The 40919-nt window shown below is 75.4% G+C and carries 30 protein-coding genes; 9 read left to right on the top strand and 21 right to left on the bottom strand.

What is annotated here, in order from left to right:
• Positions 1-114: 114 nt before the first annotated feature.
• Genes GYH36_RS13030 through GYH36_RS13015 form a run of 4 tightly spaced genes read right to left on the bottom strand, consistent with a single transcriptional unit; the run spans position 115 to position 2936 of the window.
• Positions 115-906 (bottom strand): ABC transporter permease, encoded by a 792-nt coding sequence (locus GYH36_RS13030; RefSeq protein ID WP_155099112.1) that lies wholly within the window; start codon positions 904-906, stop codon positions 115-117.
• Positions 903-1877 (bottom strand): ABC transporter ATP-binding protein, encoded by a 975-nt coding sequence (locus GYH36_RS13025; protein WP_162290051.1) that lies wholly within the window; start codon positions 1875-1877, stop codon positions 903-905. The genes GYH36_RS13030 and GYH36_RS13025 overlap by 4 nt, the downstream gene beginning before the upstream one ends.
• Positions 1874-2179 carry a transcriptional regulator gene (locus GYH36_RS13020; protein ID WP_024839901.1) on the bottom strand — a complete coding sequence of 102 codons (306 nt, stop codon included), beginning with the start codon at positions 2177-2179 and terminating at the stop codon, positions 1874-1876. Before GYH36_RS13020 ends, GYH36_RS13025 begins: the two co-directional genes overlap by 4 nt.
• Complete coding sequence (locus GYH36_RS13015) at positions 2172-2936, bottom strand: hypothetical protein (RefSeq protein WP_051471499.1); 765 nt, start codon at positions 2934-2936, stop codon at positions 2172-2174. The genes GYH36_RS13020 and GYH36_RS13015 overlap by 8 nt, the downstream gene beginning before the upstream one ends.
• A 243-nt stretch (positions 2937-3179) precedes the next feature.
• On the opposite strand from GYH36_RS13015, the gene GYH36_RS13010 reads away from it, so the two are divergent.
• The 3 genes from GYH36_RS13010 to GYH36_RS13000 all read left to right on the top strand — a co-directional run bounded on the left by GYH36_RS13010 (position 3180) and on the right by GYH36_RS13000 (position 5560).
• Entirely contained in the window at positions 3180-4148 is a 969-nt protein-coding gene (locus GYH36_RS13010; RefSeq protein ID WP_312028630.1) for an SPFH domain-containing protein, read from the top strand.
• Between the two features lie 74 nt (positions 4149-4222).
• On the top strand, positions 4223-4516 hold the full coding sequence (locus tag GYH36_RS13005; RefSeq protein WP_162290049.1) for a type II toxin-antitoxin system antitoxin: 294 nt from the start codon (positions 4223-4225) through the stop codon (positions 4514-4516).
• 294 nt (positions 4517-4810) lie between these two features.
• Positions 4811-5560: a CPBP family intramembrane glutamic endopeptidase gene (locus GYH36_RS13000; protein ID WP_312028631.1), complete on the top strand. Its 750-nt coding sequence runs from the start codon at positions 4811-4813 to the stop codon at positions 5558-5560.
• 40 nt (positions 5561-5600) lie between these two features.
• On the opposite strand, the gene GYH36_RS12995 is transcribed toward GYH36_RS13000, so the two are convergent.
• The 5 genes from GYH36_RS12995 to GYH36_RS12975 all read right to left on the bottom strand — a co-directional run bounded on the left by GYH36_RS12995 (position 5601) and on the right by GYH36_RS12975 (position 12411).
• On the bottom strand, positions 5601-7328 hold the full coding sequence (locus GYH36_RS12995) for a dipeptide ABC transporter ATP-binding protein (RefSeq protein WP_024839906.1): 1728 nt from the start codon (positions 7326-7328) through the stop codon (positions 5601-5603).
• Positions 7325-8398 carry an ABC transporter permease gene (locus GYH36_RS12990; protein ID WP_246209392.1) on the bottom strand — a complete coding sequence of 358 codons (1074 nt, stop codon included), beginning with the start codon at positions 8396-8398 and terminating at the stop codon, positions 7325-7327. The genes GYH36_RS12995 and GYH36_RS12990 overlap by 4 nt, the downstream gene beginning before the upstream one ends.
• 145 nt (positions 8399-8543) lie before the next feature.
• Positions 8544-9659 (bottom strand): ABC transporter permease, encoded by a 1116-nt coding sequence (locus tag GYH36_RS12985; protein WP_162290047.1) that lies wholly within the window; start codon positions 9657-9659, stop codon positions 8544-8546.
• 100 nt (positions 9660-9759) lie between these two features.
• The gene (locus GYH36_RS12980) at positions 9760-11409 is read right to left on the bottom strand and encodes an ABC transporter substrate-binding protein (RefSeq protein WP_024839909.1); all 1650 of its coding nucleotides are present in this window, start codon (positions 11407-11409) and stop codon (positions 9760-9762) included.
• A 264-nt stretch (positions 11410-11673) separates the two neighbouring features.
• Positions 11674-12411, bottom strand: a complete 738-nt coding sequence (locus tag GYH36_RS12975; protein ID WP_024839910.1) for an HdeD family acid-resistance protein — start codon at positions 12409-12411, stop codon at positions 11674-11676.
• 165 nt (positions 12412-12576) lie between these two features.
• Here GYH36_RS12975 and GYH36_RS12970 point away from each other — a divergent pair, with 165 nt between their 5' ends.
• Both GYH36_RS12970 and GYH36_RS12965 read left to right on the top strand, forming a co-directional pair.
• Positions 12577-15384, top strand: coding sequence for a flippase-like domain-containing protein (locus GYH36_RS12970; RefSeq protein ID WP_162290046.1), 2808 nt, complete (start codon positions 12577-12579; stop codon positions 15382-15384).
• Positions 15385-15632: 248 nt separating this feature from the next.
• Positions 15633-16820, top strand: a complete 1188-nt coding sequence (locus GYH36_RS12965; protein ID WP_162290045.1) for a Cmx/CmrA family chloramphenicol efflux MFS transporter — start codon at positions 15633-15635, stop codon at positions 16818-16820.
• A gap of 21 nt (positions 16821-16841) precedes the next feature.
• Here the strand turns inward: GYH36_RS12965 and GYH36_RS12960 are convergent, their stop codons facing one another.
• Complete coding sequence (locus tag GYH36_RS12960; protein ID WP_162290044.1) at positions 16842-17174, bottom strand: hypothetical protein; 333 nt, start codon at positions 17172-17174, stop codon at positions 16842-16844.
• A 249-nt stretch (positions 17175-17423) separates the two neighbouring features.
• On the opposite strand from GYH36_RS12960, the gene GYH36_RS12955 reads away from it, so the two are divergent.
• Positions 17424-19016, top strand: a complete 1593-nt coding sequence (locus tag GYH36_RS12955) for a Re/Si-specific NAD(P)(+) transhydrogenase subunit alpha (RefSeq protein WP_162290043.1) — start codon at positions 17424-17426, stop codon at positions 19014-19016.
• The gene (pntB, locus tag GYH36_RS12950) at positions 19013-20425 is read left to right on the top strand and encodes a Re/Si-specific NAD(P)(+) transhydrogenase subunit beta (protein WP_162290042.1); all 1413 of its coding nucleotides are present in this window, start codon (positions 19013-19015) and stop codon (positions 20423-20425) included. Before GYH36_RS12955 ends, pntB begins: the two co-directional genes overlap by 4 nt.
• Positions 20426-20436: 11 nt before the next feature.
• Here pntB and GYH36_RS12945 read toward each other — a convergent pair whose 3' ends face one another.
• From GYH36_RS12945 to pdhA, 9 genes are all read right to left on the bottom strand, one after another.
• Entirely contained in the window at positions 20437-21030 is a 594-nt protein-coding gene (locus GYH36_RS12945; protein WP_115941687.1) for a hypothetical protein, read from the bottom strand.
• Between the two features lie 115 nt (positions 21031-21145).
• Entirely contained in the window at positions 21146-22027 is an 882-nt protein-coding gene (locus tag GYH36_RS12940) for an HpcH/HpaI aldolase/citrate lyase family protein (protein ID WP_376739827.1), read from the bottom strand.
• Complete coding sequence (locus GYH36_RS12935; protein WP_162290041.1) at positions 22021-22611, bottom strand: MaoC family dehydratase; 591 nt, start codon at positions 22609-22611, stop codon at positions 22021-22023. The genes GYH36_RS12940 and GYH36_RS12935 overlap by 7 nt, the downstream gene beginning before the upstream one ends.
• A 137-nt stretch (positions 22612-22748) precedes the next feature.
• The gene (locus GYH36_RS12930) at positions 22749-23924 is read right to left on the bottom strand and encodes an acyl-CoA dehydrogenase family protein (protein WP_024839919.1); all 1176 of its coding nucleotides are present in this window, start codon (positions 23922-23924) and stop codon (positions 22749-22751) included.
• Positions 23921-26188: an ATP-binding protein gene (locus GYH36_RS12925; protein WP_162290040.1), complete on the bottom strand. Its 2268-nt coding sequence runs from the start codon at positions 26186-26188 to the stop codon at positions 23921-23923. The genes GYH36_RS12930 and GYH36_RS12925 overlap by 4 nt, the downstream gene beginning before the upstream one ends.
• Before the next feature lie 5 nt (positions 26189-26193).
• Positions 26194-27822: a carboxyl transferase domain-containing protein gene (locus tag GYH36_RS12920; protein ID WP_162290039.1), complete on the bottom strand. Its 1629-nt coding sequence runs from the start codon at positions 27820-27822 to the stop codon at positions 26194-26196.
• On the bottom strand, positions 27819-29417 hold the full coding sequence (locus GYH36_RS12915; protein ID WP_162290038.1) for a dihydrolipoamide acetyltransferase family protein: 1599 nt from the start codon (positions 29415-29417) through the stop codon (positions 27819-27821). The genes GYH36_RS12920 and GYH36_RS12915 overlap by 4 nt, the downstream gene beginning before the upstream one ends.
• Positions 29414-30478 (bottom strand): alpha-ketoacid dehydrogenase subunit beta, encoded by a 1065-nt coding sequence (locus GYH36_RS12910; RefSeq protein ID WP_155099100.1) that lies wholly within the window; start codon positions 30476-30478, stop codon positions 29414-29416. The genes GYH36_RS12915 and GYH36_RS12910 overlap by 4 nt, the downstream gene beginning before the upstream one ends.
• Positions 30475-31863, bottom strand: a complete 1389-nt coding sequence (gene pdhA / locus GYH36_RS12905) for a pyruvate dehydrogenase (acetyl-transferring) E1 component subunit alpha (RefSeq protein WP_162290037.1) — start codon at positions 31861-31863, stop codon at positions 30475-30477. Before pdhA ends, GYH36_RS12910 begins: the two co-directional genes overlap by 4 nt.
• A gap of 142 nt (positions 31864-32005) precedes the next feature.
• Between pdhA and GYH36_RS12900 the strand changes: the two genes are divergently transcribed.
• Both GYH36_RS12900 and GYH36_RS12895 read left to right on the top strand, forming a co-directional pair.
• Positions 32006-32479, top strand: a complete 474-nt coding sequence (locus GYH36_RS12900) for an Lrp/AsnC family transcriptional regulator (protein ID WP_162290036.1) — start codon at positions 32006-32008, stop codon at positions 32477-32479.
• A 39-nt stretch (positions 32480-32518) separates the two neighbouring features.
• Complete coding sequence (locus tag GYH36_RS12895; protein WP_162290035.1) at positions 32519-33379, top strand: YrhB domain-containing protein; 861 nt, start codon at positions 32519-32521, stop codon at positions 33377-33379.
• A gap of 34 nt (positions 33380-33413) precedes the next feature.
• Here the strand turns inward: GYH36_RS12895 and GYH36_RS12890 are convergent, their stop codons facing one another.
• Positions 33414-36917, bottom strand: coding sequence for a glycosyl hydrolase family 95 catalytic domain-containing protein (locus GYH36_RS12890; protein WP_203231836.1), 3504 nt, complete (start codon positions 36915-36917; stop codon positions 33414-33416).
• Between the two features lie 120 nt (positions 36918-37037).
• Positions 37038-40775 carry an SCO7613 C-terminal domain-containing membrane protein gene (locus GYH36_RS12885; RefSeq protein ID WP_162290034.1) on the bottom strand — a complete coding sequence of 1246 codons (3738 nt, stop codon included), beginning with the start codon at positions 40773-40775 and terminating at the stop codon, positions 37038-37040.
• Positions 40776-40919 lie beyond the last annotated feature (144 nt).

Raw genomic sequence — 40919 nt, 5'->3', positions numbered from 1 at the left:
CCGGCGCCGCGCCGCCGCCGCCCCCCCCCCCTCCCCCGGCGCCGAGCCGGGGGTTGGTGGGTTTATCCCGTCGATAACGACAGCAACCCCGTGTTCGGCGGGAGGGAGTGGCGGTCAGCGGAAGCGGCGGCCCTCGTCGCGGCGGTAGGCGCCCACCGCGAGGGCGGCGAACAGCACCGTCCAGCCGAGCAGGACGAACCACGCGCCCCCGTACGCCGGCTCGCCGGTGAGCGCCTGGACGAGCAGGTCGCGGCCGGCTCGCGTCGGGGTGGCCATCGAGATCGTGTTCAGCCAGTCCGGGAAGAGGAACGGCGGGAGGAACAGGCCGCCGGCGAACGCGAGCGGGAACAGGATCACCTGCACCACCGGCAGCGCGGCCTTCGCCGACAGCGAGTACCCGATCGCCATGCCGAGCAGCACGAACGGCACGGACACCAGCAGGACGGTCCCGACGCCCGCGAGGAGCTGGCCCCACGTGACGCTCGCGTCGGTGAACAGCCACGCGATGAGGACGAGCGGCACGAGCCCGAACAGCGAGAACACGCCGCCGTTGAGCACGCGCGCGGCCATGCGCGGCGCGGGCCCCGCGGGGAGCGTGCGCACGAACGGGTCGAACGGCAGCTGGCGGTCCTCCGCGACGCCGAGCCCGTACGTGAACAGGCTCGCCGAGCAGATCGCGAACAGGCCGAGCGACGCCACGGCCATGGTCGCCGCGAGCGGGTCCTGCGCGACCTCCTTCTGCGGCACGACGAAGAAGAACATCGCGAGCGCCGGGAACAGGAGGTTGCCCAGCACGGCGACGGGTACGCGGACCGTCTCCAGGAACTGGTACTTCAGGTGCAGCCACGTCATCCGCAGCGGGCCGGGCAGCGCCGCGGCGGGCGCGCGGGGGGTCGTCGTGGTCATCGTGCTGATGCCTCCGTCGTCGGGGCCGCGCCGCGCGCGACCATCTGCTCGAACGCCTCCTCGAGGCTCGCGCCCCGGATCTCGAGGTCGTGGAAGTCGACGCCCGACGTGACGAGCTCGCGCACGAGCGCGTCGGCGTCGGGTGTGTAGAGCTCCTGGCGGCCGTCGCCGAGGCGGTCGGCCCGCACGACGCCGGGGCGGTCGCTCAGGTCGGCGGGCGACCCGACGACGACGCGCCGCAGCGACACGCGCCGCAGGATCGCGTCGAGCGAGTCGTCGGCCTTGACCACGCCCTGGTCGATGACGACGACCCGCTGCGCGAGGGCCTGCACCTCCTCGAGGTAGTGGCTCGTCAGCAGCACCGTCCCGCCGCCCGCGTGGTACGCGCGGATCGCGTCCCACAGCGCCTGGCGCGCGCTCACGTCGAGCCCGGTGGTCGGCTCGTCGAGCAGCACGACGCGCGGGCGCCCGACGAGCGAGAGCGCGACCGCGAGGCGGCGCTTCTGCCCGCCGGACATCGCCCCGGTCTGGCGCCGGGCGAGGTCGGCGAGGCCGAACTGGTCGAGCAGCTCGCCGGTCGGGACCGGGTTCGGGTAGTGCCCACCGACGAAGTCGACGACCTCGCGCACCTTGAGCGTCGCGGGCAGGCCGGTCTCCTGCGGCGTGAGGCCGAGGCCGACGCGGCTGCGCGCGTCGCGCGGGTCGCCGCCGAGCAGGCGGACCGTCCCGGCGTCGGGACGGCGCTGCCCGCTCACGAGGGACAGCAGGGTGGACTTCCCGGCACCGTTCGGGCCGAGGAGGCCGACGAGCTCGCCCGCCCCGACGCGCAGGGACACGTCGTCGAGCGCGACGACCTGCCCGAAGCGGCGGGTGACGTGGTCGACGGCGACGACCGGGCGGGAGGCGTCCGCGTCCGAGGGCGCGGTCTCGGGCCGGGCGGCCCGGGTGGGGCTCGTGCGCTGGGCGCTCATGCTCCAGCTCCTCTCAGGAGGGTGTTCAGTGCGGCCGTGTAGTCCTCGAACGCCGCGCGGCCGCGGGTCGTGAGGGCGAGGTAGGTCGCCGGCGTGCGACCCTCGTGCGTCTTGGTGACGGTGACGTAGCCCGCGTCCTCGAGCTTGCGCAGGTGGGTGGAGAGGTTCCCCGCCGTCATCCCCAGCAGCTTCTGGAGCTTGGGGAAGGACAGCTCGTCCCCGCTCCCGAGAGCCGCGAGCGTCGCGACGACGCGCAGCCGCGCGGGGGCGTGGATGACGGGGTCGAGCTCGGTCTCAGGCATCGACGGCTCCCGTCCGTCCGGCGAGCGCGGGCCCGTCGGCGAGCCGACGACGACGCAGGCGCAGGAGGTGCTCGATCCCCGCCATGACGAGGAACCCGCCGCCGCCCGCGAGCGCCATGACGAGGTACGTGTACGGCAGGCCCGCGAAGGTCGCGGCGCCGGCGGTGACGAGCATCCACACCCCGAGGACGAACAGCCCGCGGGAGTCGAACGCGACGGCGCAGCCGAGGTACAGGAGGCCCACGACGATGCTCGCGAGCGCGTTGCTCGCGAGCGCCATGACCTCCGGGGACGCGCCCGCGCGGGCGAGCCCGCCGAGGACGAACCCGTAGCACGCGAAGCCGAGCATCCACGACCACCCGTACATCGCGCCGGTCCGGGCGCTGACGCCCCGGGTGCCGGCGGTCCGCGCGACGGTGTGGACGATGGTGAGCACGGTCGCGGCCACGATGAGGCTGAAGAAGACCCAGAACGCCCACGGCTCCGGCTGCGCCCCGACGACCTGGCCGGCCCCGGAGCGGAGCCGCACGACGTCGGCGCCGTCGGCGATGCGCACCGCGCTCACCCACAGGCACAGGTAGCCGACGAGCCAGGCGACGCCCCACGCGAGGCACAGCAGCCGCGTGTCCGGCTCGGTCGCGTCGCGCGCCTGGTCCTGCTGCTCGCGGATCAGGCGGAGCGTCTCGGCGACGTCGAGCGCGCGCTCGTCCGGCTCGTCCGTCCCGGTGCGGGGGGCGTCGGCGTCGTCGGTCGTCATGATGAGCCTCTCGATGGTCTCGAAAACTACTTTGCGCTGCAAACCTGTTTGTAGGTTGACACACGAGCGCGCCGTCGCACAACCCCCTGTCCCGACGTCGGCCTCACCCGCGCGTGCAGCACACCGCGCATGCCCCTGCGCGGCGACAGCGTCGCGGTGACGCACGCTCGCGCCGCAACGGATAATGTGATAGCACTTTGCTATACACCCGACGCGCCCCGCGCCGCAGGAGAGGACGAGACCGTGACCGAGAGCGCAGCACCCCCGCAGGAGTCCGTCGGAGGCGAGCCGACCGGCCGTCCGGTCGGGCACGACGGCACGCGCGTCGACATCGTGGAGCGCCCTGCCTGGTCGCTCGGCGCCGGCGGCGCTGCGGCCGTCATCGCCCTGAGCGTCCTGCTGCTCGCCGGTGGTGCCGCGTCCGTCGTGGCCGCCGCGGCGGAGGTCGGGCCGGCCGGTCCGCTCGTCACGCTCGGCGTGCTGCTCTTCCTCCTGGGCGTGCTCGTGCCCACCGGGGTCGCCGTGATCAACCCGGGCGAGACCGTCGTCGTCCAGTTCTTCGGCCGCTACCTCGGCACCGTGCGCACCACGGGGCTCGTCGCGACCGTGCCGCTCAGCACGCGCCGCCGCGTGTCCGTGCGCGTGCGCAACTTCGAGACGAGCGAGCTCAAGGTCAACGACGCCGACGGCAACCCGATCAACATCGCCGCGATCGTCGTCTGGCAGGTCGCGGACACGGCGAAGGCGAGCTTCGCGGTCGAGGACTACACGGACTTCGTCCGCGTCCAGGCGGAGTCGGCGCTGCGCCACGTCGCGATGTCCCACCCGTACGACGACGCGGAGGCGGGCGAGCAGTCGCTGCGCGGCGCGACGGAGGTCGTGTCGGCGGAGATCGCCGCGGAGGTCGCGGCGCGCGTCGTCGTCGCGGGCGTCGAGGTCATCGAGGCGCGCATCTCCAACCTCGCGTACGCCCCCGAGATCGCCCAGGCGATGCTCCAGCGCCAGCAGGCGGGCGCGATCATCGCGGCGCGCTCGCGCATCGTCGAGGGTGCCGTGTCCATGGTCGAGGACGCGCTCGCGCGCCTCGAGGCCGAGGACGTCGTCGCGCTCGACGACGAGCGCCGCGCCACGATGGTCTCGAACCTCCTCGTCGTGCTGTGCGGGGACAGCCGGGTGACGCCCGTCGTCAACACGGGGTCCCTGTACCAGTGACCCCCGCCGGGCCCACGCCGCCCGACGAGCGTGACGCACCCGGCGACGGCGAGCAGCCATCGCCGGGCCGCGGCGTGCCCACCGCTGGTGACGCGCCCGGGGGCGAGGCGACCGCGCAGGGCGAGCGGCCGGCGTCGGGCGAGCGCCCGGCCGCGGGCACGGGCCGCGCGCAGCGACCGCAGCGCAAGTCGGTGCTCCTGCGCCTCGACCCCGCGGTGCACGACGCCCTCGCCCGCTGGGCCGGCGACGACCTGCGCAGCGTCAACGCGCAGATCGAGATGCTGCTGCGCCGCGCGCTCGACGACGCCGGCCGCCTCCCCCGCGACGTCCGCCCGCCCCGCCGCCCGGGCCGCCCGCCCCGCACCTGACCTCTCCCGCCGAACACGGGGTTGCTGTCGCCATCGGGCCGAGAACCACAGCCCCGTGCTCGCCGGCGAGGAGGCTCGTGCTCGGCGAACAGCCGACGTCCAGGCGGCGTCGAGGCCGCTCCCGGGGTGCGGTGCTATAACCGGACGGTGCCCGACCTGACCGCTCCCGGCTCCCCGGCCGCACCCGCGCCCGGCCCGACGACCGCCGCGCCCGGCTCGACCGCCGCCCCCGCGCGCGCCGCCGACGCCACCGATGTCACGCCCGCGCGCCCCGACCGCGCGACCCGGCGACGCATCGGCGCGGAGATCTGGATCGTGCTCGGGCTGAGCCTGGGCAAGTCGGCCGTCTACGCGATCATCAACATCGTCGCGCGGCTCACCGCCGGGACGCCGCTGCGCGACCAGTCGGCGAGCCTCAACGTCAGCCAGTCCGCGCGCCCCTACCTCGACCTCACGTACCAGCTCGTCGGGATCTTCTTCGCGGTGCTGCCCGTCGCGCTCGCGCTGTACCTGCTCAGCGCGCGCGGGCGCTCGGCCGTCCGCGCGATCGGGCTCGACGGGTCACGGCCCCTCAGGGACGTGGGGTGGGGATTCGCTCTCGCCGCGGCCATCGGCATCCCGGGCCTCGGGTTCTACCTCCTGGGCCGCGTCCTCGGCATCACGGTCGACGTCCAGGCCTCCGCGCTCAACGCCGCGTGGTGGACGGTGCCCGTGCTGGTCCTCGCCGCGCTCCAGAACGGCCTGCTCGAGGAGGTCGTCGCGGTCGGATACCTGTTCGAGCGCACGCGCGACCTCGGCTGGGGCCGCGTGAAGTTCGTCGTGTGGAGCTCGCTCCTGCGCGGGTCGTACCACCTGTACCAGGGCTTCGGGCCGTTCCTCGGGAACGTCGTCATGGGCGTCGTGTTCTCGTGGTTCTACACGTCCCGCTGGGGACGGCACCGCGTCATGCCGCTCGTCGTCGCGCACACGCTGCTCGACGTCGTCGCGTTCGTCGGGTACGCCCTGCTCCCCCTGGAGTGGAAGCAGTCCCTCGGCCTCGCGTGACCCCGCCCGGGCCGTCACCGGCCCGGGCGGGAACCGTCGGTCAGGCGCCGCGCAGGGCGCGCAGCTCCTCGCGGCGCTCGGCCTGGAGCACCGGGTCCGGGACGGGCAGCGACGCGAGCAGCCGGCGCGTGTACTCCTCGCGCGGGTCGCCCAGCACCTCCGCACCCGTCCCCTCCTCGACGAGCCGGCCCCGGTAGAGCACCGCGATGCGGTCGGCCAGCAGGTCCACGACCGCGAGGTCGTGCGAGACGAACAGGCTCGCGAACCCGAGCTCGCGCTGGAGCTCGGCGAACAGCTCGAGCACGCGCGCCTGCACGGAGACGTCGAGCGCGGACGTCGGCTCGTCGGCCACGAGCAGCTCCGGGTCGAGCGCGAGCGCCCGGGCGAGCGAGGCGCGCTGGCGCTGCCCGCCGGAGAGCTCGTGCGGGAACCGGTCGCCGTACGAGCGCGGGAGCTGGACGGCCTCCAGGAGCTCGTCGACCCGGCCGCGCGCCGCCTGGGGCGACTCCGCGCGCCCGTGCACGACGAGCGGCTCGGCGACGCAGTCGGCGATCGTGAGCAACGGGTTGAAGCTCGTCGCGGGGTCCTGGAACACGAAGCCGATGCGCGGGCGCACGGGGCGCAGGTCGCGCTCCTTGACGCCGTTCATCTCGACGCCGAGCACGCGCAGCGACCCGCCCGTGACCTTGGTGAGGCCGGCGACCGCGCGCGCGAACGTCGTCTTGCCCGAGCCGGACTCGCCCACGAGGCCGAGCACCTCGCCGGGGCGGATCGTCAGCGACACGTCGTCGACGGCGGTGAACCCCGGGCGGCGCAGGCGGCCCGGGTACGTGACGGTCAGCCCCTGCGCCGCGACGACGGGCTCGGCCTCCGCCCAGCCGTCCTCGCGGACCGACGCGCGGGCCACGGCGCGCGCGGTCCCCTCGCCGATGCGCGGCACGGACTCCAGCAGCGCCTTCGTGTACGCGGCCTGCGGCGCGGCGAACAGCTCGCGCGCGGTCGCCTGCTCCACGACCTTGCCCTGGTACATGACCGCGACGCGGTCCGCGAGGTCCGCGACGACGCCCATGTTGTGCGTGATGAGCACGATCGCGGTGCCGAACTCGTCGCGGCACCGGCGCAGGAGGTCGAGGATCTCCGCCTGCACGGTGACGTCGAGGGCCGTCGTCGGCTCGTCCGCGACGATGAGGCCCGGGTCGAGCACGAGCGCCATCGCGATGACGATGCGCTGCTTCTGCCCGCCGGAGAACTGGTGCGGGTAGTGGTCGACGCGCGTCTCCGGGTCGGGGATGCCGACGCGCCGCAGCACGTCGACCGCGCGCCGGCGCGCCTCGCGCCGCGACACCTTCCCGTGCGCCCGGATGCCCTCCATGATCTGCCAGCCCACCGTGTACACGGGGTTGAGCGCGGCGGACGGCTCCTGGAACACCATCGCCACGTCGGTGCCCCGCACCTGGCGCAGCCGCTCGCCCGCGAGCGAGACGACGTCGTGCTCCGCGGTCCCGGCCTTGTTCGTCAGCACGACGGCGCCGCGCGCCGTCGCGGTCGACGGCAGCAGGCCGAGGATCGTCTTGGCGGTCACGGTCTTGCCGGAGCCGGACTCGCCGACGACGGCGAGCACCTCGCCCGGCGCGACCTCCAGGTCGACGCCGTCGACCGCCCGGACCGAGCCGGCGTCGGTCGCGAACGACACCGCGAGGTCGCGGATCGTCACGACGGGGCGCGCGGCCCCGGCCGCGCGGGTCGTCTCGTCCGTCACGGCGCTCATCGCCGGTCCTCCGTCTCGTCGTGCGGTGCGCCGTCGCGCGGGTCGTCCGCGGCCCCGGCCGCCCGGCCGTCGAGCCCGACGGCGTCGGGGTCGGGCAGGGCGGGAGCCGCGGCGAGCTCGTCGGAGCGCGAGCCCGCGCCCTCGATCGCGTCGAGCCCGCCCGGGCCGGCGGTCAGCGTGCCGCCGGGGACGACCGACGTCTCCGCGACCTCGCCCGACACCTCGGCCGCGGCGCGCCGCGAGCGCAGGCGCGGGTCGGCGAGGTCGTTGAGGCTCTCCCCGACGAGCGTGATCCCGAGGACGACGAGCACGATCGCGAGGCCCGGGAAGAGCGCCGTCCACCAGATGCCGCTCGTCACGTCGGACACGGCCTTGTTGAGGTCGTAGCCCCACTCCGCGGCCGCCGTCGGCTCGATGCCGAACCCGAGGAAGCCCAGACCGGCGAGCGTGAGGATCGCCTCGGACGCGTTGAGCGTGACGATGAGCGGGAGGGTGCGGGTCGAGTTCCGCAGGACGTGGCGGAACATGATGCGCCGGTGCGGCGTGCCGAGCACGCGCGCCGAGTCGACGAACGCCTCGCCCTTGATCCGCACGACCTCCGCGCGCGTGACGCGGAAGTACTGCGGCACGAACACCACGGTGATGGACAGCGCGGCGGCGAGGATGCCGCCCCACATGCTCGACTGCCCGCCGGAGATGACGATCGCCATGAGGATCGCGAGGAGCAGGGACGGGAACGCGTAGATCGCGTCGCACACCACGACGAGGAGGCGGTCGGCCCACCCGCCGAAGTACCCGGACACGAGCCCGAGCAGCACGCCGAGGACGATCGACGCGAGGATCGCGACGACGATGACGAGCAGCGCGGTCTGCGCGCCCCAGATGACGCGCGACAGCACGTCGTACCCGCCGACGGTCGTGCCGAGCAGGTGCTCGGCCGACGGCGGCTGCTGGGCGCCGAACGGCCCGTCCGCCGAGCGGAGCTGGCTGTAGCCGTAGGGCGCGAGCACGGGCGCGAGCGCCGCGGTGAGCAGGAAGATCCCCGTGATGACGAGGCCCGCGACGAGCATGCCGCGCTGCAGGCCCACGCTCTGGCGGAGCTGGTGCACGACGGGCAGGCGCTTCCACCACGCGACGCGGCCGCGCTCGGGGACGACGACGGGGCCGGGGCTCCCGGTGCCCGGACCGGCCGGGACGACGGTCTCCGCGACCATGTCAGTACCTCACCCTCGGGTCGATGAGCGCCGCGATGATGTCGACGAGGAAGTTGGTCACCGCGACGATCACGGCCATGAGCACGACGATCCCCTGCACGGCGACGAAGTCGCGCGCCTGGAGGTACTCGGCGAGCTGGAACCCGAGGCCCTTCCACTCGAACGTCGTCTCGGTGAGGACGGCGCCCGCGAGGAGCATCGCGACCTGGAGCCCGATGACGGTGATGATCGGGATGAGCGCGGGGCGCCACGCGTGGGCGCGCACGAGGCGCGACTCGCGCACGCCGCGCGAGCGCGCCGCGACGACGTAGTCGGTGGAGAGCGTGCCGATGACGTTGGTGCGCACGAGGCGCAGGAACACGCCCGCGGTGAGCAGGCCGAGCGCGAGCGCGGGGAGCACGGCGTGCTCCAGGACGTCCCCGACGATCGCGGGGTCGCCCGTGCGGATCGCGTCGACCAGGTAGAAGCCCGTGGAGTCGTCGAGGAACTGCAGCTCGATCTCCGCGTCGGTCGACGCGCGCCCGGACACGGGCAGCCAACCGAGCCAGACCGAGAAGACGAGCTTGAGCATGAGACCGGCGAAGAAGACGGGCGTCGCGTACGCGAGGATCGCGGAGATGCGCAGCATCGCGTCGGGCACGCGGTCGCGCAGGTAGCCGGCGAGCATGCCCAGGGGGATGCCGACGACGAACGCGACGAGCAGCGCGTACGTCGCGAGCTCGAGCGTCGCGGCCCCGTACGTGGCGAGCACCTCGGTCACGGGCCGGTTGTCGCTGATCGTCGTGCCGAAGTCGCCGCGCACGATGCCGCCGAGGTACTCGAGGTACTGCACGAGGACCGGGCGGTCGTAGCCGGCCTCGTGGATGCGCTCGGCGAGCTGGTCGGGCGTGAGGCGGCCGCCGAGCGCGGCGGTGATCGGGTCGCCCGTGGCGCGCATGACCACGAAGACCGTGGTCACGAGGATGAAGACGGTGGGGAGGATGAGGAGCGCGCGGACCAGGACGTAGCTCCCGAGCCCGCCGCCGCCCCCGCGGCGCCGTCGTGGGCGGGGGGCCGCCGAGGCCGGGTCGGCCCCGGTGCTCTCGCCGACCGGCGTGCCGGTGGTGGTGGTCGTCATGTCGTCTCTTCGTCAGGTGCCCGGGCGCCGGTGTGCCGGCGCCGGACGTGCGGCGCCCGGCCCTCCCCGCGGGTCGCGCGAGGAGGGCCGGGCGGGGACGTCAGCCCTTGGACAGCGCCGCGTAGCGGAACTTGAAGGACGGGTCGAGCGTGTCCTCGGCCCCCTCCACGTCCGCACCGACGACCGCGACCTGCGCACCCTGGAGGTACGGCAGGGTCGACAGGTCGGCCGCGACCTTCGTCTGGATCTCCTCGATGAGCGCGGTGCGCTCGTCGGCGTCCGGCGTCGCCGCCTGCTGGAGGATCATGTCGTTGACCTCCTGGTTGGCGTAGTGGTTCACCAGGAAGTTCTCCGTGAGGAAGAACGGCGTGAGGTAGTTGTCGGCGTCCGAGTAGTCCGGGAACCAGCCGAGCTGGTAAGCCGGGTAGACGTCGGCGGTGCGCTCCTCCGCGTAGGTGACCCACTCGGTCGTCTGGAGGTTGACCGTGAACAGGCCGTCCTTCTCCAGCTGGTCCTTGATGAGCGCGTACTCGTCGGCCGACGACGGACCGTAGTGGTCGTTCGAGTACTGGAGGTTGAGCGTCACGGGCGTCTCGACGCCCGCGTCGGCCAGGAGCTGCTCCGCCTTGGCGGCGTCGGGCTTGCCCGCACCGTCGCCGTACATCTCCTTGAGCGGCTCGATCGCGCCGGTCAGGCCCGCCGGGACGTAGGAGAACAGCGGGGTGTACGTGCCCTTGTAGACCTGCTCGGAGAGCTCGTCGCGGTCGATGAGCGACGCGGCCGCCTGACGCACCGCGAGCGCCTTCGCCGGGTCCGCCTCGGGCGTCTTCGCGCCGTACGGCTGGGTGTCGAAGTTGAACGTGATGTAGCGGATCTCGCCACCGGGGCCGTCGACGACCTTGACGTCGTCGTTGCCGCGCAGGTCCTCGATGTCCGTCGCGGACAGGCTGCGCCACGCCACGTCGATCTTGCCCTGCTGGATCTCGAGCTTCATGTTCGACGCCTCGGCGAAGTACTTCACCGCGACCTTGTCGGTCTTCGCCGGGCCGAGCAGGCCCTCGTAGCCGTCGTACGCCTCGTAGGAGACGAGCTCGTTGAACTTGTAGCCCGTGATCGTGTACTGGCCGGCGAACGCGTTGCCGTCGACGATCTCCTGGTCGGGCGTGAGCGCGTCGGCCGCGAACACCTCCTCGTCGACGATCGGGCCCGCGGGGCTCGACAGGATCTGCGGGAAGAGCTGGTCGTTCTCGCTCTTGAGGTGGAAGACGACCGTCGTGTCGTCCGGCGTCTCGACGCTGTCGAGGTTGTAGAGCAGCGACGCCGGGCCGTTCGGGTCGTTGATCGCGATCTGGCGGTCGAACGTGAACTTCACGTCGGACGACGTGAGGTCGTTCCCGTTGGCCCACTTGAGGCCCGGCTTGAGCTTGACGGTGTACTCCGTCGGCGACGTGAACTCGGCCGACTCCGCGATGTCGGGCTCGACGTCGGGGCTGCCGTAGGGCGTGTTCAGCAGGAACGGGAAGACCTGGTTCATCACGGCGAACGAGCCGTTGTCGTACGAGCCGGCCGGGTCGAGCACCGTGACCTTGTCGGTCGTGCCGATGACGAGCGAGCCGCTCGCCGAGCTGCCGCCGTCGCCGCCGTCGCCCTCGCCGTCGTCCGAGCCCCCGCCGCATGCGGTCAGGGTCAGCGTCACCGCCGTGATGCCGGCGGCCGCGGCGAGGAGCCGCTTCCTGGACACCGCTGTCATGTGTCTACCTCTTTCGTGGGTTTCTCGGGGTGCGAGACACCGGTGGTGCGACGCTGCACGCACCAGGACCCCGACCTGTCGGCGGAGTGTCGTGATTTCTAGCACGACGAGATGTCGCGCCAGGGTCAGGATCGGTAAAAACCTGGACAGAACGCCAGTGTTGTTACCCGGTCGTAACTCTGCGCCCCGAGCAACGGTCGTGACGTGAGACACATCGTCGCGACGAACGGCGCAGGTGTAGAGTCCGCCCCTCTCCGGGCGGCCTCAGGAGTCCGCGGCCGGCACCGACGGGCCCGCCGGGTCCGCGCCGTCGGCGGCGGCACCGAGCACCGAGCCCCCCGTCACGACGACGCCCGCCGCGACGGCCTGCGCGCGCAGGTCGGCGAGCTCGCGCGCGACCGCCCGGACCGCGAACCCGGACACCACGTGGATCGCGCCCGTCACGAAGGCGTAGAGCGCGAACACGACGGTCACGAGGCGCAGCACGTCGAAGGAGTCGAGCGGGCGCGTGACGAGCAGGACCCCGAACAGCACCGAGACGATCCCGACCGCGAGCATCCACGCCCAGCCCAGGTCGCGGTTGCGCGCGAGCGCGGCAGCACCCGCGATCGTCGTGATGCCGAGCACGAGGACCCACACGGCCAGCACGTAGTAGACCGCGGTCGCGGTGAGGTCCGGCCACAGCGCCACGACCACGCCGAACACGACGTTGACGCCCGCCTGCGCGAGCCACCACGCGGACCCCACCTGCCGCCGGTGCACGAACCCCTGCACGGCGACCAGGACGCCGTCGGCCACGAGGAACGCGCCGAGCACGACGCGCAGCGTCCCCAGCCGCTCGAGCGGCTCGATCATGAGGAGGAGGCCCAGGACGACGAGAAGGGTCCCCCGGACCACCGGGAGCCACCACACCTTCCGGAACGGGTTGCGCTCCTGGCCGTCCTCGTCCGGCGTCGCGGGGTCGCCCGCGGCGGGACGCTCGGTCGTCGTGCCTCGTGCCATGCCGGCCTCCTGGGTGCTTCGCCCCATGCTAGGGAGGGCTTGCTCACACCCGCCCGCCGAACGGGCCGCCACGGACGTCCGGCACGCGGGCGAACGGGGCGAATCACCCGGAGGAACCGGCCAAATCCCGCGCCCGCCAGCACCCCCGCACCTAGACTCGCTCGCATGTCGTCCCCCGCGCCCGAGCCCTCCGCGCGCGACGCGTCCCACGTCGGCGCGGTCGTCGAGGTCGGCTCTCTCGCGAGCCAGGGACGCCCGGAACCGCGGCCGCAGACGGGCGCGCTCGAGGCGCTCCTCGCACCGCGGGACCGCGACGAGGAGGGCACCGTCCGCGTCGTCGACACGGCCGAGCCTCGCGTGCGCCACCCGGTCGACCTCGTCAACCTCGTGCTGTGCGCGGCGGGCGTCGTGGTCGTGCTGCTCATGACCGTCTACGCGCACGGCACGACGGCGGGCGTCGCGGAGGACGTGCGCAACTTCTCCGACCTGCTCGCGCGGATCCTGTTCGTCCCCGTCGCGGTGCTCGAGGGCCTCGTCACGCTCTTCGTGCCCATCGCGGTCCTCACCGAGCTCGGCATCCGACGGCTCGGCCGCCAGGTCGTCGAGTCCATCGTCGCCGCCGCCCTCGGGCTGCTCCTCGGCGTCCTCGTCGTGCTCGCGCTGCGCACGTGGGGCTCCGACGAGCTCGTGCGCGGCCTGTCGGTCTTCACGCAGGGCGAGTGGCGGCTCACCGTCCCCGGGTACGTCGCCGCGATCGGCGGCCTGCTCACGGCCGCCGGGACCCGGACCCGGCGCCGCACGGTCAAGTGGTCGTGGAACCTGCTGTTCGTCGCGATCGGCGTCGTGCTCGTCACGGGCCAGGTCTCGCTGCCGGGCATCATCATCACGCTGCTGCTCGGCCGCATCGCCGGGCTGGCGGTGCGCTACGTCTCGGGCGTGCGCAGCGAGCGCGCCTACGGCCCCGACCTCGTGGCGGGCGTCCGGCGCGCCGGCTTCTCCCCCACGGCGCTCGTGCGCGTCCGCGACGTCACCGACGACGAGGAGCTCGCCGAGGCCGCGGACGACCCCATCACCGAGGTCGACGCGGAGGGTCGCATCACCGCGGAGGTCCACGTCGGCGTCCTGCGCGCCCCCGGCGCCACGGACGACGCGGGCACGGTCCTCACCGCCGACGCCGCGCTCGCCGCGCAGCACCTGGGCACGCCCGCGGCGCCCGGCCGGGAGACGGCGGCCGGCCCGGCCGGGGCGCCGGCCGAGGACGACGCCCCGGACGCCCCGTCGGACCCGGCCGCCATCGCGCTCACGCGCGCGGGCGACAACCGCGTCTACGCGATGCTCACGGAGGACGGCGTGCGGCGGGACGTCGTCGTGCTCGACGGCGACCGGCAGGTCGTCGGTTCCCTCACCCGCCTCTGGCGATCCCTGCGCCTGCGCGGCAGCGAGGGACGTGCCGCGATCTCGCTGCGCGCCGCCGCGGAGCGCACCGCGCTGCTCTCCTACGCGGCACGCGCCGCGGGCGTGCGCACGCCGCGGCTGCTCGGCGTCGCCGAGTCGGAGGACTCGATGGTCCTGGTGCAGGAGCACGCGACCGGAGCCGTGTCGCTGCGCGACCTCCCTGTCGGCGACCTCACCGACTCCGTGCTCAACGAGGCGTGGCGCCAGCTCCGCCTCGCCCACTCCGCCGGGATCGCGCACCGCGCGCTGACGTCGGACGTCATGCTCGTCTCGCGCGAGCCCGCCACCGGGGCGCCGCAGGTCTGGCTGACGGGATGGGAGCAGGGCGACATCGCGTCGTCCGAGCTCGCGCGCCGCCTGGACCTCGCGCAGATGGTCGCGCTGCTCGCGCTGCGCGTCGGCGCGCGCCGCGCCGTGGAGTCCGCGGTGAGCGTGCTGCCCGACGACGACATCGCCGCGATCGGCCCCCTGCTCCAGTCCGTCGCGCTGCCGCCGAGCACGCGCGAGGAGATCCGGCAGGACAAGGAGCTGCTCAAGGCGCTGCGCGCCGCGCTCGTCGAGCGGCTGCCGGAGGCGGACGTCGACCCGCAGCGCATCACCCGCTTCGGTGCGCGCACGATCCTCACGCTCGTCCTCGTCATCGCGGCCGTCACGGCGCTCGTCACGTCGTTCAACTTCGACCAGATCGCGACCGCCGTCACGGAGGCCAACCCCTGGTTCGCCGTCCTGTCGTTCGCGCTCGGCGTCCTCACGTGGGTCGGGGCGGCGCTCACGCTCACCGCGTTCTCGCCCAAGCGCCTGCCGTTCTGGCGCGTCAACCTCACCCAGGCCGCGGGCTCCTACATCGCGCTCGCCGCGCCCGCGGGCATCGGCCCGGCCGCGCTCAACCTGCGCCTGCTCACCCGGCGCGGCATCTCGACGCCCATGGCCGTCGCGACCGTGGGCCTCGTGCAGGTGTCGCAGTTCGTCGTGACGATCCTCATCCTCGTCGTGCTGTCCGTCTTCACGGGCGAGGGCGGGCTCGTGCAGCTCCCGTCGACCACCGTCCTGCTCGCGATCGGGGGCGTCGCCCTGGCGGTCCTCGCCACGCTCCTCGTCCCCGCGGTGCGCACGTGGGCGCTCGCGAAGATCCGGCCGACGGTGCAGCAGGTGTGGCCTCGCCTGTCGGAGATGCTGGGGCAGCCGGGGCGTCTCGGGCTCGGCTTCGCGGGCAACATCGTCATGACGCTCGGGTACGTGCTCGCGTTCGACGCCGCGCTCGCCGCGTTCGGGCAGCAGCTCGACCTCGTGGACGTCGCCGTGATCTACCTGGTGGGCAACGCCGCCGGCGCCGCCGTCCCGACGCCGGGCGGCCTCGGCGCGATCGAGCTCGCGCTCATCGCCGGTCTGACCGCCGCGCAGGTCCCGCCCGCGATCGCGACGTCCGTCGCGATGCTCTTCCGTGTCGCGACGTACTGGGCGCGCATCCCGCTCGGGTGGTTCGCGATGCGCTACCTGCAGAAGACCGGCGACCTCTGACGGTCGTCGCCCCGGGGGCGGCTGCGGTGCTGGAGACGCCCTGCCCGCGCTCGGTAGGGTGGGAGCATGTCGAGCCCCGAGGCATCCACTCCGGGGGCTGCCGGTCACGCACCGTCAGCCCCGGACCGCTGAGCTCCTGACACCCTCCCGCCTGCCGCCGTGCGCGGCCGCGACGGGTGCCGCGCGCCCGGGCGCTGACCGTGGTGACGAGACGCCTCCCCGCTCGTCCTCTCACCTCGGAGCCCTCGATGACTCGTGCCCTGTACGTCCTCGCCCTGGCGGTCTTCGCCATGGGCACCTCGGAGTTCATGCTCGCCGGGCTCGTCCCGGACATCGCCGCCGACGTCGGCGTCCCGGTCGGGACGGCCGGCCTCCTCACCTCGGCGTTCGCCCTCGGCATGGTGGTGGGCGCACCGACCATGGCGGCGCTCACGCGTCGCCTGCCGGCGCGCGCCACGCTCCTCGGCTGTCTCGTCCTGTTCGCCCTCGCGCACGTCGTCGGCGCAGTCACGCCGAGCTTCGCGGTCCTCTTCACGACGCGCCTGGTCGCTGCCGTCGCCGACGCGGGGTTCCTCGCCGTCGCGCTCAGCACCGCGGCCACGCTCGTCGCCCCGGACCGGAAGGGTCGCGCCGTCGCCGTCCTCCTGTCCGGCACCACCGTCGCCATGGTCGCCGGCGTCCCGGCCGGCGCTCTCCTCGGCACCGCCACGGGGTGGCGCTCGACCTTCTGGGCGGTCGCGCTCGTGTGCGTCCCGGCGACGCTCGGGATCGCCCGGGGCATCCCCCGGGCGCGACGTGCCGACCACGCGTCCGTGCACGCGGTCGACGGGCCGTCGCTGCGCACGGAGCTCGCCGCGCTCGCGTCGCCGCGGCTGGTCCTGCCGATGGTGCTCGCCGCGCTCGTCAACACCGGCACGTTCGCGGCGCTCACGTTCCTGGCGCCGCTCGTCACCGACGTCGCGGGGCTGAGCCCGTGGTGGGTGGCGATCGCGCTCGTGCTCTTCGGCGTCGGCTCCTTCGTCGGGGTCACCGTCGCCGGGCGGGTGTCCGACCGCAGCCCGCGGGTCGTCGTCACGGTGGGCGGCGTGCTGCTGCTCCTGGGATGGGTCGCCACGGCAGCGTTCGCGGCGCACGCGGCCGCGCTGCTCGGCCTCGTCCTCGTCCAGGGCGCCCTGGGCTTCGCCGTCGGGAGCACCCTGATCACGCGCGTGCTCTACGCCGCGGCCCGGGCCCCGAGCATGGGCGGGTCCTACGCCACGGCGGCGCTCAACGTCGGAGCGGCCGCGGGGCCGGCGGTCGCGGCGGCGACCCTCGCCACGGGGCTCGGCGAGGTCGGACCGGTGTGGGTCGCCGCCGCGGCCACGGCGACGGCCCTGCTGCTGGCGGCGCCCCTGCTCCGCGTCGTCGCCCCCGCGCAGGCCGGGGCGGCGCGCTGAGCCGCGGACGCCGCCCGGGCGTCAGGCCTTCGGGGTCTCGGCGACCTGGACGTCGACGTGGTAGTTCGTGCCCTCGACGTCGGAGAGCGTGACGGTCGTGTCGTACACGGTGCCGGTCGCCGGGTCGGTGAGCTCGCACTCGACGACCTCACCGTCCACGAGGTCCACGGTGCCGTCGCCGCAGTCCACGTCGGCCTCGCCGATCTCGGCGAGCGCGCCCTCGGCGTCCTGCGCGATCTTCGAGGCGGGGACGGTGAGGTTCGCGCTCGCGCTGGCGGTGCACCCGGCGAGGGCGACCGCGCACAGTGCGGCCGCGGACGCGAGGACGATCGGACGGGTGGTGGTACGGCGCATGGTGCCCCCTGGGGTGGGTGTGGGTATGTGCGCCTCGATCCTCGCCGATCGCGGCCGCCCGGAGCCAGCCCGCGGGATGGGGACTCGTCCCCATCCCGCCCGCCGTGCGCCCCGTCCCGACGGCGTGCGGCGCGGGGACGTTGGACCCGGGACGGCGGGGGCGGCCCCCGATAGGCTCGCGGCGCACCCCGCGGCGCACGAGCGGCGGCACGGGTGCCGACGATGCTCGACGAGGTGAGGAGCCCGCAGGTGAGGATCGGTGTCCCCCGCGAGATGAGGGACGGGGAGCGGCTCGTCGCCGCGACCCCGCGCACGGTCGAGCGCCTGCGGGCGCTCGGGTACGAGGTCGTCGTCGAGCACGACGCCGGTGCGGGGGCCACGTTCTCCGACGCCGCCTACGAGGCGGCGGGCGCGACGGTCGGCGACGCGGCCACCGCGTGGGGCGCCGACGTCGTGACCGCGGTGAACGCGCCCACCGACGCGCAGGTGGCGCTCCTGCGCCCGGGCGCCACCCTCGTCGCGATGCTCGGCCCCGCGAACGACCCCGGCCTCGTCCAGCGCCTCGCGGACCACGGCGTCACCGCTCTCGCGCTCGACGCCGTGCCCCGCATCTCGCGCGCCCAGGCGCTCGACGTGCTGAGCACGCTCTCGAACGTCGCCGGGTACCGCGCCGTCGTCGAGGCCGCGGCCGAGTACGGCGGCATGTTCGCCGGGCAGGTCACCGCCGCGGGGAAGACGCCGCCCGCAAAGGTGTTCGTCATCGGCGGCGGCGTCGCGGGCCTCGCCGCGGTCGGCGCCGCCGCGAGCCTCGGCGCGCAGGTGCGGGCGTTCGACGTGCGCACGGAGGCCGCCGAGCAGATCGAGTCCATGGGCGGCACGGCCGTGCGCGAGCCCGCCGCGCAGCAGGGCATGTCCGCCGACGGCTACGCCAGGCCGCTCACGCCCGAGCAGGAGGCGGCGGCCCTCGCCGTGTACGCGCGGGAGGCCGCCGAGGCCGACGTCGTCGTCACGACGGCGCTCGTGCGCGGCCGCGCGCCGCGCACGCTCACGGCCGAGGCCGTGGCGGGGATGCGTCCGGGGAGCGTCGTCGTGGACCTCGCGGCCTCGGGCGGCGGCAACTGCGCGCTCACCGTGCCGGGCGAGCGCGTCGTCACCGCGAACGGCGTCGTGATCCTCGGCTGGACCGACCTCGCGGGCCGCCTGCCCCAGCACACGTCGCAGCTCCTCGGGACGAACGTCGTGCACCTGCTCGAGCTCCTCACGCCCGCGCGGGACGGGGCGCTCGTGCTCGACCTCGACGACCCCGTGCAGCGCGGCATGACGGTCGCGCGCGGCGGCGAGGTCCTGTGGCCGCCGCCGCCCGTCGCGGTGAGCGCCGCACCGTCCCCGGTGTCCTCGCCACCACCCGACCCGGCGGTCGACGCGGCCGAGCGGGAGCGCGCCGCCGCCGCGGCGGCCGAGGCCGCGACCCTGCGCCGACGCCGGCGGACGGTGGGCGCCGCGCTCGCCGCGGTCCTCGTGACGCTCGCGCTGTCGTTCGCCCCGCCGTCGCTCGTCGGGCACGTCACGGTCTTCACGCTCGCGGTGATCGTCGGGTACTACGTCATCTCGAACGTCACCCACTCGCTGCACACGCCGCTCATGGCCCAGACGAACGCGATCTCCGGGATCATCCTCGTCGGGGCGCTGCTGCAGATCGGGTCCGACGACTGGGTCGTCACGACGCTCGCCGTCCTCGCCGCGACCGTCGCGAGCATCAACATCTTCGGCGGGTTCCTCGTCGCGAACCGCATGATCCGCATGTTCCGCAAGGACGCGCCGGCGCGTCGGGTGGCCCGATGACCGCGACGTCCGTCGCCCAGGCGGTCTACGTCCTCGCCGCCGTGCTGTTCGTGCTCAGCCTCGCGGGGCTGTCGAAGCAGGAGTCCGCGCGCCGCGGCAACGTCCTCGGCATGGTCGGCATGGTCCTCGCGCTCGCCGCGACGATCGTCCTCGCGCTCGGCACGAGCGCGCGCCCCGTGCTCGTCACCGCGCTGCTCGTCGCGGTCGTGCTGCTCGTCGGCGCGGCGGTCGGCACGTGGCGCGCGCGGCGCGTCGAGATGACGCAGATGCCCGAGCTCATCGCGATCCTGCACAGCTTCGTCGGCGCCGCGGCCGTGCTCGTGGGCTTCAACTCCTACCTCACCGCGCACGCGGCCGGGGGCGACGACGTCGCGCACCTCGTCGAGGTCGCGCTCGGCGTGCTCGTGGGCGCGGTGACGTTCACGGGCTCGGTCGTCGCGTTCCTCAAGCTGTCGGGGCGCACGCGCTCGGCACCGCTCCAGCTCCCGGGCCGCAACCTGCTCAACCTCGCGGCGCTCGTCGCGAGCCTCGGGCTCGTCGCGTGGTTCGTCGTCGCGCCGTCGGTCTGGCCGCTGCTGCTGCTCACGGTCGTGTCCCTCGCGCTGGGCTGGCACCTCGTCGCGTCGATCGGCGGGGGCGACATGCCCGTCGTCGTGTCGATGCTCAACTCGTACTCCGGCTGGGCCGCGGCGGCGGCGGGCTTCATGCTCGGCAACGACCTGCTCATCGTCACGGGCGCGCTCGTCGGCTCGTCCGGTGCGATCCTCAGCTACATCATGTGCCGGGCCATGAACCGCTCGTTCGTGTCCGTCATCCTCGGCGGGTTCGGCGCCGAGGAGGGCGCGGCGCCCGCGGGCGGCGGCGACGTCGGGGTGGGCGAGCACCGCGAGACGACCGCGGACGACGTGGCCGCGCTGCTGCGCGACGCACGCAGCGTCGTCATCACCCCCGGCTACGGCATGGCCGTCGCCAAGGCTCAGTACCCGGTCGCCGAGCTCGTCGAGCTGCTGCGCGACGGCGGCACCCAGGTCCGCTTCGGGGTGCACCCGGTCGCGGGCCGCCTCCCCGGCCACATGAACGTCCTGCTCGCCGAGGCGCGCGTCCCGTACGACATCGTGCTGGAGATGGACGAGATCAACGACGACCTGGCAAGCACCGACGTCGTGCTCGTCATCGGGGCGAACGACACCGTCAACCCCGCGGCCCTCGACGACCCCGGGTCGCCCATCGCGGGGATGCCCGTGCTGCGCGTCTGGGAGGCGGGGCAGGTCGTGGTGTTCAAGCGGTCGATGGCCGCGGGCTACGCCGGGGTGCAGAACCCGCTGTTCTTCCGCGAGAACACCGCGATGCTGTTCGGCGACGCGAAGCAGCGGGTCGAGGACATCGTCGCGGCGCTGCGCGTCGGCTGACGTCCGCCGGCTCAGCCGAGCACGCGCTCGCGCTCGCGCGGCCGCCCGAAGGTCAGCGACGGCATGATCTCGAGCGACCCGTGGGCCGCGACGTAGTCCTTGAGGTCGCCGCGGAACACGACGCGGCCCGGGAGGTCGAGGAGCGTCTGCGGACGCACCTGCCAGCGCTCGACCCCGAGGTCGCACACCCCCGCGCCGTGCAGCACGTGGTAGACGAACTCCGAGCAGAAGAAGCGGTCCTCGGCCTCGTGGCCCCGGCCGAACCGCGCCCCGACGAGGCCGCGCACGTTGTAGGAGAAGGCGTGCGAGTCGAGCAGGAACTCGGTGATGCGCACCCGGATCGCCTCGTGCTGCTCGGGCGTCACCGGGACGGCGAGCACGACCCCGGGCACGACGTCCATGCCGCGGTACAGGCCGTCGTCGAACCGCTCGCGCCGGAAGCACCCGACGAACGGGTTCCCCGCCCGGCGGCGGCCGAAGCTGAACATGAGGTCGAGGCCCGGGTCGAGCGCCAGGGAGGAGTGCGTGAACTCGTCGCGCGTCGCCAGTGCGATCGTCCGGGACAGGACCGTTCGGCTGCGGGACAGGACGACGTAGACGTTCACGCGAGTGACCATACGATGCCGGAGCCCGCAAGCGGAACGGCCGGAGCGAGGCATTTGTCCGACCGGGCCGACGCTACCGTCCCGAGAGCCCGCTCGGCGCGCTGCGCGGGGCGGCTCACGCCCGGTTCCGGCGCAGCACCGCCTCGGCGTGCCGCAGGACCGGGCTGTCGACCATGCGACCCTCGTGCGTGAACACCGCGCCCGGGTTCGACGCCGCGGCGTCGAGGAGCGCGCGGGCGGCCGCGACCTCGTCGGGCGTCGGGGCGTACGCGGCCCGGATGACGGGCACGTGGCTCGGGTGGATGCACGCGGTCGCGGCGAAGCCCGACGCCACGGCGTCCTCCGCCTCGGCGCGCAGCCCGTCGAGGTCGCCGACGTCGAGGTGCACCGCGTCGACCGCGGCCTTCCCCACCGCCCCGGCCGCGAGGAGCACCGCGGCGCGCGCGTGCCGCGCCGCGTCCCGGTACGAGCCGTCGGGGCGGCGGCTCGACGTCCCGCCGAGCGACGCGACGAGGTCCTCCGCGCCCCACATCAGCGCCACCACCTCGGGACGGCGCGCGAGCTCGGGGGCCGCGAGGACGCCCGCCGCCGTCTCGCACAGGGCGAGGACCCGCACCCCGGGCAGCGTCGCCGCGAGCGCGCCGAGCGAGGCCAGCAGCTCCGGGCCGGCCTTGGCCACCATGACCGTGCGCAGGCGCGTGTCCGCGAGCGCCGCGACGTCGAGCGCGTGCTCGGGCGTGCCGACGGGGTTGACGCGCACCACGGTGCGCTGCGGGTCGAGCGTCGCGGACGCCTCGACGACCGCGCGCCGGGCCGCGTCCTTCGCGTGCGGGGCGACGGCGTCCTCCAGGTCGAGGATCACCGCGTCCGCGCGGTCGGCGGCCTTCGCGAAGCGGTCGGGTCGGTCGGCGGGGCAGAACAGCAGCGCCGGCCCGAGGTCGAACCCGCCCCCGGGCGCGGGGGCGTCCGCGAGGTGCGCGACGCCGTCGGTCACCACGCGCTCTCCTCGTCGCCGCGCTCCAGCACGGGCTCGTGCTCCGCGCCGGGGTCCGGCGCCGCCCCGGCCGCCCCATCGCCGTCGGGCGCGGACCCGGTGCGGCCGCTCGCGGCCTCGTGCGCCGCGCGCGTCCAGAAGAGCGCGGTGCGGACGGCCCGCGCCACGAGCACGCCGTCCTGGTTGAGCCCGCGGTGCTCGAGCGTCACGACGCCCTGCCCCGGCCGCGACGCCGACAGCCGCTTCTCGACGACCTCCGTCTCGGCGTAGAGCGTGTCGCCGTGGAACAGGGGCCTCGGGAACTCGACCTCGCGGAACCCGAGGTTCGCGACGATCGTGCCCTGCGTGATCTGCCCGACGGACAGCCCGACGACCGTGGAGAGCGTCATCATCGAGTTCACGAGCCGCTGCCCGAACGGCTGCGTCGCCGCCCACGCGGCGTCGAGGTGCAGCGCCTGGTGGTTCATGGTGAGCGTCGAGAAGACGACGTCGTCCGCCTCTGTGAGCGTGCGGCCCGGCCGGTGCCGGTACACCACGCCCGGCTCGAGCTCGTCGTAGTACAGGCCCCGCTGGACCACCTCGCGCATCCTGCTCCTCCCTCGTCCCTACCCCGTCGCCCTGACCCCTCGTCCGCCGAGAACGACCCTGCTCGCCGTCGAGCACGGGGTTGCTGCCGGAAATCGCCGGATGACGACAGCAACCCCGTGTTCGGCGCCGGGCCGGTTCAGCTCTCCAGTCCCAGGCTCCTCGCGATGACCATGAGCTGCACCTCGGTCGTGCCCTCGCCGACCTCGAGCACCTTCGCGTCGCGGTAGTGCCGCGCGACGGGGTTCTCGTTGAGGAACCCGTAGCCGCCGAAGATCTGCGACGCGTCGCGCGCGTTCGCCATCGCGGCCTCGCCGCCCACGAGCTTCGCGACCGACGCCTCGGCCTTGAACGGCTTGCCGCGCACGAGCTTCTGCGCGGCGTCGAGCCACGCGAGCCGCGCGGTGTGGACGCGCGCCTGCATGCGGGCGAGCGTGAACGCGACGTGCTGGTTCTCCCCGATCGACCGACCGAACACGACGCGCTCGCGCGCGTACCGCAGCGCCTCCTCGAGACAGCCCTGGGCGGCGCCCGTCGCGAGGGCGGCGAACGCGATGCGGCCCTCGTCGAGCGCGCGGAGGAAGTTCGCGTAGCCGCGGCCGCGCTCGCCGAGCAGGTTCCCGGCGGGCACGCGCACGCCGGTCAGCGTGAGGGGGTGCGTGTCGGAGGTGTGCCAGCCGACCTTGTCGTACGACGGCCCGACCTCGAACCCGGGCGTCCCCGCGGGCACGATGATGCTCGACAGCTCCTTGCGCACCTCGCCGTCGGGGCCGCGCGTCTCGCCCGTGACCGCCGTGATGGTCACCAGGCTCGTGATGGGCGTGCCGGAGTTGGTGATGAACTGCTTGGACCCGTCGATGACCCACTCGTCGCCGTCGAGCCGCGCGGTGGTGCGCGTGCCGCCCGCGTCGGAGCCGGCGTCGGCCTCGGTGAGCCCGAAGGCCGCGAGCGCCCGGCCCGCGAGCAGGTCGGGGAGCCACGTCTCCTGCTGCTCGCGCGAGCCGTGCCGGTAGATCGGGACGATCCCCAGCCCGACGCCCGCCTCCAGCGTCACCGCGATCGACTGGTCGACGCGCGCGAGCGCCTCGACCGCGAGGCACAACGACACGTAGTCCTGGCCCTGCCCCCCGACGTCCCGCGGGAACGGCAGCCCGAACAGCCCGAGCTCGCCCATCTGCGCGATGATCTCCATCGGCAGCCGGCGCTCGGTGTCGTACCGGTAGGCGGCCGGCGCGACGACGCTGTCGGCGAAGTCGCGCACCACCTGGCTGAGCTTCCTCTGCTCGTCGTCGAGCAGGACGTCGGCCTCGATCATGATGCTCCCTGGGTGTCGGGTTGCGGGACCGGGGCGGCGGGTTGTGCCGCGCCGGAGTCGTGGGGGTGGACGACGGCGACCACCTGGTCCCGGCGCACGAGGTCGCCGGGGCGCACGCGCACGCTCGCGACGCCGTCGTGCGGGGCGAGCAGCGGGTGCTCCATCTTCATGGCCTCGACCGTGACGAGGACCGACCCCGCGGTGACGGGATCGCCGTCCGCGACGGCCGTGACGACGGTGCCGGGCATCGCCGCGCGCACCTCGGGGTCCGTCGCGCCGGGCGCGTCGCCACGGGCCCGACGGCGCTCGGCCCGGACCCGCGCGGCCTGTGCGCTCCGGTCGGGCGCGGCCAGGGCGACCGTGCGCCCGTCGTGCCACAGCCACACGGTCGCGGGCTCGTCGGCGGCGGTCGGCTCGTCGAGCGCGAGCCGCACGCGCTCGCGCACGCCGTCGACGGTGAGCCACCACGCGTCCGCCCCCGCAGGGTCCGCCGCGAGGCCCGCCCGCACCTCGCGCACCGGGTGCTCCGAGGCGGTGGGCTCCCACCCGTCGTCGTGCGGCGCGGGGACCTGCACGACGGCGTCGCGCGCCGTCCCGGTCACCCGCACCTCGTGCGCCGCCCCGGCCGCGTCGACGAGCACGACCCGCCGCGCCGCCGCCGGCCCGTTGAGCCGCCACCCGTCCCCGGCGCGCCACGGGTCGTCACCCGCCGCACTGCCGACCATGCGGTTACCGCCCGTCCCGCCGTCAGGACGAGCCACAACCCCATGCTCGGCGACGAAGAGTGCCGCGGCCACAAGCTCGACCCACCCCGCGGCGGGCGGAACCACCGCGCCGGACTCGGCCCCCGACGCCTCGGCACCGGCGACGAGCCGGTCGATGAGTCCCGTGTCGAGGCGACCGGCGCGGACGTCGGGGGCCGCGAGCAGGCCGCGCAGGAACGCCGCGTTCGTCTCGACGCCCAGCACGACGGTCCGCGCGAGCAGCGCGTCGAGCCGGTCGACGGCCTCCTCGCGCGTCTCGCCCCAGGCGACGGCCTTCGCGAGCAGGGGGTCGAACTGCCCGCCGACGACGGTCCCGGTCCCGATGCCGGAGTCGAGCCGCAGCGGCGAGGCGTCGGGCCCGGCGGGGACGCCGCCGTCGTCGTACCGCAGCACGCGACCGGTGGCGGGGAGGAACCCGCGCTCGGGCGCCTCGGCGTAGAGGCGGGCCTCGACGGCGTGGCCGCGGAGCACGACGTCGTCCTGCGCGATCCCGAGGGGCTCCCCGGCGGCGACGCGGAGCTGGAGCTCGACGAGGTCGAGGCCGGTGACCATCTCGGTGACGGGGTGCTCGACCTGGAGGCGCGTGTTCATCTCGATGAAGAAGAACTCGTCGGGGGCCGCGTCGGGGACGAGGAACTCGACGGTCCCCGCGCCGACGTACCCGACGGAGCGCGCGACCTCGCACGCGGCCGCACCCATCTCGGCGCGCCGCGCGGGCGTCAGCAGGGGCGACGGCGCCTCCTCGACGACCTTCTGGTGGCGGCGCTGGAGGGAGCACTCGCGCTCGCCGAGGTGCACGACGTTCCCGTGCGCGTCGGCGAGCACCTGGACCTCGACGTGCCGGGGCGCCTCGACGAGCCGTTCGAGCAGGAGGGTGTCGTCGCCGAACGACGACGCGGCGACGCGGCGGGCGGACGCGAGCGCGCCGGGCAGGTCGTCGGCCTCGCGGACGACGACCATGCCCTTGCCCCCGCCGCCGGCGGACGGCTTGACGAGGAGCGGGTACCCGACGTCGTCGGCGGCGGCGACGAGGTCGTCGTCGGACATCCCGGGCGCGCCCGCGCCGGGCACGACGGGGACGCCGCGCGCGGCGACGATGCCCTTGGCGGCGAGCTTGTCGGCCATCGCCTCCATCGCCGCCGGCCCGGGGCCGACGAACGCGATCCCGGCGCGCTCGCACGCGCGGGCGAGCGCGGGGTTCTCGGAGAGGAACCCGTAGCCGGGGTGGACGGCCTCGGCGCCGGTCGCGACGGCGGCGGCGACGACGGCGTCGACGTCGAGGTAGGCGCGGAGCTGGTCGCCCGCGCCGGTCCCGTTCGCGAGCCGGACGGCGACGTCGGCCTCGCGCACGTGGCGCGCGTCGGCGTCGGCGTCGGAGAAGACGGCGACGGCCCGCACGCCGAGGCGCCGGAGCGTGCCGACGACGCGGCACGCGATCTCGCCGCGGTTCGCGACGAGGACCGTGCGGAAGGTCCCGGCGGACGGGTCGTGGGGGGTCATGCGCCTCACATCCGGAAGAGCCCGAACCGGTCCCCGGTCCAGGTGTCGGCGAGGGGCGTGCGCGCGCACACGCCGAGGGCGAGGCCGAGCACGCGGCGCGTGTCGGCGGGGTCGATGACGCCGTCGTCCCACAGGCGGGCGGTCGCGTAGTAGGGGCTGCCGTGCTCGTCGTAGTCGGCGCGGATGCCCGCGGAGAACGCGGCCTCCTCGTCGGGGTCCCACGTCTGGCCGCGCGCGGCGAGCTGGTCGCGCTTGACGGTCGAGAGCACGGACGCGGCCTGCGGCCCGCCCATGACGGAGATCCGGCTCGCGGGCCAGGACCACAGGAAGCGTGGGGAGTACGCGCGCCCGCACATCGAGTAGTTGCCCGCGCCGAACGACCCGCCGACGATCACGGTGAGCTTGGGGACGCGCGTCGTCGCGACGGCGGTGACCATCTTCGCGCCGTCCTTCGCGATGCCGCCCGCCTCGGCGTCGGTGCCGACCATGAAACCGGAGATGTTCTGCAGGAACAGCAGCGGGATGCCGCGCTGGTCGCAGAGCTCGACGAAGTGCGCGCCCTTGAGCGCGGACGCGGAGAACAGCACGCCCTGGTTGGCGAGGATGCCGACCGGGTGCCCGTGGATGCGCGCGAACCCGGTGACGAGCGTGTCGCCGTACTCGCGCTTGTACTCGTCGAACCGGCTCCCGTCGACGAGCCGCGCGATGATCTCGCGCGGGTCGTACGGCGCCTGGACGTCCGTCGGGACGGCAGCGTACAGATCGTTTCCATGCCCCTGTACGACGGCGGGAGGCTCGCTCGGCACGACGTCCCACGCGGGCTCCGGGTCGGGCGGGAGCGTCGCGACGATGCGGCGCACGGTGTCGAGCGCGTCCTCGTCGTCGTCCGCGAGGTGGTCGACGACGCCGCTGCGGCGCGCGTGCAGCTCGCCGCCGCCCAGTTCCTCCGCGGTGACGACCTCCCCGATCGCGGCCTTCACGAGCGGCGGCCCGCCGAGGAAGATCGTGCCCTGGCCGCGCACGATGACGGTCTCGTCGCTCATCGCCGGCACGTACGCGCCGCCGGCCGTGCACGACCCGAGCACCGCGGAGATCTGCGCGACGCCCGCGGCCGAGAGCCGGGCCTGGTGGTAGAAGATCCGGCCGAAGTGGTCGCGGTCGGGGAACACCTCGGCCTGCCGGGGCAGGAACGCGCCGCCCGAGTCGACGAGGTACACGCACGGCAGCCGGTTCTCGAGCGCGATCTCCTGCGCGCGCAGGTGCTTCTTCACCGTGAGCGGGTGGTACGTGCCGCCCTTCACGGTCGCGTCGTTGCACACGACCATGACCTGCCGGCCGCTCACGAGGCCGATCCCGGCGACGACGCCCGCCGCCGGCCACGCGCCGTCGTCCACGCCGTACCCGGCGAGCGGCGCGATCTCGAGGAACGGGCTGCCCTCGTCGAGCAGCCGGTCGACACGGTCGCGCGGGAGCAGCTTGCCGCGCGCGACGTGCCGGTCGCGCGACGACGCCGGGCCGCCGAGCGCGACGGTCGCGGTGCGCTCGCGCAGCGCGTCCGCGAGCGCCCGCTGCGCGGCGTCGTTGGCGCACGCGGCGTCCGAGCGCGGGTCGACGGCGGTCGTCAGCACGGTCATCCGGTCACCTCGTTCCCCCGGCCCGTGCCGGGTGCGGCGCCGACGAGCGCGAGCGCCGGGTCCTCCAGCAGCGCGCCCAGGTCGGCGAGGAAGCGCGCCCCCTGCTCGCCGTCGACGACGCGGTGGTCGAACGACAGGCTCAGCGTGACGACGTCACGCAGCGCGACCTCGCCGTCGTGCTCCCACGGGCGACGGCGCACCGCGCCGAGGCCGAGGATCGCGGCCTCGCCCGGCACGAGGATGGGCGTGCCGGCGTCGACCCCGAAGACCCCGACGTTGGTGATCGAGATCGTCCCGCCCGTGAGTCGCTCGGGCGTCGTGCGGCCCTCGCGCGCGGTCGTCGTGAGGTCGGTCAGCGCCGCGGCGAGGCCGGGCAGGTCGAGGTCCTGGGCGTCCGGCACGTTCGGGACGACGAGGCCGCGGTCCGTCGCGACCGCGATGCCGAGGTTCACCCGGCGGTGCCGCACGATCTCGGCGGAGCCGTCGGGGAGGTCGCGCCACGCGCTGTTGAGCTCGGGGTGCCGCGGCAGCGCGAGGCACAGGGCGCGGGCCGCGAGCGCGAGGACGGTGATCCGCGCGCCGCGCGCGAGGCGGTGCGTGCGCAGGCGGTCGAGCAGCTCGACGCTGCGCGTCACGTCGACCGTGAGGAACACGGTCGCGTGCGGCGCGGTGAACGCGCTCGTCACCATCGCCGCCGCGGTGTGCTTGCGCACCCCGCGCACCGGCACGACCTCCGCGTCGGGCGCACCGAGCAGCCCCGCGTCGCCCGGGGCCGGGGTCTGCGCACCGCCGGGCGGGACCGCCGGAGCCCCGGACGGCACCGCCGGGGCGGGCGCGGCGAGCGCCGCCGCCGCGGGCGGGGCGGTCGTCGTGGCGGCCGGGGCCGCGCCGCGCGCCGGGCGCACGACGTCGCGGTGGCAGCTCACCGCGGCGAGGACGTCCTCGCGCGTGATGAGCCCCTCGCGACCGGTGCCCTCGACGCGGTCGATCCGCACGCCGAGCTTCTTCGCGAGGGCACGCACGGGCGGGGTCGACCGCGGACGCTCGCCCGTCGTGCGGGTGGGCGCGCCGGACGTCGCCCCCGCGCCCCCCGGACCGTGCGTGTCGTGGTCGAGCACGGCGGTCGAGGTCACGCGCCGTGGAACCTGGGTCTCACCGGCCGCCCGGCGCGGCCGACGCGCGGGTCGGCCCACCCGGTCCGGGCGGGCGCCGTACCCGACGAGGTTCGGCTCCGGTCCGTCGTCGGACGCGGGCTCCGCGGCCCGGGGTGCCGGCGGCGCCGGCGTCTCGTCCGGGACGGCCGGAGCGGCGCCCGACGCGGGGGCGGCACCGTTCGGGGTCGCGGCGCCGTCGTCGACCTCGAACGTCACGAGCGGCTCGCCGACGCTCACGGTCTGGCCCTCCTCGGCGTGCAGCGACGCGACGACGCCCGCGTACGGGGAGGGCAGGTCGACGAGCGCCTTGGCCGTCTCGACCTCGGCGATCACCTGGTTGAGCTCGACGCGGTCTCCCGCGTGCACGTGCCAGCTCACGATGTCGGACTCGGTGAGGCCCTCGCCGAGGTCGGGGAGGCGGAACTCGCGCAGCGCCGTCATCGGGCCACCGCCTCGACGGGACGCGCGTCCGCCGCACCGGACCGGGGCGCGGCCGGGGCCGTCGGCACGAACGGCTCGACCCGGCCCAGCACGCGGTCGACGCCGTCGAGGATGCGGTCGAGGTCCGGCAGGTAGTGGCCCTCGAGCTTCGCGGGCGGGTACGGCATGCCGTGCCCGGTGACGCGGACCGGCGCGGCCTCCAGGTACTCGAAGCAGCGGTCGGTCACGGTCGCGGCGATCTCCGCGCCGAGCCCGGCCTGCCGCGGCGCCTCGTGCGTCACGACGACGCGGCCCGTCTTCCGGACCGACGCCGCCACGGTGTCGTGGTCGATCGGCGAGAGCGAGCGCAGGTCGATCACCTCGACGGACACGCCGTCGTCGGACGCGGCGACCGCGGCGTCGAGCGCCGTCCCGACCAGGCCGCCCCACGTGACGAGCGTGACGTCGGTCCCCTCGCGCACGACGCGCGCCCGGTCCAGGGGCAGCGGGTCGACGGGGTCGAGGTCGACCTCGCCCTTGAGGTGGTAGCGCCGCTTGGGCTCGAAGAAGATCACCGGGTCGTCGCACGCGACGGCCTGGCGCAGCACGGTGTACGCGTCCTGCGGGTTCGCGACGGACACGACGCGCAGCCCGGCCGTGTGCGCGAACAGCGCCTCGGGCGACTCCGAGTGGTGCTCGGCCGCCCCGATGCCGCCGCCCACGGGGATGCGGATCGTGATCGGCAGGCGCACCTTCCCGCCGGTGCGTGCGTGCATCTTCGCGAGCTGGGACAGGATCTGGTCGAACGCGACGAACACGAAGCCGTCGAACTGGATCTCGCACACCGGGCGGTACCCGCGGTAGGCGAGCCCGACGGCCGTCCCGATGATCCCCGACTCCGCGAGCGGCGTGTCGAGCACCCGCCGCTCCCCGAACTCCGCCTGGAGGCCGTCGGTCACGCGGTAGACGCCGCCGAGCCGGCCGACGTCCTCGCCCATGACGACGACGCGGTCGTCGTCCGTCATCGCGCGGTACAGCCCGGCGCCGAGGGCCTTGGCGAGCGTGAGGGTCTGGCCGGTCATCGCGCCACCCCCGTCGTCGCGCCGGTGCCCGACGCCGCCCGGTCGCCCGGCGCACCCGGCCCGCCCGCGCCGTCGTCCCCCGGCCCGTCGTCGTCGCCGAACGACGCGAGGTAGTGCGCGTACTCGGCGCGCTCGCGCTCGAGCGCGTGGTGCGGCTCGGCGTACACGTGGTCGAAGAGCGACAGGGGCGGCGGGTCGGCGAGCGCGACGCACCCGGCGCGCAGCTCGGCGGCCGCGTCGTCGGCGACGCCCCGCACGCGCGCGGCCTCGGCGTCGTCGAGCACCCCGACGGACCGCAGGTACGCCTCGTACCGCGCGATCGGGTCGCGCCCGGTCCACTCCTCGACCTCGGCCGCGTCGCGGTAGCGCTGAGGGTCGTCGGCGGTGGTGTGCGGGCCCATGCGGTAGGTGACGGCCTCGATCAAGGTCGGGCCGCCGTCGCGCCGCGCCCGGTCGACGGCGGCGCGCGTCACGGCGAGGACCGCGAGCACGTCGTTGCCGTCCACGCGCACGCCCGGCATGCCGAAGCCCCGCGCGCGCTCGGCGAGGGGGACGCGCGACTGGAGCGCGACGGGCTCGGAGATCGCCCACTGGTTGTTCTGGCAGAAGAACACGACCGGGGAGCGGTACGTGGAGGAGAAGACGAACGCCTCGTTGACGTCGCCCTGGCTCATCGCGCCGTCGCCGAAGTACGCGACGCCGACGGGCAGGCCCGCGCCCGCGTCGACCCGTCCCGCGTCGACGTCGAGGTGCACGCCCATCGCCCACCCGGTCGCGTGCAGCGCCTGCGCGCCGATGATGACCTGCGGCGACGCCATGTTGATCGCGTACGGGTCCCACCCGGAGACCGCGACGCCGCGCCACACGCGCACGAGGTCGACGAGCGCCGCGCCGCGGACGCGCGCGACGGCGTGCTCGCGGTAGGAGGAGAAGACGAAGTCGTCGTCGCGCAGCGCGCGCGCCGAGCCGACCTGGGCCGCCTCCTGGCCGAGCAGCGGGGGCCACAGCGCGAGCTCGCCCTGCCGCTGGAGCGCCGTCGCCTCCGCGTCCACGCGGCGCGCGACGACCATGTCCTCGTAGAGGCGCACGAGGGTCGCGCGGGCCGCGGTGCGTGCCGCCTCGTCGGCGGCCGTGGGGTCGAGGTCCGCGAGCCAGCGGTCGAGCCCGGGCTCGGGGCGTCGGGCGCCCTGCTCGTCGAGCAGGCGCAGCGTCGGCGTCGCGGGGGCCTCCGGTTCCTGCCGCGGAGGGGCCTCCTTGCGCACGTCGCGCACCACGTTCTTCCGGTCTGCTCGTGCGTCGCGCGGGGTTGCCGCCCGGTGACCGTCGTACGCCTTCGGCGGGGTTGCCGCCGTCGGTCCGGTCCGCACCGCAGGTTCGCTGGGCATCGTCGCCACCTCACCTCGGGGAGCCGGTCCTCTCCGTCGAGGACCGAGGTAGGGCGAACGTAACCCGCGGCGCGCACATGGCTCCACCGACGTCCGACGCACCGTGCACTGTGATCGCGGTCACTCGGCTAGGGTGAGCAGCATGCACAGCGCCGACGCTGTCGACCTCGACCTCCTGCTCGCCCTCGCCGACGACCCGCGGGCCACGATCGTCGCGCTCGCCGACCGCCTGCGCCTCTCGCGCAACACGGTCGCCGCGCGGCTCGCGCGCCTGGAGGCCGAGGGCGCGTTCCTCGACCTGGACCGGCGCATCGACCCGCACGTGCTCGGGCACCCGCTCACCGCGTTCGTCGAGGTGCAGCTCCGGCAGAAGGAGCTCGCGCGCATCGTCGAGGACCTCGCGCGCATCCCCGAGGTCGTGCAGGCGTTCGGGCGCAGCGGGACGGCGGACCTGCGCGTCACCGTCGCGTGCCGCGACACGGACCACCTGTTCCGCATCGACGCCGCGATCCTCGCGATCGACGGCGTCGAGCGCACCGAGACGTCGCTCTCGATGGGCGAGCTCATCCCCTTCCGCCTGCGCCCCCTCATCGAGCAGCAGCGCCGCACCCGATAACGTCGACCGGGACAACCGTCGACGCCAGGGGAGAGGACCGTGGGGGATCTGTTCCGCACCGCCAGGAGAGGGACGTACGAGGAGTTCGTGGCCGTGCACGAGCCGGCCCGCGCGAACGTGGCGGACAGCACCGGCTCCACGCTGCTGCACGCGGCGCTGGCCAACAAGCCGCCCGAGCGGGCCCGGATCGCGGGGAGGTTGCTCGACGACGGGGCGGACGCCGCGGCGGTGACGCGCGCCGGCGCCACGACGGCGCACGTGCTGCTCGGCAGCGCGCGGCTCGACGCGGCGACGGACGCACCCCTCCTGCGCCGGCTGCTCGACGGCGGCTGCGACCCGAACCGCTCGCACGAGCGGTTCGGCACGCCGCTCATGACGCTGGCGCGCCAGCTGACGTTCACGGACGCCGAGCTCGCGCCGTTCTACGACGTGCTCCTCGACGCCCCGGGGCTCGACCCGCTCGCGCCCCCGCCGCCCGAGCGGTCGACGCTCGAGGCCGTGACGCTCCTCGGGGAGCAGCGCGCCGACCTCGCGCGCCGGCTGACCGACCTGCTCCACGAGCGGGCCGCGACCGAGGGAGCGGCCGCGGGCACCCCGGCGGTCGCGGACCGCGCGGCGGCGCTGGCCGTCGCCGCGGGGGTGCTCGCCGAGCTCGAGCGCGACCTGGGGCGTCCGCTCGCGCTCTGGGAGGGCGACCCCGACGTCGAGCCCGTCGCCGACCACGGCGACGTCTGGGTGGTCATGTGGAACTCGGTCGACTACCTGCGCAGCAAGGACTTCTCCGAGCAGGTGCTCATGGGGCCGGTGGTCGTCCCCAAGGACGGCCGCCCGTGGTTCGTGCCGCCCACCGCGTACCCCACCGAGGAGGCGCTCGACAGGTGGCGCCGGGGCGCCCTGTGACCAGGGGCCGCCCCGGCGCCCGCGCGACGAGCCGTCAGGCCGAGAACGCGGCGTACGGGACGGTCGTCGTGCTCGACGTCTCCGTGCCCTCGACGACCGCCGTCGCGACGACGGTCACCTCGCCCGCCGGGACGTCGGCCCTCCGCGCGGAGAACGACTGGTAGGCGTTCTGCCCGGGCGCCACGCCCGCGAACGACCTCTCGCCGTAGGGCGTCGTGACCGTGAGGTCGACCGGCTCGTCGCCCGCGTTGAGGACGCGCACCGCGACGGCCGCCGTGCCCGCGAACGCGCGCGTCGTCGCCGTCACCTCGACCGTCGGCGTCGCCCACGGCCCGAGGTCGCGCATCGGCTCCCCGCCGTGCGCGGGCACGACGCGGCGGTCCTCGCCGTCGACCCGCACGCGCACGGGCGCGGCGCTCGGCGCACGGTCGGCGACGACGTCGTAGGACACGACCTGCCCGTCGCGCCACTCGACGCTCACCTCGTACCCGCCGCGCGCCCGCAGCCCGGTGAACGACCCCTCGGCCGCCCACTCGGCGGGCAGCGCGGGCAGCAGGTGCAGCACGCCGTCGTGGCTCTGGAGCAGCATCTCCGCGACGGCACCGGTGATCCCGAAGTTGCCGTCCATCTGGAACGGCGGGTGGTTGGCGAAGAGGTTGGGCAGCGTGTTGAACCGCAGCAGGCCGCGCAGCATGAAGCGCGCGCGCTCCGCGTCGCCGAGGCGCGCGAACAGGGCCGCGCGCCACGGCCACGTCCACGACCGCCGCGAGTCGCCCGAGACGGTGGCCTCGCTGAAGGGCACGCCCTCGCGCTCGCCGCAGCGCGCCTTGAGCGAGACGAGCGCGGCGGCGCGCAGCTCGGGCGTCGACGCCGTGATCTGCCGCCCGGGGTAGACGGCGAACAGGTGGGACGTGTGCCGGTGCAGGTCGTTCGGGTCGTCCCGGTCGGTCTGCCACTCCTGGAGCTGGCCCCACCGCCCGACCTTGTTCGGCGCGAGCCGCGCCTGCATGTCCGCGACGCGCGCACGGTACTCCGGGTCCGCACCGAGCGCGGCCGCGCAGTCGAGGTAGTTCTGGAACAGGTCCCACACGATCTGCTGGTCGTGCATGACGCCGTCCTCGCGGGGCCCGTGCTCGGGCGACCAGCCGTCCGGCGAGACGAGGGTGCCGTCGGGGAGCTCCTTGAGCCGGTCCTCCCAGAACTCGCAGATCTCCTTGATCATCGGGTAGGCCGTCGCCTCGAGGAACTCGCGGTCCTGGGTGAACGCCCAGTGCTCGTAGAGGTGCTGCGCGTACCAGGCGCTCGCGACGGTGTTCCACTCCCACGCGTTGCCGCCGAAGATGCTCTGCGACGTGCGCGCGGTCCAGCCGCGCACGTCCTGCCCGAACGCGTTGCGCGTCGCCACGCGGCTCGGCACCGCGACCTGCTCGACGAACGCCGCGAGCGCCTCGTGGGACTCGGGGAGGTTCGTCGTCTCGGCGCCCCAGTAGTTCATCTGGACGTTGATGTTGGTGTGGTAGTCCGACGCCCACGGCGGCTGGTTCGAGTCGTTCCACAGCCCCTGGAGGTTCGCGGGGAGGCCGCCCGGGCGCGAGGAGCTGAGGAGCAGGTAGCGCCCGTAGTCGAAGAGCGACTGCTCGAGCGCCGGGTCGGAGCCGCCCGCGGCGTAGCGCGCGAGGCGGCGCGCGGTGGGCAGGGCGAGGACGTCGGCGGGCGACGTCCCCCACCGCACAGTGGCGCGCGACATGAGCGCGCCGACCTGCGCGACGTGCTCGGTGCGCAGGTCCTCGAACGACCGCGCCGCCGCCGCGTCGAGGGACGCCGCGAGCCGCGGCACCGGGTCCTCGCCGCGCCAGCCGTGCGCGGCGCTCATCCGGTAGTCCGTGCGGGCGTCGAGCACGAGCACGAGCGTCGACGCGCCCGCGACGCGCAGGCCGGCGCCCGCCGCGGTGACCTCGCCGTCGGTGTGCGCGACGCGCACCTCGGCCGCGTGGCGCAGCTCGTTCGCCATCTCGCCCGCGAACGCGAGGCTCCGCGCCGCGGCGTCCGCGGTCGTCGGGGCGCCCTCCTGCGCCGACGTGAGCGTGAGGTCCACGGTGAGCCCGTCCGCGGCGTCGGTCGTGTACCGCAGCACCACGACGTCGGCCGCGCGGCTCGCGAACGTCTCGCGCAGCACCGTGCCGGCGGTGGTCGTGAACGACGTGCTGTGCACGCCGACGGCCGTGTCGAGCGCGCGGCGGTACCCCACGACGGCGCGGCGCGTGCGCGAGTCGAATCCGGTGCCGGTGAGCGCGACGCCCGCGACCTCGAACGCGCCGGGCGACGTGATCGTCAGCCGGTACAGCGCGTACGCGACGGTGTTCGCGACGGTGAACGCGCGCTCGCCGCCGCGCGGCCCGGACGCGACGTCGGTGCGCGCGTCGAGCGTCGTCCACGTGGCGCCGTCGTTCGAGGCCTCGAACCGCCACGAGCGCGGGTCGAGGTCGGCCCCGGCGGACGTCGTCGTGAGGGCGTACCCCGTGAGGGCGCGCGCCGCGGGGAGCTCGACCTGCCAGCTCGCGGCCGCCCCGGCGTCGGCGACGCGCCACGCCGTGGCCGGGTCGCCGTCGACGCTGCGGACCAGCCCGCCGTCCGCCTCGCCCGCGTGCCCGCTCGGGGACGACACGTAGACGGCGTCGCCCTGCGCGAGGTCGACGTCGCCGAGGGAGACCTCCGCGACCTGGAAGTGGCTGACGCCCGGCTTCGGCGCGAAGTCGACCCGGTAGAACCGGTACGCGCCGGGGTTCGCGATCGTGAACGTCGTGCGCTGCTGCCGCTGCTCGAACGGTCCCCGCGAGCGGGTGTCGAGCGTGGTCCACGTCGTCCCGTCGAGCGAGCCGAGCACGGTCCAGTCCTGCGGGTCGCGCTCGGGCACGTCGTTCGCGCTCGTCAGGCTGTACGTCGAGACGACGCGCGGCGCGGGGAGCTCGGCCTGCCACAGCACGTGCGGCGGCGGCTCGATGATGCACCACTTCGTGGCGCTGCTGCCGTCGTAGGTCTGCGCGACCGTCTCGTTCGACGCCGAGTCCTGGTACGGGCCGCCGGGCGCGGTGACGACGGGCCGCCCGCCGAACGTGACGCGCAGCCGGCCGAAGTCGCGGTAGGAGCCGAAGCCGCGCACGCCCAGGTCGTACGCGCCGTCGGGCTGGCCGGCGAGCGCGTTGTCGTAGTCGTTGAGCCCGCCCCACAGGCTGTTCTCGTTGAGCTGGACGAGGTCCTCGTCCGGGTGGCCGAAGAGCATCGCGCCGAGGCGGCCGTTGCCGACGGGCAGGGCCTGCGACGACCAGTCCGTCGCCGGGGTCGAGTACCACAGCGCGCGGGGCGAGAGCTCGGGGAGCGGGACGGGCGCGCGGCGCGCGGCGGGTGCGGTGGCAGTGGCCGCGGCGGCCGGGGCGGGGGCGAGCAGGTCGGCGAGGAACGGGACGGCGGCGGCGAGGCCGCCGAGCTGGAGCGCGCGGCGGCGCGGGACCTCGCGGTCGAGCAGGCGGTCGACAGGCATGGAACCTCCAGAGCATCAATGATCTAGTGTTTCGCGCGCACTGCCGGATGCCGCGTCGTTGATGAGCATCATGACGCATGATAGATCAGATGTATATCCGCCTCGTCGGGGGCGGCGTGCTCAGCGGAGGTCGCGCAGGTACGACGCCGCGCCCCCGGAGGCCGCGATCCGGCGCTCGGAGTACGTCGCGATGATGAGCAGCAGGCCACCCGCCGCGGCGAGCGTGAGCATCCACGGCCCCGCGGAGATGCGTGTGCCGAGCTGGGACACGAACACCACGAGGATCTCGACCGGCAGCACCGCGACGCCGAGCAGGAACGGCGCGGCGAGGTGGGCACGCGTGCCGACGAGCACCGCGGCGAGCGCGAGCACGACGACGAGGACCGCGCGCCACGTGCGCGCGTCGGTGTACGTCGCGAGGACCGACGGCCCGACGACCGCGAGCAGCCCGGGCGCGAGCGTGCGCCACGACCCGGCGAACCCGACGGGCCACGCCGCGAGCGACGGCGGCGCGCTCCGGACCGCGCCGTCCGGCCCGGCACCCGCACCCGCACCCGCACCCGCACCCGCACCCGACGCACCGTCGCCCGCCGGCGCGCCGCCCCCTCCCGCGCCACGTGCCGTCGTGCCCGCCGCGAGCGCGAGGTAGCCCGCGACGAGGAGACCGGCGCCGAGCGGGAGCGAGAAGACCTCGACGCGCAGCTCGCGCGGTGACCACGCGCCGATCGCCGCGGCGAGCGCGAGGAGCCACGTGCACCACGCGGGCGGGAGGTCGTGCACGCCGCGGACGGCGCGCCGCACCCCGACCACGAGGAGCACGAGCAGCGCGACCTCGACGGCCCACACGGTTGCGATGGCGCCCCAGACCGGGCGCACGTTCGCGACGGCCCCGGCCACCACGAGCACGGCAGCGGGCGCCACGGCCCAGCGGCGGACGGTACCGGCCGCGCGAGCGGGTGCGACCCGGGCCGCGACGAGGCCCGCGCCGAGCGCGACGCCGCCCGCGGCGAGCGCCCACGCCAGCCCGACGGCGAAGACCGCTCCCCCGCCCACGACGTGCGCGACGTGCAGCGACTCGACCGTCCCGGCGGTCGCGGCGAGGACGCCCGCCACGGCGAGGCGCAGCGCGGCGGCGGCCCGCCACCCGCCCCCGGCGGGCGTGCCGCGCCCGAGCAGCGCGGCGCCCACGACGGCCCCCGCGCCGGCCACGACGAGGACCGACGCGCGCACGTCCCCGGCGCGCGCGGCCGCCCCCAGGACGAGCACGGACGGCACGACGAGCAGCACGAGGCCCGCCGCGACGAGCTCCCACCAGCGGCGCGCCCGGCGCGCGAGCAGAGCCCCCGTGACGACGGCGGCGAGCGCCGGCGGCGCGGTGTACGCCTCGACGAGGCCGACCTCGGTGGCCGCGAGCGCCGTCCACAGCGCGGCGGTCGCGAGGCCCGCGGTGAGCCACCACTCCCCGCGCCGGTCGGGCTCGCGCGCGGCGAGGCCCGTGCCCGCGGCGAGCACGAGCAGCACCGCGACCGCGACGGCGGGGCCCGCGGCCGGGCGGCCGAACGCGAGCCCGACGGCGATCGCCCCGGTCACCCCGGCGCTCGCCTCGACGGGCACGCGGCCCGCCGCCAGGTCGAGCCGTGCGGTCACGGGGCGCGCCACGGCGAGCGCGGCGGCCACGAGGACGGCGACCACGGGCAGCACGACGGGCGACCCGCTGCCGGGGAGCACGACGGCGCCGGCGCTCACGACGGCGACCGACGCCGTCGGCAGGACGAGCGCCGCGGCGAGCCCCCGCAGCGCGGTGGTGCTCCCGGGGCGCCGGGACGCGACGAGCACGGCCTCGAGCGCGAGCATCGCGGCGCACGCGCCGACGGACCACGCGCTGCGCTCGTCGACGACCGTGAGGACACCCAGGCCGAACGGGACGGCCGTCACGCCGAGCACCGCCCGCCACGTGTCGCGCTCGACGCGCGGCACGAGCGTCACCGCGAGCGCGACGAGGGACGCGACCCCGGACACCGTGCACAGGACCGCGACGATCGGGAGCCCGGCCCAGGCGAGGGTCGTGCCGAGCACGAGCAGCACGTAGGCGTACGCGGTCCCGACCAGCGCGGCGTGCAGGCCGCGCGGCGCGGCGGCTCGGGCGGCCAGGAGGAGAACCCCCACCACGAGCGCGCCCACGGTGGCGGTCGGCCGCGCGACCCACGACCCCGCGACGAGGAGCACGACGGCCGCTCCCGCGCCCGCGACCGCCGCGGTGCGCCACGCGCGACGCTCCGCCCGGCCGACCGGCAGGACGTGGTGCCGGACGGCGGCGCGCGCGCCGGGCACGCGCCGCGTGAGGGGCCGCAGCGCGCGCCCGGCCCCGCGCCGGACCGCGCGCACGGTGGCGCCGGGGTCGTGGGCGGACGCCGCGACGGGTCGCGCGGTCGCGACGACGAGCGCGCCGGCGAGGACCGCGAGGAGGGCGAGCGACGTGACGCCCGCGAGGCGTGGGTCCAGGACGAGCGCGAGCACGAGGACGAGGACCAGCCACGGGGCGAGCACGCGACCGGTGCGCACGACCGGGGCCGCGCCGAGGCGGACCGCCCCGGCGGCGAGCGGGACCGTCCCCGCGGCGAGCGGGACGGGGCGCGGCGTGCGCAGCGCGAGGCGAGCCCCGACCGCGAGGACGACGATCCCGGCGAGCAGCCCGACGAGCGTGCCGTCGAGCAGCGCGGCACCGGACGCCCCCGGCGTCATGCCCTCGCCGGTCGCCGCGACGACGCCGACGCCGAGCGGCGCGTCGGTGAGCACGACGGGGGTGCCCGCGGTCGCGGTGACGAGCACCTCGACCGCGCGCAGGCCGGCGACCGCGACGGCGGGGGTCGCGGCGGCGAGCGCGACGACGGCACCGCTGAGCAGCGCGTCCGACCGCCCGACCACGGACGCACCGGACGCGCGCGCCCCGCGGGGCGCCGTGACCGCGAGGAGCGCGAGCCACGCCGCGGCGGCGAGCGCGGGCACGAGACCGATCCAGGCGACCTCGCCGCCGGTGCCGAGCAGCGCGCCCGCGAGGACCGCCGCCGCACCGCCGATCGCGTACCAGCGCCGCTCGCGCGTCGCGTGGCGCAGCAGGGTCGCGACGAGCGCGCCCCCGAGCGCGACGAGGGCGGCGCCCGACCCCGCCGGGAGCCCCGGCGGGCCGGGCACGGCGAGCCCGACGAGCACGGCGAGGGGGACGGCCGTCGTCCGTACGACGCCGAGCACGGCCCGCTCGGCGGTGAGCGCGCTGCCGACGCGCGCCCCCGCCTTCTCGGCGACGGGCCGGGCCGGCGTGGTGAGGCAGGCCGTCGCGAGCAGCGCGACCGCCCACCCCCACACGGCCTGCGCGGCGGGCGCGGCGAGCAGGGGGACGAGCGGTCCGAGCACGACGGCGCTCGTCAGCCACGCCCGCACGCGCGCCCGGGCGCCCACGACCCCGAGCACGGCGACGACGACGGCGACCAGGGCGGCGCGCGCGAGGGCCGCACCCGCGGCGTCGAGCGGCCACGCCTGCAGCACGAGCTCGACGTCGACGACCGCGAGCACGACCGCGAGCGCCGCGACCGCCTCGGCCGACGAGCGCAGGCCGCGCGACCGCAGGAGCACCGCGGCGCCGACGGTGAGCGCCGTGACGACCCCGGTGACGAGGGCGCGCAGGCCGAGGTCGTCGGCGAACGTGAAGAACACGAACACGACCGCCGCGACCGCGAGCAGCCCCGCGCCCGCCCCGGCGAGGACCGGCTGGAGCCCGACCGACCGGGTCTCGGCCGCGCGACCCGGCGCTCCGGCGGTGCGCGGCACGGACGCGACGGCGCCCGGGGCCCGCGCGGGCACGACGGCCGGGGCCGGACCGCCCGGTGCGGGTCGTGCGGCCGTCGGACCGGGGGCCGGCGCGGATCGGGGACCGCCGGGCCCCGGCGCCACCGGCCGGGGTCCCGGCCCAGGTCGCCGCCCGGGTGTGACGGGCGGAGCTCCCGG

The sequence above is a fragment of the Cellulosimicrobium composti genome (assembly GCF_010287905.1).
GTDB classification, from domain to species: Bacteria; Actinomycetota; Actinomycetes; order Actinomycetales; family Cellulomonadaceae; genus Cellulosimicrobium; species Cellulosimicrobium composti.
Note: the sequence above shows the minus strand (reverse complement) of the source record. Positions and strands in the feature narration are given on the sequence as shown.

Bases quoted from the DNA above. Each gene is read 5' to 3' on its own strand.
- GYH36_RS12975 (WP_024839910.1), bottom strand. From the start codon at position 12,411: ATGGCACGAGGCACGACGACCGAGCGTCCCGCCGCGGGCGACCCCGCG.
- GYH36_RS12900 (WP_162290036.1), top strand. From the start codon at position 32,006: ATGCACAGCGCCGACGCTGTCGACCTCGACCTCCTGCTCGCCCTCGCC.
- GYH36_RS12970 (WP_162290046.1), top strand. From the start codon at position 12,577: ATGTCGTCCCCCGCGCCCGAGCCCTCCGCGCGCGACGCGTCCCACGTC.
- GYH36_RS12965 (WP_162290045.1), top strand. From the start codon at position 15,633: ATGACTCGTGCCCTGTACGTCCTCGCCCTGGCGGTCTTCGCCATGGGC.
- pntB (WP_162290042.1), top strand. From the start codon at position 19,013: ATGACCGCGACGTCCGTCGCCCAGGCGGTCTACGTCCTCGCCGCCGTG.
- GYH36_RS12960 (WP_162290044.1), bottom strand. From the start codon at position 17,174: ATGCGCCGTACCACCACCCGTCCGATCGTCCTCGCGTCCGCGGCCGCA.
- GYH36_RS13025 (WP_162290051.1), bottom strand. From the start codon at position 1,877: ATGAGCGCCCAGCGCACGAGCCCCACCCGGGCCGCCCGGCCCGAGACC.
- GYH36_RS12930 (WP_024839919.1), bottom strand. From the start codon at position 23,924: ATGATCGAGGCCGACGTCCTGCTCGACGACGAGCAGAGGAAGCTCAGC.
- GYH36_RS12910 (WP_155099100.1), bottom strand. From the start codon at position 30,478: ATGACCGGCCAGACCCTCACGCTCGCCAAGGCCCTCGGCGCCGGGCTG.
- GYH36_RS12935 (WP_162290041.1), bottom strand. From the start codon at position 22,611: ATGCGCGAGGTGGTCCAGCGGGGCCTGTACTACGACGAGCTCGAGCCG.
- GYH36_RS12925 (WP_162290040.1), bottom strand. From the start codon at position 26,188: ATGACCCCCCACGACCCGTCCGCCGGGACCTTCCGCACGGTCCTCGTC.
- GYH36_RS12890 (WP_203231836.1), bottom strand. From the start codon at position 36,917: ATGCCTGTCGACCGCCTGCTCGACCGCGAGGTCCCGCGCCGCCGCGCG.
- GYH36_RS12995 (WP_024839906.1), bottom strand. From the start codon at position 7,328: ATGAGCGCCGTGACGGACGAGACGACCCGCGCGGCCGGGGCCGCGCGC.
- GYH36_RS13030 (WP_155099112.1), bottom strand. From the start codon at position 906: ATGACCACGACGACCCCCCGCGCGCCCGCCGCGGCGCTGCCCGGCCCG.
- GYH36_RS13015 (WP_051471499.1), bottom strand. From the start codon at position 2,936: ATGACGACCGACGACGCCGACGCCCCCCGCACCGGGACGGACGAGCCG.
- GYH36_RS13020 (WP_024839901.1), bottom strand. From the start codon at position 2,179: ATGCCTGAGACCGAGCTCGACCCCGTCATCCACGCCCCCGCGCGGCTG.
- pdhA (WP_162290037.1), bottom strand. From the start codon at position 31,863: ATGCCCAGCGAACCTGCGGTGCGGACCGGACCGACGGCGGCAACCCCG.
- GYH36_RS12980 (WP_024839909.1), bottom strand. From the start codon at position 11,409: ATGACAGCGGTGTCCAGGAAGCGGCTCCTCGCCGCGGCCGCCGGCATC.
- GYH36_RS12985 (WP_162290047.1), bottom strand. From the start codon at position 9,659: ATGACGACCACCACCACCGGCACGCCGGTCGGCGAGAGCACCGGGGCC.
- GYH36_RS12990 (WP_246209392.1), bottom strand. From the start codon at position 8,398: ATGCTCGTCGCGGGCCTCGTCATCACGGGGATCTTCCTGCTCACCGCG.
- GYH36_RS12920 (WP_162290039.1), bottom strand. From the start codon at position 27,822: ATGACCGTGCTGACGACCGCCGTCGACCCGCGCTCGGACGCCGCGTGC.
- GYH36_RS12915 (WP_162290038.1), bottom strand. From the start codon at position 29,417: ATGACGGCGCTGCGCGAGTTCCGCCTCCCCGACCTCGGCGAGGGCCTC.